Consider the following 57,671-nt stretch of genomic DNA (forward strand, 5'->3'; position numbering starts at 1 on the left):
CGATGTCGTCATAGACGAGCGAGACCGGCTGCGAGGCGAAGGTGTTGAAGTCGGTATTGCCGTAGCCGCGGATGTAGAAGCGCGGGAAGGTGCGGCCGTTCGACGATTCGACGTTCAGGCTCGGCACCTTGCCGGCCAGCAGGCGGATGTCGTCGCCGCCGGAGACCAGCACGTCCAGCTTGTCGCCCTTCAGGGCGGTGACGGAAACCGGCACGTCACGGATGTTCTCGGTGCGGCGCTGGGCCGTCACGGTCACGGATTGCAGCTGGAGAGACTGGTTCGAATCGGTCGTCTGGGCGAACGCCGGTGCGATCGGCAACGCGGCGCAGGCGGACAGCGCCAGCATTGCGCCATGCGCACGGAGGACGCGCTTGTGCATCTTGGACATCTTGGTCATGGAGTGTTTCCCTGGTGATTAACAAAAGAACCGATGTCCCCGTTCCTCTTCTTATGGACGCCCCCCGCCGGGTGCGCGAGCGGATATCGACCCGCCCTCGGCCGCGCGTCTAAGGCGCACATCTTTGCGATGTTTGTAAGTTGCCGACTTGTCAAAGGCGGTATTGTCCGTGATGGGTATGTGTGGCGGCAAGTAAATATCGCGGGTGTCGCCTTGATTACAACACATACGGATCTGCCGATTTGGCTTGCGCCTTCCGGCCCATCCGCCATCGGTCGAAACAGGTTTCTGATATTTTTTCGAAAAACTCTTGCAGACCTTGAAAGCCACCCTCTATAATTCGGGCCTCTTCGGACGCAATGACAAGCGTCAGATGGAAAATCACCGAGATGGGCGCTTAGCTCAGTTGGTAGAGCGGATCCCTTACAAGGATTAGGTCGGGAGTTCGAGCCTCTCAGCGCCCACCAAGCATCTCGATGATTGATCGAAGGTACGATCAGAGTAAACGGAGCGGTAGTTCAGTTGGTTAGAATACCGGCCTGTCACGCCGGGGGTCGCGGGTTCGAGCCCCGTCCGCTCCGCCAGCATCAAGGAAAAAGGGTCCGATTCGTCGGGCCCTTTTTCTTTTTCCGTTCCGGTTTTATCGCGCATCCGCGCTTTCGGTTCACGCCCGGCGCCGTACCGGATCCCCGACCTCCACCCGATCGCGCCCCGTGCGCTTGGCCGCATACAGGGCATGGTCGGCGCGCGCCAGCGCCGCGCTCAGGTCTTCGTTCGGATCGAGCACCACCACGCCGATACTGACGGTCATCGTGTAGCTCGGCCCGCTGGTGATCACGGTGGCCGCGCGCACCGCCTGGCGCAGGCGCTGGGCCGCCTGCACCGCGGCGTCGATGTCGGCGCCGGGCAGCATCATCGCGAATTCCTCGCCGCCCAGGCGGCCGATCGTCTCATGCTCGCGCATCACCTCGCGCGCGGTGCGGGCGAACACCTGGAGGGCGTGGTCGCCGCTGGCATGGCCCCAGCGGTCGTTGATCTGCTTGAAGTGGTCGATGTCGATCATCATCAGCGCCAGCCGATGGCGCTGGCGCTGGGAGGCCAGGCGCGCGCGCTCGGCGCGCTCCAGGAAGGCATGGCGATTGGGCAGGCCGGTCAGGCAGTCGGTCGAGGCCAGCCGGGCCATGCGCGCGTCGTCCTTCTGCTTGCACAGCAGGAGGAAACCGAATCCATTGACGATCATGAGCATGTAGCCGGCGAGATAGGCGGCTTCGCGCGCCTGCACGTGGTCGAACGGCCCCCTGCCCAGCAAGGCCGAACCGGCCCACAGCGCGACGGCGACGGCGAACAGCGCGTCGTTGATGCCGATGATCCGCTGCAGCAGGGACGCATGGCGCCGGCGCAGCAGCACCCAGGCCATGGCGGCGGCGAACAGCGCCACCACGCCCGCCACCAGGGCGCCCAGCTGGGCGTGGCTGGCGCCATGGAAGCCGGCCGCGATCACCACCCCGGACGACAGCACGGTGATCGGAAACAGTACCCGGCCCCAGCGCGTGAAACCGAAGAACACGCAGTAGGCCGCCATCTCGAGCGAGATCGACAGGATCCAGCCGATGCCTTCCAGGCCGCCCAGGAAGGACAGGCCCGCCATCGGGCGGACCCATCCGATCAACTGGCTCAAGCCCATGCCCAGGCGCGCCCACATCCATAGCTGCAGACCCGGATTGCGGGCCGCGCCCCGGGTATATCCTGCCATCAGGATCGCAAAGCCGACGTTACCGATCCCGAGCGCAAGAAGAAAAGTTGGTATATCGATCACTGCCTGTCCTCTTCGGGAACGTTGGCCTGGCCATGCGCGACGGCTCACATGGACAAATATCATTACAACAACGACTGTTGCTGTAAAGAATTAATGTTACACGATTTTCAACCTCGTGGCGCGCACGTTTGAAGGAGTTTTTGAACAACGCGCCACACTGTCGTGCACGGCTGCAGCTTTTTGATGCGCAGCAGCATCCGATCGAGGATAATCAAACAGACAACATAGCGCACCACGCCGGAGCATCACGTGATTTTTCGTTTCCTCAAGCCCCCTCGGATGTCGCCGCGCCAGCACCGGCTGAAGAGTTCTTCGCTATTCAGTGCGCTGACGCCGCTGGAATTGAAGATCGTCGATGGATTGCTGCACGAGCGCCGCTATCTGAAGGATGAGATCGTTTTCGACGAAGGCGAGGAAGGCCAGGCCCTGTACCTCCTGATGAGCGGCCGGGTGCGCATCAGCCGCCTGCATGAGGGCATGACCCAGGTGGTGGCCGAGCTGGAGCCGGGCGGCTTCTTCGGCGACCTGGCCCTGCTCGACAACTCGCCGCGCAATGCCCAGGCGCGCGCGATGGAGCCATGCGAGGTGGCGGTGTTCTTCCGCGCCGACTTCCTGGGCCTGATGGAAACCGACGCCGTCCTCGGCTACAAGATCTCGCTGGCGCTGGCGCGCCACATCGGCCTGCGCCTGCGCGAATGGATGGGTACCGGACGGCCGCAACTGGAAGCGCTATGAGTCCGGTGCCGGGCATCGTCAACGGCCCCGAGCGCGCCGGTCCCGTGGTGTGGACCGGGATCGTCGCCGCCACCTGCCTGCTGCTGCTGGTCGTCCAGCAGCTGCTGTGGTTGTTCCTGCCCTTCATCTTCGGCGCCGTGCTCTATTACATCCTGCTGGGACCGATGCAGCGCATGGTGCGCTCGGGCTTCAGCCGCAATGCCGCTGCGGTCTGGGTCTGCGCCCTGTTCTTCACGCTGGCCGGGCTGGCGCTGGCGGCGGCCCTGAGCTGGAGCGACGGACCGGAAGAAGACTCGTGGGAAGCGACCATCGGCCTGTACCTGGACGGCGGCGTGGCCTTCGTGCGCAACTCGCTGGCCATGCTCGAGGCGAAATTCCCGATCCTGGCCGAGATGCGGCTCACCTCGACCGTCGACATGGCCTTCACCACCTATACCAACGACTTCGCGCAGAACCACCTGGGCGACATCGTGGTCGGCGTCGTGACCTGGGTGCCATCGCTGCTGCTGGCGCCGTTTCTCACCTTCTTCCTGCTGCGCGACGGCGTGCGCTTCAAGAAATTCTTGGCCCGCGCGGTGCCGAACGCCTATTTCGAGCGCGCGCTGTATCTGCTGCACGAGGTCGACCAGACCGCGCGCCGCTATTTCGAGGGGTTGCTCAAGCTGACCGTGCTCGACACGCTGGTGCTGGCGCTGGGCCTGTGGGTGATCGGCGTGTCGTCGCCCTTGCTGCTCGGCCTGATCTCGGCCGTGCTGGCCTGGGTGCCGTTCATCGGGTCGATTGCCGGCTGCGTGCTGGTGGTGATCGTCGCGTCGACCGACGCGCCGGGCAATCCGTTGATGGCGTATGGGGCGATCGGGGTGTTCGTGCTGGTGCGGCTGCTGGACGATTTCCTGTTCATGCCGCTGACGCTGGGACGCAGCCTGCACATCCACCCGCTGGTGACGGTGCTGATGATTTTTATCGGCGGCATGCTGGCGGGCGTGGTGGGGCTGATGCTGGTGCTGCCGCTGCTGGGGGTGGTGATGGTGATCGGCGAAACCCTGGGGACGCTGGTGACCAATCCACGGCTGCGCGCAAGGCACCGCTATGCGCGCGCCTTGCGCACCAGGCAGGCCAGCGTCGACCTGGACATCGCGCGCGAGCGGCGCGGGGCGCCGACGCCGAACGCGACGTCCAACGCGATGCCGAACGTGACGCCAGCCGCGACGCCGACCGCGACGTTCAAGGAATGATCAGTTCCTGACGGTCTTCGGCTTGGACTTGATGGTCGACAGGATCGACGGCTTCACCTTGGCAGGTGGTGCGCTGGCCGAACCGTTGGCCAACCCTGCCGGGGTGCGCTGGCCGCGGCGGTCCGCACCTGGCGCAGCGCGGCGCGGCGCCACCTCGACCGTGCGGCCCTTCGGCGGCGCACCGGCCGGACGACGCTCTTCACGCGCCGCACCCGGCAACTCGCCGCCCGGCGGCGGAATCAGGTGCCGCTCGCCATTGCCGATCAGGTCCGACCGTCCCATGCGCTTGAGACCCTCGCGCAGGATCGGCCAGTTCTCCGGATCGTAGTAGCGCAGGAACGCCTTGTGCAGCTTGCGCGTCTTGCCGCTCTTGGCCGTTTCGACGACTTCGGAATCCTCGGTCACCTTGGCCAGCGGATTCTTGCGCGAGTGGTACATCGTGGTCGCCATCGCCATCGGCGTCGGCGTGAAGGTCTGCACCTGGTCCAGCTTGAAGTTGTTCTTCTTCAGCCACAGCGCCAGGTTCAGCATGTCCTCGTCGGTCGAGCCGGGGTGGGCCGCGATGAAGTACGGGATCAGGTACTGCTTCTTGCCCGCTTCCAGCGAATACTTGTCGAACAGGCGCTTGAACTCGTCATAGGCGCCGATGCCCGGCTTCATCATCTTCGACAGCGTGCCCTGCTCGGTATGCTCCGGCGCGATCTTCAGGAGCCCCCCCACGTGGTGGGTCACCAGCTCTTTCACGTACTCGGGCGAGCGCACCGCCAGGTCGTAGCGCAGGCCGGAGCCGATCAGGATCTTCTTGATGCCGGGGATGGCGCGCGCCTTGCGGTACAGCGAGATCAGCTTGCTGTGGTCGGTGCCCAGGTTGGAGCAGATGGTCGGGTACACGCACGACAGGCGGCGGCAGCTTTCCTCGATCTTCTTGTCCTTGCAGGCCAGGCGGTACATATTCGCCGTCGGGCCGCCCAGGTCGGTGATGGTGCCGGCGAAGTTCTTGGTCGTGTCGCGGATCAGCTCGATCTCGCGCAGGATCGACGGCTCCGAGCGGCTCTGGATGATGCGGCCTTCGTGCTCGGTGATCGAGCAGAAGGTGCAGCCGCCGAAGCAGCCGCGCATGATGTTGACCGAGTAGCGGATCATTTCCCAGGCCGGGATATGGGCCTTGCCGTAGCTCGGGTGCGGCGCGCGCGCATAGGGCAGGTCGTAGACGTTGTCCATCTCGTCCATGGCCAGCGGCAGCGGCGGCGGATTGAGCCAGACGTCGCGGTCGCCATGCGCCTGCACCAGGGCTCTAGCGTTGCCCGGGTTCGACTCCAGGTGGAACACGCGCGAGGCGTGCGCATACATGACCGGGTCTTCGCTGACGATTTCAAAACTCGGCAGGCGCACCACGGTCTTGGCCGCCTTTTCGCGGGCCGCGGCCTGGCGCTGCTCGCGCGTCATGATGACCACCGGCTTGACTTCCGGCTCGGGCGCGGCATTGTCCAGCGCGCAGGTCTTCGGATCTTCCAGCGCCATCGCATACGGGTTCGGCTGCCTGTCGATGCGGCCCGGCACGTCCACCCGGGTGGAGTTATGCACCGACCACTCTTCGTCCGGCAGCCAGCCCTGCGGCACCAGGAAGGCGGTGCCGCGCAGGTCGCGGATGGTCTTGATGTTTTCGCCAGCCGCGATGCGGCGCGTGAGGTCGACCAGGGCCCGTTCGGCATTGCCGAAGATGACCAGGTCGGCCTTCGACTCGAACAGCACCGAGCGCCGCACTTTATCGGACCAGTAATCGTAGTGGGCGATGCGGCGCAGCGAAGCCTCGATGCTGCCGGCGATCACCGGCACGCCAGGGAAGGCTTCGCGCGCGCGCTGGCAATACACGGTCACGGCGCGGTCGGGGCGCTTGTTCGGTTCGGCGTTCGGGGTATAGGCGTCGTCGGAACGGATCTTGCGGTCGGCCGTGTAGCGGTTGACCATCGAATCCATATTGCCGGCGGTGATGCCCCAGTACAGATTGGGTTTGCCCAGCGCGCGGAACGGTTCGACCGAGGTCCAGTCGGGCTGGCTGATGATGCCGACGCGGTAGCCTTGCGCTTCGAGCAGGCGGCCGACCAGGGCCATGCCGAAGCTCGGGTGGTCGATGTAGGCGTCGCCGGTGACCAGGATGATGTCGCACGAATCCCAGCCCAATTTGTCCATTTCGGCACGGGACATCGGGAGAAAAGGTGCGGCAACGGCGCGGCTGGAGCGCTTGGCGACCGTCGCGAAGAGATTGGCTGGGGAGTTCATTGTCCGGCATTGTACCGGAAAACCATTTATGGGGCAGCGGACCGCCCCGAAAAATGGCTTAAAATCAATGACTTGTGGCGTGGATGCCTACGGGCCCAACGGCCCTCATATTAGATACCCATGTTCGACAGGATCTGCCCCAGTTCGCGCAGGCCGGACTCGACGCGCGGGTGGCGGGCGGCAAAGCGGGCCGCCAGTTCCTGGGTGCGCGAACCGAGGCCGTAGGTGTTGGCGTCGAGCTGCTGCTCGGCGCGGCGCTCCAGCACCTTCTCGATGTCGCCATCGAGCTGGCGCAGCAGGGTTTCCAGTTCGACATCGGTGTCGCCCGTTTCTTGCAGCTCGCGGTGCAGGGCTTTCAGGCGTGCCTTCAGGTCGGCATCGTGTTCGGATTGCATCGTGGTCTCCGGTGTTGGCTCGATGTCATTGTAAGCCATGGGGGCCGGGAGGAGGAACACGGCTGTGGCGCGGCGGATCGGGGCGCAGGTTGAACGCGTCGGCGGCGAAGCCGCCAACCCTACGACTTGGGCTTCCGCCCGGGCGGGAGCGACGTGCATGCGTTGTTGGCTGAAGAGTTACGGTCAACTCTCCCCCACCCTCAAACAACGTCGCTCCCGCGAAGGCGGGAGCCAAAGCTATGCATGGTTGCCGGCCGCGTTACACGACCGGCACCGGCATCACTCGCCGGTCAAGCCACGACGCTCCAGCAGCGGCTTGATGTCCGCATCCTTGCCGCGGAAGTTGCGGTACATCTGCATCGCATCCAGCGTGCCGCCGCGCGACAGCAGGGTCTTGCGGAAGTGGTCGCCGTTCTTGCGGGTCAGGCCGCCATTGGCCTTGAACCACTCGACGGTGTCGGCGTCCAGCTTTTCGGCCCACAGGTAGCCGTAGTAGCCGGCCGAGTAGCCGCCCGAGAAGGTGTGCGAGAAGTAGGTGCTGCGGTAACGCGGCGGCACCAGGGCGAAGTCGACGCCGGCCTTCTTGAGCGCCTCGGCCTCGAAGGCCAGCACGTCCTGCGGCATCTGGTTCGGGGCCAGCTGGTGCCAGGCCTGGTCCAGCAGCGCCGCGGCCAGGTACTCGGTGGTGCGGAAGCCTTCGTTGAACTGGCTTGATGCCTGCACCTTGTCGAGCAGCTCCTTCGGCATCGGCTCGCCGGTCTGGTAGTGCTTGGCGTAGTTGGCAAGGACCTCCGGCCAGGTCATCCACATCTCGTTCACCTGCGACGGGAACTCGACGTAGTCGCGCGGCACGCGCGAACCCGAGAAGCGTGGATAGGTCACATCCGAGAACATGCCATGCAGCGCGTGGCCGAACTCATGGAAGGTGGTGCGCACTTCGTCGTACGTCAGGAGCGTCGGCTCGCCGGCGGCCGGCTTGGCCACGTTCAGGTTGTTGGCGATGACGGGGCGGGTGCCCAGCAGTTTCGACTGGGCGACCCAGGCGTTGGCCCAGGCGCCGCCGCGCTTGTTCGAGCGTGCGTACGGATCGAAGGTGAAGATCGCCAGCTGCTTGCCGTCGACGTCGAACACGTCGAACATGCGCACGTCTTCGTTGTAGCCCGGCAGGTCCTTGCGCTCCTTGAAGGTCAGGCCGAATTCCTTGTTGGCGGCGAAGAACACGCCGTCGACCAGCACGCGGTTCAGTTCGAAGTAAGGACGCAGCTGGCCGGCGTCGAAGGCGTAGCGCTGGGCGCGTACCTTGTCGCTGTAGAAGGCCCAGTCATGCGCGGCGGCCTGGAAGCCTCCCTTTTCGGCGTCGATCACCTTCTGGATGTCGGCCGCTTCCTTCCTGGCGTTGTTGACGGCAGGCGGGGCCAGCTCGGACAGCAGGCTGTTCACGGCGTCGGTGGTCTTCGCGGTCTGCTCTTCCAGGTTGTAGGCGGCGTGGTTCGGATAGCCCAGCAGCACGGCGCGCTCGGCGCGCAGCTTGGCGATTTGCAGCACGATCTGGCGGGTGTCGAACTCGCCGCCGCGGCTGCCGCGCGCCATCGAGGCCGACAGCAGCTTGGCGCGGGTGTCGCGGTTGGTCAATACCGACAGCGCTTCCTGCTGGGTGGTGTTCACCACGGGAATGACGAACTTGCCGTCCAGGCCGCGCTTCCTGGCCTCGACTGCGGCGGCGTCGATCGCCTTGTCGCTCATGCCGGCCAGCGCGGCGCGGGTGTCGACCACCAGCGCCGAGGCATTGGCTTCCTTCAGCGTGTTCTGGGCGAACTGGGTCTGCAGGGCGGCCAGCTTGCTGTTGTATTCCTTCAGCTTGACCTTGTCCGCTTCGGAGAGCTTGGCGCCGGCGCGCTCGAAGTCGTTGTTGTAGCGGTCCAGCAGGTAGGCCGATTCGGCGTCCAGCTTGAGGCTGTCGCGCTTGTCGTACAGGGTCTTGATGCGCTGGTACAGCCTGGCGTTCAGGCGGATCGCGTCGCTGTGCTGCGACAGCTTCGGCGCCATCTCGCGGCCCAGGGCGATCAGGGTGTCGTTGGTGTAGGAGCCCGACAGGGTGCCGAAGGCGGTGCTCACGCGCGCCAGCATGCGGCCCGAGCGCTCCATTGCGACGATGGTGTTCTCGAACGTCGGCGCGGCCTTGTTGTTGGCGATCTTCTCGATTTCAAGCGCGTGCTGGCGCATGCCCTCTTCGTAGGCCGGCGCGAAGTGCTCGTTGCGGATCTTGTCCCAGGCCGGGTAGTTGAACGGCAGCGGGCTCTCTTTCGCGAACGGGTTCGAGGCGTCGAACCTGGCCGGGGCGGCGGCTGGCGCGGCGGCTTGGGCCGCCGCCTGGGCAGAAGATGCGGCGTGGGCGACGTTCAGGACAGCCGCGCTCACGGCGGCGGCCAGCAGGAAGTGGGTACGTTTCATATTGTTCGGTTCTCGTTGTGAATAGTGCAAAAGGAAGCCGGCGCACGGCCGGCCTCCCTCACGTCATCAATTCAGGCCGCGGCGTTCCAGCAGCGGCTCGACGACCGGGTCGCGGCCGCGGAAGTCGCGGTACATCTCGACCGCATCCATCGTGCCGCCCCTGGACAGCACCTTCTGGCGGAACACGTCGCCGTTCTTGCGCAGCAGGCCGCCGTTTTCCTTGAACCACTCGCCGGCGTCGGCGTCCAGGCGCTCGGCCCACAGGTAGCTGTAGTAGCCGGCCGAGTAGCCGCCGCCCATGGCGTGCGAGAAGTAGGTGCTGCGGTAGCGCGGCGGCACCGGCGCGAAGTCCAGGCCGGCGTCTTTCAATGCCTGTTTCTCGAACGCGATCACGTCGCTCGGCATCTGCTTCGAACCCAGCTGGTGCCATTTCTGGTCCAGCACCGCGGCCGCCAGGTACTCGGTGGTGCGGTAGCCTTCGTTGAAGCGCTGGGCGGCGCGCAGCTTGTCCAGCAGTTCCTTCGGCATCGGCGCGCCGGTCTGGTAGTGCTTCGCGTAGTTGGCCAGCACTTCGGGCCAGGCCATCCACATCTCGTAGACCTGCGACGGCAGCTCGACGTAGTCGCGCGGCACGCTGGTGCCCGAGAAGCGCGGGTACTTCACCTTCGAGAACCAGCCGTGGGTGGCGTGGCCCAGCTCGTGGAAGGTGGTGCGCACTTCGTCCCAGGTGAGCAGGGTCGGTTCGCCGGCGGCCGGCTTGGTCAGGTTCAGGTTGTTGGTGATGACCGGCTTCTGGTTCAGCAGGAAGCTCTGCTCGACCAGGGAGCTCATCCAGGCGCCGCCGCGCTTGTTCGAACGCGCATACGGGTCGATCACGAAGATCGCCAGGTGCTCGCCGTTCTCCTCGAACACGTCGTACACGCGCACGTCCGGATCATAGGTCGGCAGGTCGTTGCGCTGCTTGAAGGTGATGCCCCACAGCCGGTTGGCGGCGAAGAAGGCGCCATTCTCCAGCACGTTGTTGAACTCGAAATAGGGCTTGAGCTGGTTGGCGTCGAACGCGTACTTGGCGGTGCGCACCTTGTCGCTGTAGTAGCTCCAGTCCTGGGGGCCTACCTGGAATCCACCTTTTTCGGCATCGATCACCTGCTGGATCTCGGCAGCCTCTTTCCTGGCGTTGCGCACGGCCGGCGCGGTCAGGTCGCCCAGCAGCTTGTTGACGGCGGCCGTGTTCTTGGCGGTCTGGTCTTCCAGCGAATAGGCCGCGTAGTTGTCGTAGCCCAGCAGTTCGGCGCGCTCGGCGCGCAGCTTGGCCAGCTGCAGCACGACGTTGCGGTTGTCGAATTCGCCGCCGCGGGCGCCGCGGATCATCGAGGTGTTCAGGAGCTTCTCGCGGGTGCCGCGATTGCTCAGCTGCGCCATCGCCGGCTGCTGGGTGGTGTTAACGACCGGGATCACGAACTTGCCGTCCAGGCCGCGCTTCTTCGCTTCCACGGCGGCCGCTTCGATCGCCTTTTCCGGCAGGCCGGCCAGCTCTTCACGGGTGTCGAGCACGAAGGCCGAGGCATTCACTTCCCGCAGCACGTTCTGGCTGAACTGGGTCTGCAGCGCCGCCAGTTGGGCGTTGTAGCCTTTCAGCTTGGCCTTGTCGGCATCCGGCAGGCTCGCGCCGGAACGCACGAAGTCCTTGTAGTAGCGCTCGAGCAGGAACTTCGATTCGGCGTCCAGTCCCAGCGAATCGCGCTTGTCGTGCAGGGTCTTGATGCGCGCGAACAGCTTCGGATTCAGGCGGATCGCATCGCCGTGGGCGGCGAATTTCGGCGCCAGGTCCTTCTGCAGCGCCTGCAGGGTGTCGTTGGTGTACGAACCGGTCAGGGTATAGAACACCGCGCGCACGCGCGTCAGGAGTTCGCCCGTACGCTCCATCGCCACGATCGTGTTCTCGAAGGTCGGCGCGGCCTTGTTGTCCGCGATCTTGGCGACCTCGAGCGCTTCCAGGCGCATGCCTTCGGCGAAGGCCGGCGCGAAGTGCTCGTTCTTGATCTTGTCGAAGGCCGGGTAGCCGTATTGCAGGGTGCTCGGCTTGGCGAACGGGTTCGAGGCCTCCAGGGCCGCCGCGGCGGGTTGGGCGAAGGAGAAAGTGGCCATGGCGACGCTGGCTGCGATCAGCAGCAGTTGTGGACGGTGCATAGGGTCTCTTGTGCGTTGTGGGAAGGAAGTACTGCAAATGGCGCGCCGCCCTCACCCGCTGCTCGTGACAGCGAATGAGCGCGGCGCGATATCAATTGCCGGAAGGCCTGGACTCAACCAGGCCACGGCGCTCGAGCAGCGGCTCGATCACCGGCGCACGGCCGCGGAAGTCATGGAACAGGTCCATGGCTTCGCGCGTGCCGCCGCGCGACAGCAGGGTCTTGCGGAAGTGGTCGCCGTTCTTGCGCGACAGGCCGCCGTTTTCGTTGAACCACTGGACGGTGTCGGCGTCCAGGCGCTCGCTCCACAGGTAGGCGTAGTAGCCGGCCGAATAGCCGCCGCCCATCGAGTGCGAGAAATACGTCGTGCGGTAGCGCGGCGGCACCGGCGGATAGGCCACGCCGGCGTCCTGCAGCGCCTTCGCTTCGAACGCCAGCACGTCGGTCGGCACCTGGCCCGGGGTCAGCTGGTGCCAGCGCTGGTCGAGCAGCGCCGCGGCCAGGTATTCGGTGGTGCGGTAGCCCTGGGCGAACTTCTTCGAGGCGACCACCTTGTCCAGCAGCGCCTTCGGCATCGGCGCGCCGGTCTGGTGGTGCCGGGCGTAGTTGGCCAGCACCTCGGGATAGGTGACCCACATCTCGTTGACCTGCGACGGATACTCGACGAAGTCGCGCGGCACGTTGGTGCCCGAGAACTTCGGATAGGTCACGCTCGAGAACATGCCGTGCAGCGCGTGGCCGAACTCGTGGAAGGCGGTGACCACTTCGTCGTAGGTCAGCAGGGTCGGCTCGCCGGCGGGCGGCTTGGGGATGTTCAGGTGGTTGCCGACCACCGGCTTGTGTTTCAACAGGTGCGACTGCGAGACATATTCGTTCATCCAGGCGCCGCCCTGCTTGTTGCCGCGTGCATAGGGGTCGAAGATGAAGATCGCCAGCGGCTGGCCGTCGACGTCGAAGACGTCGTACACGGTCACGTCCGGGTTGTACACCGGCAGGTCTTTGCGCTGCTTGAAGGTGATGCCGAATTCGCGGGTCGCGGCGAAGAACACGCCGTCGACCAGCACGCGGTTCAGCTCGAAATACGGACGCAGCTGGCTTTCGTCGAAGTTGAAGGTCGCGGCGCGCACCTTGTCCTGGTACATCGGCCAGTCCCAGGCCGCGACCTGGAACTTTCCGCCTTCCTTGTCAATGACCTTCTGGATCTCGGCCGCCTCCTTCCTGGCGTTGTTGACGGCAGGCAGCGCCAGGTCGCCCAGCAGCTTGTTGACGGCGGCCGGATTGCGCGCGGTTTCCAGTTCCTGCGAATAGGCCGCGAAGTTCGGGTAACCCAGCAGCACGGCGCGCTCGGCGCGCAGCTTGGCCAGGCGCAGCACGAGCTGGCGGGTATCGAACTGACCGCCCTTGGCGCCGCGTTCGAGCGAGGCCTTCATCAGGCGCTCGCGCGTCGCGCGGTTGGTCAGCACCGAGAGCGCCGGCTGGCTCGAGGTGTTGACGATCGGGATCGCGAACTTGCCCTTGTGGCCGCGTTTCGCGGCTTCCGCCGCCGCGGTGTCGATCTCGGCGTCGCTCATGCCCGCCAGTTCGGCGCGGGTATCCACGACCAGGGCGGCGGCGTTGGCGCCCTTGAGCACGCGCTGCTGGAAGTCCGACTGCAGCGAGGCGATCTCGCCATTGAATTTCTTCAGCCTGGCCTGGTCGGCCCGGGACAGGTTGGCGCCGGCGCGCACGAATTCCTTGTAGTAGCGCTCGAGCAGGAAGGTCGATTCGGCGTCCAGGCCCAACGCATCGCGCTTGTCGTGCAGCGCTTTCACGCGCGCGAACAGTGTCGGGTTCAGGTGGATGGCGTCGGAATGGGCCGCCAGCTTGGGCGACATCTCGCGGTCGACCGCGTCCAGTGTGTCGTTGGTATTGGCGCCCTGCAGGTTCGAGAAGGTCGCGACCACGCGCGCGAGCAACTGCCCGGAGCGCTCCAGCGCCACGATGGTGTTCTCGAACGTGGGCGCGGCCTTGTCGTTCGCGATCGCCTCGACTTCACGCAGTTCCTCGCGCATGCCGGCATGGAAGGCGGGCAGGAAGTGCGCGTCCTTGATCTTGTCGAAGGCCGGGTAGTTCAGCGGCAGACTGCTGGGCTGGGCGAAGGGATTGGCGGCGTCGAGCACGGGGACGCTTGGCGCGGCAATGGCCGCTGCATGCGCCAACGCCACGCTGGCTGCGACGATGAGCAGTTGTGGACGGGTCATGAGGTCTTTCGCGAACACTAGGGAAGGCGCCGTCGGGCCAACCCAACAGCAGTGCGCTGAAGATCATAGCAGGCTTGCATGCCCACCGTCACAATTAAAAAGTAGCGCAATGTATCAGGCGGCGCGCCTGTATTGACGGGCGTGATGACACGTATGCATGGCCGGGCCGGCCATGCGGCATCGCGTCAGTAATGCGGGGGACGTTCGTTGAGGGGCGCCTGGCCGGCGTCGCGCAGGGTCCGCACGTGGTCGGCCAGCTTGGCCACCATCGCCTCGAGCCCGTCGATGCGGCGTTCCTGGCGGTAGATGGTCTTGTTCAGTTCGTCCAGCAGGTCTTCCTGCTGGGCGAGCTTGATTTCGAGACTGATGAAACGGTCTTCCTGGGTCATGGCGGCGGCATCCTGCGCAAAACCGGCATTATGCCAGCCGGGCTCAATCCTGCGGGCCAGCATCGAGCCATCAGCCTCGCCATGGTACGAACGCCAGGCCCGTGGCCAAGGCACGCGCCCGGCTTTACCGACGGCTTATTCAGGAACCGGTCGTGGCGTTGCCAGCAATGCTTTCAGGCTCGCCAATCGTTCCTTCGGGCTCAGGATTTCGCTGTCCATCGGCGCCGCCTCGCCGACGTCCAGCGCCATTTCCTTGATGAAGCGCGAGGGGTCGCAGTTGACCAGTTCGCCCGCGCGTTTCCTGCGCTTGCACCAGCTCACGTGCAAGGTGCGTTGGGCACGCGTGATGCCCACATACATCAGGCGCCGCTCTTCCTGGATGCGCGCCGCGATCGACTCGACCGACGCGTCCGGATCGCCCTTGTGCGGCAGGATGCCCTCTTCCACCCCGACCAGGAAGACGTGCGGATATTCCAGCCCCTTGGAGGCGTGCAGGGTAGACATGCGCACGGCATCCTGTTCCTCGTCCTGGCCTTCGAGCATCGACATCAGGGCCACCATCTGCGTCAATTCCAGCAGGTTCTTTTCTTCGCCATCGCGGTCGCGTCCGCCACGGCCGCGGTCCTTCAGCCAGTTGGTGAACTCGAGCACGTTCTGCCACTTGCCCTGGGCTGCGCGATCGTCGAAGTTTTCGTACAGGTAGTGCTCGTAGTTCATCTCCTTCATCATGTCGTCGAGCACTTCGGCCGCATGGTCGCCGCTGCCCGATGGTCCCGGCCGGGTGGCGCGGTCTTCCAGCTCGGCGATGAAGTGGCAGAAGTCGCGCAGCGGTCCCAGCTGGCGCTCGGCCAGCTTCGCCTCGATGCCGCCCTTGCGCGCCGCCTCGAACAGCGAGCAGTTCCACTGCTTGGAAAATTCGCCCAGCACTTCCAGCGTGGCCATGCCGACGCCGCGCTTGGGGGTCGTCACGGCGCGGATGAAGGCCGGGTCGTCGTCCTGGTTGGCGATCAGGCGCAGGTAGGCGATGATGTCCTTGATCTCGGCCTTGTCGAAAAAGCTCTGGCCGCCGGACATCGTGTATGGAATGCGCTCCTTGCGCAGCGCCTGTTCGATCACGCGCGCCTGGTGATTGCCGCGGTACAGGATCGCATAGTCCGCCCATTTGTTCTTGCGCTGGAAGTGGTCGGCCGAGATCATGATCGCGACCTGGTCGGCTTCCTGGTCGTCGTTCTGCATGCCCAGCACCTTGATCGGTTCGCCCAGCCCGTGCTCGGACCACAGCGACTTCTCGAACAGCTTCGGATTGTTGCCGATGACGGCGTTGGCCGCCTGCAGGATGCGGGTGGTGGAGCGGTAGTTCTGCTCGAGCTTGATCACCTTCAGGTCGGGGAAATCGTCGCCCAGCGTCTTGAGGTTTTCGACCGAGGCGCCGCGCCAGGCATAGATTGCCTGGTCGTCGTCGCCGACTGCCGTGAACATCGGCTTCTTGCCCAGGCCCGTCACCAGCAGCTTGACCAGCTCGTACTGGCAGGTGTTGGTGTCCTGGTATTCGTCCATCAACAGATAGCGCAGTCGCCGCTGCCAGCGGTCGCGGATCGGCTCGTTATTGCGAAACAGTTCCACCGGCAGGCGAATCAGGTCGTCGAAGTCCACCGCCTGGTAGGCCTGCAGGGTGGCCACGTAGCTGCGGTAGACCCGCCCGGCCAGCGCTTCGTCCTCGTCGCGCGCCGCCTTGATCGCGTCTTCCGGGTCGACCAGGCCGTTCTTCCATAGCGAGATGGCATTCTGGATGGCGCGGATTTCCTGCTTGTCGGTGGTCAGGGCCAGGCTGGAGACGATCGTGTAGCAGTCGTCGCTGTCCATGATCGAGAACTTGTCCTTCAGGCCCACCCCGGCCGCTTCCTGGCGCAGGATCTTGACGCCCAGCGAGTGGAAGGTGGACACGGTCAATTGCTTGGCCTGCTTGGGCTGCTTGAGCAGCTTGCCAATACGCTCTTGCATCTCGAGCGCCGCCTTGTTGGTGAAGGTCAGGGCGGCGATGGTGCGCGGATCGTAGCCGCAATGCTCGATCATGTAGGCGATCTTTTGCGTGATCACGCGGGTCTTGCCCGAGCCGGCGCCGGCCAGCACCAGGCAAGGGCCGTCGAGATATAGCGCGGCTTCGCTCTGCGGCCCGTTGAGGCCGAATCTTGGTGCGTTGGACATTGGGAATTATTTCTGGAGGGACAGGCAGCGATTGTAACAATCTGGCGGCCCCCGCGCCGACAAACAGGCTGCCGGACTTCGCTGCGCGGCGCGATTGCAACAGCACGGCGCTTGACTTTACCGCGCGGGCGGGAGCGGGCGTGGCGGCGCGCAATCGGTTACCATGCGTCCTTTGCGGCGCGCTGCGCCGAAGCCTTTTACTACCGGACATTTGCCCATGAAATTCGAACATCTCATCGAAATCAACGATCCGATGAACCCGCTGCTCGACACCCTCACCCGCGAGCAGCTGTGGCGCGGCCTGGTGCTGCGCGCCGAACAGCCGACGATGTTCATTCCCCACCTGGACGAATGCACGATCCTGGAGCGCGAAGCCGGCCTGCTCAAGCGCCGCCTTACCTTCGGCGAGCTGGTGATCGATGACGTGGTGCACATGAGTCCACTGCAGGAAGTGCGCTACGAAGTGCCGGCCCAGGGCGAGATCGCCGCCTCGAGCCTGCGCATGATCATCGAGGCGCCGACCAATGCCATGCTGCTGGTGCGCTTCTGCTACGACGACGGCCAGGGCGAGCATACCGATCCGGCCAACGCGATGTATGACGATTTCAAGAAGTCGGCCTACCAGGAAGCCGACATCGACACGGTGCGCATCCTGCGCCAGCTGGCCGGCCAGGGCAAGCTGGACCCCACCCTGCTGAACTGAGACGCCCCTTTCGGAGCGAGGCGCCCCTGGCGCCAAGCGTCACCGGGTAGAGGGCGGAATCCCCCGCCCGGCGTCAGGTTCCGGGCTCGGTATCGGCCGCATCGGTCCGGCTCTCGCCTGTCGACAGATTGGCGGCCAGGTCGCGCAGCGCGGTGCGCACGCCCTCCTCGATCACCGGGTGGTAGAACGGCATGTCGAGCATCTGGTCGACCGTCAGGCGCATCTGGCATGCCCATGACAGCAGATGGGCCAGGTGTTCGGCGCGCGGCGCGATCATCTCGGCGCCCAGGAACAGCCGGGTGCCATACTCGGCGTACACCCGCAACATCCCCTTGTTCTGCAACATGACCCGGCTGCGGCCCTGGTTGGCGAAGGACACGCCGCCGACCGCGAACTTGCGCTGGCCGCCGGCGCACAAGGCCCGGTAGGTCTGGCCCAGGGTGGCGATATTCGGCTCGGTGAAGGCGACCGCGATCGGCGCGCGGCGCAGGCCGGGACGCACGTCCGGGAAGCGGCCCGCGTTGTCGCCGGCGATCTTGCCGTGGTCGGCCGCGTCGTGCAGCAGCGGGCGTTCGTCGTTGGCGTCGCCCGCGATGAAGACGTTGCTGGTGCCGCACTGCATGGTGCGCGCATCGAACACGGGGATGCCGTCCGGCCCGCGCTCCAGGCCGCTGTGCTCCAGCCCCAGGTCGTGCACGTTCGGCGTGCGGCCGGCCGCCATCAGCACGTACTGGAAGCGCTCGGTGCTTTCCTTGCCCAGCGCATCGCGCACCGTCAGCGCCACCTCGTCACCCTCCTGCACCGCCCCGACCACCTCGGTCTGGAAGGCGATGTCGAGTTCTTCCATCAAGACCCGCCCCGCGCAGCGCAGCACTTCGGGATCGGTGATGTTGGCGATGCTGCCGCCGCGCGCGTAAAAGCGCACGCGCACGCCGAGCCGGGCCAGGGCCTGGCCCAGCTCGAGGCCGATCACGCCGGTGCCGATCACGGCCACCGAGCGCGGCAGGTCGTCCCAATAGAACACGTCGTCGCTGGTGACGACGCCGGGACCGACGTTCTGCAGTTGCGGCAGGCGCAGCGGCGTGGAACCGGTGGCGATCACGATGCGGCCGGCGTGGATCTCGGTGTGGTCGTCGACCATCAGCGTGCAGGGGCCGGTAAAGCGCGCGCGGCCCTGCAGGCGGTCCTGCGCCGGCATCGCCTCCACGCCTTCGAGCACGAAGCCGACGAAGCGGTCGCGTTCACGCTTGACCCGTTCCATCACGGCGCGGCCGTCGATGCGCTTTTCGCCGGCATGCACGCCGAATGGCGCGCAGGTGTCGATCACGTGGGACGCCTCGGCCGCCGCGATCAGGAGCTTGCTCGGCATGCAGCCCACCCGGGCGCAGGTGGTGCCGTACTGGCCGCTCTCGATCGCCACCGTCCGGGCGCCTTGCGCCCTGGCCGCGCGGTAGGCGGTCATGCCGGCGGTGCCGGTGCCGATGACGGCGACGTCCACGTTCAGTTGTTTCATTGCTGGTCTCCACTGCTGCGCTGATGTCAGGCGAACGATACGCTATTTTTCCGCCGCCGGTGGCGAAACTCCCCTGCCGCCAGCCCCCGGTATCCGAGGCAGTATCCATATGGCATGTCGAGCAACTTTACATACCTCATGGCATTGGATTCAAATTCTATCAATTTCTTGTTAGAAATCAGACGATTGCAGCAAGCGATCTCCCCCGGCACGCTTGTTGCTCTCTGAAAAATACCAAAACCAGGGGGATCGTCATGAAACTTGCTACCTTCAACAAGCTGCTTGTCAGCTTGTCGTTACTCGCCTCGTCGTCGCTGTTCGCGGCGCCGATCACGTTCGACGTCGGCGGCATCCAGAGCCATGGACCGCGCGGCGACGCCGACAATACGGTGGCCCTGCTCGACGTCGGCGCCAATTCGCTCGTCACCAGCGTGGCCTACGATTTCACCCTCACTGCCTACACGCCGAGCTGGCTGTCGGACATGGTCATCAGCTTCGAAAATTCCAAGCAGACCGAGGGCGTGTTCTTCACGCCGGGCATCGTGGAGTGGTTCCCGGGCACCCGGAGCTACGCGGGATTCGCCGACCTGGTCGAGCTGGGCCTGGCGTTCGAGGTCGGCGTCGACGGCATCCTGCGCCTGGAATTCTTCGAAGACTGGGACGATCTGCCGGGCGTGGACGGCCAGTGGGACTTCGGCACCATCACCTTCAACGTGGAACCCGTGGCCGGCGACGTGCCCGAACCGGCCAGCGGCCTGCTGCTCGGCGCCGGCCTGGCGCTGATGGGCTGTGCCAAGCGCCGCCGCGGCGCCGCCGCCAGGGCCGCCGCCTGATCTAGATGTCGAGCGGGTCGACTTCGAGCGACCATTTCACGCGCGACTTCATCGCCCGCAGCTCCAGGGTCCAGACCCGCAGGAAGGCCTGCAGCGCGGGCCGCGAGCTGGACTCGACCAGCAGCTGGGCGCGGTCCACGTTGTGGACCCGGGTCATCGTCATCGGGATCGGGTCGTTGATCAGGATGGCGTCGCTCGGCAGGCAGTCGCGCGCCGCTTCCAGGAATGCGATCGCGACCGGCAGCTCCTTCGCCTCGGCGCGCAGCAAGGCCTGGTACATGAACGGCGGCAGCCCCGCTTCCTTGCGCTCTTCGAGCAGCTGGCCGGCGAACCGTTCGTAATCGTGGCGCATCACGGCGCCGTACAGCGGATGCTGCGCATACCGGGTCTGCACCAGCACCTCGGACGGCGCGCCGGCGCGGCCGGCCCGCCCCGCCACCTGCATCAGCTGGGCGAACAGGCGCTCGCTGGCGCGGTAATCCTGCGAGAACAGGGCGGTGTCGGGGTTCAGGATCCCGACCAGGGTCAGCCTCTTGAAGTCATGGCCCTTGGCGACCATCTGCGTGCCGATCAGGATGTCCACCTCGCCCCGGTGCACGCTGTCGAAGGCGGCTTGCGCGCTGCCCTTCAGGCGCGTGGAGTCGGCGTCGATGCGCAGGATGCGCGCCTGCGGGAACATGGCTTGCAACCCTTCTTCGACCCGCTGGGTGCCGCGTCCCAGCGGCTGCAGGTCCACGTTGCCGCAGGTCGGGCAGGAATGCGGAATGCGCAATTCGAGGCTGCAGTGGTGGCAGCGCAGCCGGTGCTCGGGCTTGTGCAGCACCATGAAGGCGGTGCAGCGGGTGCAGTTGCTGATCCAGCCGCAGGCGTCGCAACAGATCACCGGGGCATAGCCGCGCCGGTTCAGGAACAGGAGCGACTGCTCGCCACGCTCCAGCCGCGCGCGCAGGGCGGCCAGCACCTCGCTCGTGAGCCCGTCGCGCGGGCGGTCGCGTTCCATGTCCACCAGCCTGACTTTCGGCAGCACGGCGTCGCGCACGGCGCGCTCGCGCAGGTCCAGCCGCCGATAGCGTCCCGAGCGCGCGTGATGCCAGGATTCGAGCGACGGCGTGGCCGAGCCGAGCACGATCGGGATCCCCAGCTGATGCGCGCGCCACACGGCCAGGTCGCGCGCCGAATAGCGCAAGCCTTCCTGCTGCTTGTACGAGGGGTCGTGCTCTTCGTCGATCACGATCAGTTGCAGGTTCGGCAGCGAGGCCAGGATCGCCAGCCGGGTGCCGAGCACGATACGCGCCTGGCCTTTGTGCGCGGCCAGCCAGTGCAGCATGCGCTCGCCCTCGGACAGGCTGCTGTGCAGGGTGGCCAGCATCATGCGCGGGAAGCGGGCCCGGATATTCCCTTCCAACTGGGGCGTCAGGTTGATTTCCGGGACCATGATCAGGATCTGCGCCTGCGGGTCGCGCGCCAGCACCTGCGCGCAGGCCTGCAGGTAGACCTCGGTCTTGCCGCTGCCGGTCACGCCCCACAACAGAGCCGGCGTGAAGCCGTCGGCGCCGCCGATCGCGGCGGCCGCCTCTTGCTGGGCCGGGTTGAGCACCGGCATGCCGACCGCCGTCGCATCTTGCGCATGTTCTTCCTGGTCGAGCTTGGCCAGTTTTTTCAGGGCGCGGTCCAGCGCCACCGTCGTGGGCACCCGCAGGTTCTTGGGCAGGCCCGGCAGCGCCACCTCGCCCAGCGGACGCTGGTAGTAGTCGGCGGCAAAGCGCGCCAGCGCGATCCAGCGCTCCGGCAGCGGAGACAACTGGCTGCGCACGGCCAGCGCATCTTTCAGTTTCTCGGGCGCAATACTGGTCTCGAACTTGACCGCGACGATCAGGGCCATGACCTCGCGGCGCGCGAACGGCACCAGCGCCAGCTGCCCGGGCAGCGGTTCTTCGCCCGGCCGGCAGGGCCAGCGGTAGTCGAAACTGCTGTTCAGCGGTGTATCGAGCACTACCTCCAGGATGCAATGCGCGAGGATGCAATGCGCGACGGTGCTATCGGTGCTGGTTGACAATCTGGGCCCTGTGCAAATCTGTGGAAAACTTTGTGAATAGCGTGGGACTTGACCCCATCAAAGGTTTACGTTAGATCAAGTCATCATCGATAATTCTCAAATTCAAGACAATTTTTTTCTTATGAATCAATGACTTGCATATTCGTCCTCAGACCTGTTAACAAGCTCGGGCGCTTTTCCCGCATTGTGCATAACTGGTGTATCCAGCATGGAAAACTCGCTGCGTTGCATCACAAAGCTAAGGCAATACTTGAAGAAGCGCGCTAAGTCCCGGTAAACCAAGCACTTTTCGTCATTGCCAGAACGTCTGTTGATAACTTTGTGAACAAGAGCCCAATTTGGCTCGATTCTACTGGACAACCTTGTGGCACAGGACACACTCAGCGCTGAATCTCATTAAAAAACGCTTATAAATCATCGACTTATACTGATTCAGACGATGCTGAGATGTCCACAGGAATTTTTACCCGCTTTTAGGAAGTTGTGAACAAGTGAGGGATCGCGTGGCGGCCTTGTCGGCAAGGCCGCCAGCCGGCGGGGATAATCAGGCGGCGCGTTGCTTGCGGCTGAAGTCATGGACGGCATCGACCATGGCGCTGACGGATTCCGGCGGCGTGAATTGCGAGATGCCGTGGCCCAGGTTGAACACATGGCCATGGCCGCTCGACGGCGCACCATAGGCGGTGAGCGAGCGCTCGACTTCGGCGCGGATCTGGTCCGGTCCGGCGAACAGGATGGCCGGATCGAGATTGCCCTGCAACGCCACGCGGTCGCCCACCAGCTTGCGCGCGCGGCCCAGGTTCATGGTCCAGTCCAGGCCCAGCGCATCGGCGCCGATGTCGGCCATCTCGTCCAGCCAGATGCCGCCGCCTTTGGTGAAGACGATGGCCGGGATGCGCACGCCATCGTGTTCACGCTTCAATCCGGCCAGGATCGTCCGCATGTAGCGCAGCGAGAATTCCTGGTAGGCGCCGTCGGCCAGCGCCCCGCCCCAGGAATCGAAGATCATCACGGCCTGGGCGCCGGCGTCGATCTGGGCGTTCAGGTACTGGGTCACGGCCTGCGCATTGATCTCCAGGATGCGGTGCATCAGGTCGGGACGGCTGTACAGCATCTTCTTGACCGTGTGGAATTCGCGCGAGCCACCCCCTTCGACCATGTAGCAGGCCAGCGTCCACGGGCTGCCCGAAAAACCGATCAGCGGCACGCGGCCGTTCAGCGCGGTGCGGATCGAGGTCACGGCCTTGAACACGTAGGCGAGCGAGGCCATGTCGGGCACGCTCAAGGCGTTGACGTCGGATTCCAGGCGCAGCGGACGCTCGAACTTCGGGCCTTCGCCGTCGGCGAAATACAGGCCCAGGCCCATCGCGTCCGGCACCGTCAGGATGTCCGAGAACAGGATCGACGCATCCAGCGGATAGCGGTCGATCGGCTGCAGCGTGACTTCGGTGGCGTAGTCGGGATTCTTCGCCAGCCCCAGGAACGAGCCGGCGCGCGCGCGGGTGGCGCGGTATTCCGGCAGGTAGCGGCCCGCCTGGCGCATCAGCCACACCGGGGTGTAGTCGGTCGGCTGGCGCAACAGCGCACGCAGGAAGGTGTCGTTCTGGAGCGGGGCAAATTGTGGCATGGCTGACAATGGCGTTGATAAGGAAACGGCTATTATCGCATTCTTGGGCAAACACTATAATGCGGGTCCGACCAAGGAAAGAGTCCCGATCATGACGATTGCCACCAGCAAACAACCAATGCCGTGCGGCGCCTGGCCTTCCCCGATCAGCGCCGCGGTGGTCGCGGCCGGCGCGGTGCCGCTGTCCCAGCCGATGCTCGACGGTCCGCGCCTGGGCTGGCTCGAGGGCCGCGCCAGCGAGGGCGGACGCACGACGCTCATGGTGCACGACGGCGGCGGCACGCGCGAACTGACGCCGGCGCCCTTCAACGTGCGCAGCCGCGTCCATGAATACGGCGGCGGCGCCTGCCTGCTGGCCGGCGGCGTGGCCTGGTTCTCGCACCATGCGGACGACCGCCTGTACCGGGTGGCAGCCGATGGTGGGCCGAACTGCACGCCGGTCGCCGTGACGCGCGAAGGCACGGGCCACCGCTACGCCGACTTCGTGCTCGACGCCGCCCGCCAGCGCGTGATCGCCGTGCGCGAGGACCATTCGGCCGGCGCCGCCCACCCCGTCAATACGCTGGCCGCGGTCGGCTTCGACGGCGTCGAGACCGTGCTGGTGGACGGCAACGACTTCTATGCGGCGCCGCGCCTGTCGCCCGATGGCCGCCAGCTGGCCTGGCTGTGCTGGGACCACCCGCGCATGCCGTGGGAAGGCACGGAACTGTGGCTGGCCGACGTGGCCGCGGATGGAACGCTGGTGAACGGCCGCCTGATCGCGGGCGGCCCCGACGAATCGATCTGCCAGCCCGAGTGGTCGCCCGGCGGCCTGCTGCATTTCGTGTCGGACCGCAGCGGCTGGTGGAACCTGTACCGCTACGACCACGGCGTGACCCATGCGCTGTGCCCGGTCGAGGCCGAATTCGCCGGCCCGCACTGGAGCTTCGGCAGTGCGCTGTATGGCTTTCGTTCCGAGGACGAGATCGTGTGCGCTTACGTCGAGAAAGGCGTCAGCTACCTGGCGCGCCTGTCCAACGGCAACCTGGCGCCGCTGGAGTCGCCGTATGAAGAGATCCGCGAGCTGCGCGTGCAGGGCGACGTCGTGGCCCTGCTGGGCGGCGCGCCGACCATCGCGCCGGAGCTGGCGCGGATCGACCTGGAGACCGGCGTCAGCGAAGTGCTGGCGCATTCGATCCCGCAACTGCCGGCGACCGGCTACCTGTCGGTGCCGCTGGCGATCGACTATCCGAGCGAGAACGGGCGCACCGCCCACGCTTTCTACTACGCACCGGCCAATGCCGACCATGTGCCCGCGGCGGGCGAACTGCCGCCGCTGATCGTGATCGGCCACGGCGGCCCGACCGGCATGGCGACCAGCACCCTGAAGCTGTCGACCCAATACTGGACCAGCCGCGGCTTTGCCGTGCTGGACGTGAACTATGGCGGCAGCACCGGCTTCGGGCGCGCCTACCGCAACCTGCTCAAGCATCAATGGGGCGTGGTGGACGTCGAGGACTGCGTGGCCGGCGCGCGCCACCTGGCGGCGCAAGGCGTCGTCGACCCCGAGCGCCTGCTTATCCGCGGCAGCAGCGCCGGCGGCCTGACGGTGTTATCGAGCCTCAGCTTCCACGATGTCTTCAAGGCTGGCGCCAGTTACTACGGGGTATCCGACCTGGCCGGACTGGACGCCGATTCGCACAAATTCGAGTCGCACTACAACCAGTACCTGATCGCGCCGCCGGACACCGCCGCGGCGGTGTACCGCGCGCGTTCGCCGATCCACCACACGGATAAACTGCGCCGGCCGATGATCTTCTTCCAGGGCCTGGACGACAAGGTGGTGCCGCCGCAGCAGTCCGAGAGCGTGGTCGAGGCGCTGCGCGCGCGCAAGCTGCCGGTGGCCTACCTGACGCTCGAGGGCGAAGGCCATGGCTTCCGCAAGGCCGACAGCGTGGTGCGCACGCTGGAAGCCGAATTGTATTTTTACCTGCGCGTGTTCGGCATCCCGGTGCCGGACGGCCTGCCGGCGATCGAGATCGAGAACCTGGGCGCATGACCGACAGCGAAGTGCGCGCGCGCCTGGGCGCCAGCAGCGCCGAGGAACACGCGATCCTGGCGCTGTTCGCCATCGCCGGCGAGCCGATGGGCCGCCAGCGCATCATCGAGTACATGCGCGCGCTGTCCGCGCCGCTGCCGCAGGCGCAGTGGGCGGACGAACTGGCGCGCCTGCGCGAGGCGGGCCTGCTGGCCGACGCCAACGAGCGCGGCATGGCGCTCGCGCCCGGCGCGGCCTGGCCGGTGCTCGACTTCGCGCTCGACAGCGGCCTGTTCGGCGTGGTGGCCACCGCCTATGGCCAGGTGTCGACGGTGCGGCGCGACTGGCAGGGCAACCTGATGCTGCGCAGCTACCGCCAGGGCCTGGCCCTGCTGCGCATCGCCCTGCTCGGCGGCGAGGACCACGAGGTCGTCACGCCGCTGCTCGACGCCTGCCTGCGTTGTCACGAGGCGAGCTACCTGCATCCGCTGGTCGACGCCTGCGCGCGCCCGTTCGCGCCAGGCATGATGGAGCGCATCCATCCGCGCCTGCGCGAAGGCATCCTGCACGTCCTGGTCATGCATGCGCGCAGCGAACCCCAGCTTGCGCCGGCGGTGCGCGACTACGCCGAGCGGCTGGTGGAGCGCAGCAGCCCGGAAAGTCCGTTGCGCCGCTCGCTTGGCGAGCACTACATCCTGTGCGGGCGCCTGGACGACGCGCTGGCGCTGGTGAACGAGACCGGCGACTCGCCCGGCCTGTTCCTGCGCAGCGTGGTGCAGGTGCTGCGCGATGATCTGGACAGTGGCCTGGCCGGGATCGACGCCTCGCTCAAGCAGTTGCGCCGCGAAACCGGCAAGCGCAAGGCTGTATTCGACGGCCACTGCGCGCACATCGCCGTGGCCGCCCTGCTGCGCAGCAGCGATCCGGCCTACCGCAAACTGGCCGACGCCTGGCTCGAGATCGAGACGCGCGCGGTGCAGCGGCCCGATAACGCGGTGTGGTTCCAGCTCGGCATGCTGCACGAGATCCAGCGCGGCACCGTCGACGCCGCGCTGTTCGGCACGCGCAGCTGGGAAATGTCGCTGGAACCGACCGTGTTCCGCGCCCTGATCCATCACTGGCTGGCCCTGCCGGCGCTGAACAGCCAGCGCGCGCGGCTGGAAGACATGCTGCTGCAGTCCGAGGCGGCCGGGTTCGACCTGTGGTCGGCCCAGCTGGCCGGCGTGCTGGCGCAGATGGGCCAGGCCGGCCACCTGGCGCATGAACAACGTGCGAGCGAACTGCGGCGCCGGCACCGCCTGCCCGACATGACCGGCTGGTTCGCGCGCGAGGAACCGTGGGAACGCCAGCTCAATGCCCTGATCAACCTGCAGCCGGCGGCGAACGTGGAGAACGTGCGCGAATCCCGGCTGGTCTGGCTGGTCCGCTACGACCCGCACCTTGGCGTGCAGGAACTGGAGCCGCGCGAGCAGAAGCGCGACGCGCAGGGCGGCTGGAGCCGCGGCCGCGCCATCGGTCTCAAGCGCCTGGCCGAGGAAGGCGCCGGGCTCGACTTCCTTACCGCGCAAGACCTGCAGGCCGTGAACGCGATCGCCGGCCGCCGCCACTACGCCGGCAGCGGCATCCGTTTCGAGCTCGAGGTGCACAAGGCGCTGGCAGCCCTGGTCGGCCATCCGCTGCTGTTCTGGATGGATTCGCCCGGCACCCGGGTCGAGCTGCTGCCGGGCGAGCCGGAACTGCTGGTCAAGAAGCACGGCGAGACGGTAGCGATCATGCTGAACCCGCCGGTCGGGGACAGCGACGGCGACGTGGTGGTCACACGCGAGACGCCGACCCGCCTGCGCCTGGTGCAGGTCAGGGACGAGCACCGGCGCATCGCCGCCATCGTCGGCGAAGGCTTGACGGTGCCATTGGCGGCCGAGCGCCGCGTGCTGCGCGCGATCGGCGCGGTGTCGTCGATCGTCACCGTGCAGTCGGACATCGGCGCCAGCAGCAGCGACATCGAGACCGTGCCGGCCGACCCGCGCCTGCACGTGCTGCTGCGTCCCTACCAGCAGGGCATGCGCATGCAGCTGCTGGTGCGTCCCCTGCCGGGCGGCGCCTATTACGGCCCCGGCGAAGGCGCGGCCAATGTGATCGCCGACGTCGAAGGCATCCGCACCGAAGCCCGGCGCGACTTGAACGCCGAGCGCGAAGCCGAGCGCCAGCTGGTCGCCCAATGCCAGGCGCTCGAACTCGCGGAACCGGACCACGGCGAATGGCTGCTCGGCCAGCCCCTGCTGGCACTGGAACTGGTCGACCAGCTGCGCGCGCTGGATGGCGAGGCCATCGTGGTCGCCTGGCCCGAGGGCGAAAAATTCAGGGTGACGAAGAAAGCCACGACGAAATCGGTGCGGGTGCAGATCCGGCGCGAGCGCGACTGGTTCGCGGCCAGCGGCGACGTCGTGATCGACGAAGGCCGCGTGATGAACCTGCGCACCCTGCTGGAAAAGATCCAGGAGAGCGGCAGCCGCTTCGTGGCCCTGGGCGAGAACGAATACCTGGCCCTGTCCGACGAGCTGCACCGGCGCCTGACGGAATTGAAAGCCTATGGCGAGCTGCACGGCGACGGCATCCGCACCCCTGCGCTGGCCAGCTTCGCGCTGGACGAGCTGGCGCGGGACGCCGGCAGCGTCGACGCTGACAAGGCCTGGCAAGCCCACTTGAAACGCATGGCCGAGAATGCCGCCTTCGCGCCCGCACTGCCGTCCACCTTGCAGGCCGAGCTGCGCGATTATCAGATCGAAGGCTTCCAGTGGCTGGCGCGCCTGGCCCACTGGGGCGTCGGCGCCTGCCTGGCCGACGACATGGGTCTCGGCAAGACCTTGCAGGCGCTGGCGCTGCTGCTCACGCGCGCCAAGGACGGCCCGGCGCTGGTGGTGGCGCCGACCACGGTGTGCCTGAACTGGATCGACGAGGCCGCGCGCTTCGCGCCGACCCTGAACCTGAAGCTGTTCGGTCCCGGCGAACGCGCCGCCACGGTCGACGACGCGGGGCCGTTCGACGTGGTCGTGGTCAGCTATGGCCTGCTGCAGCTGGAGGCGGCGCGCTTCAAGGGCCGGCGCTGGCACAGCATCGTGCTCGATGAGGCCCAGGCGATCAAGAACATGCATACCAAGCGCTCGCAGGCGGTGATGGCGCTGCAGGGGGACTTTCGCATGGCGGCCACCGGCACGCCGCTGGAAAACCACCTGGGCGAGCTGTGGAACCTGTTCCGCTTCATCAATCCTGGCCTGCTGGGCAGCGCCGACCAGTTCCAGCTGCGTTTCGCCGGCCCGATCGAGAAGGCACAGGATAAACGGCTCGAGGCCGGCGCCCGCGCGCGCCTGCGGCGCCTGACCGCCCCCTTCATCCTGCGCCGCACCAAGGCGCAGGTGCTGTCCGAGCTGCCGCCGCGCACCGAGATCGTGGTGCCGGTGGAACTGAGCGTTGAAGAGAACGCGCTCTATGAATCGCTGCGGCGCCAGGCCCTGGACAAGCTGGCCGCGCTCGAGGCGCCCGAGGGGCAGAAGGCGATCGAGATCCTGGCCGAGATGATGCGGCTGCGCCGCGCCTGCTGCAATCCCGAGCTCGTGGCGCCCGGCGCCGGCATCGCCAGCAGCAAGCTGGCGACGTTTGCGCGCCTGACGACCGACCTGCTCGAGAACCGGCACAAGGTGCTGGTGTTCAGCCAGTTCGTCGACCACCTGAGCCTGATCCGCCAGTACCTCGACTTTCATGGCATCGCCTACCAGTACCTGGACGGTTCGACCCCGATCCAGGAGCGCAAGCGCCGCGTGGACGCCTTCCAGGCCGGCGAAGGGGACCTGTTCCTCATCAGCCTGAAGGCGGGCGGCGTCGGCATCAACCTGACCGCGGCCGACTACGTGATCCACATGGACCCATGGTGGAACCCGGCGGTCGAGGACCAGGCATCGGACCGCGCGCACCGCATGGGGCAGCAGCGGCCGGTGACCATCTATCGCCTGGTCGCGCGCGGCACGATCGAGGAAGCCATCGTCGACCTGCACCGCCACAAGCGCGATCTGGCCGACAGCCTGCTGGAAGGGACCGAAATGGCGGCGCGCATGTCGCCGGGGGACATGCTGGAGATGCTCAAGGCGGGACTCGGAAGCTGATTTTGCATTTCAGTCAACGTTCGTGTTCTGCGTGTCGGAATGTTTCAACTGCCCGCAAATAACGCGATTAGTGCTAATCTGCACGCCTTCGCGCCTCCCGCGAGCCAAGACACCTCCTTTGTTACAGGGCCTGAATACGATGATGAAAACGAAAATCGCGCTGGCAGCCTTGCTGGCGTGTTTCGCGCTGACGCCGGCCGTCGCCGCCACTTCCAAACCGGCCAAGGGCAAGGCCAAATCCTCGAAGGTCGTCAAGAAGAAGACTTCCAGCACGGGCAAGAAGGCCCTGGTGGGCGCGGCGGCCGTCGGCGCCGGCGCCGCGGCGGCGGGTACGGTCGGCGCCAGCGCCGCCGAAATGCGCCTCGACCGCCGCATGTCGACCCTGAGCATGCAATACCTGACCGCCCTGTGGCGCATGGATCCCGAAGGCGGCATCTACGTCGGCAAGTTCGACCACGCCGCCAACCTCACCATCCCGAACGCCGACACGCGGGCGAAACAGCTTGCCTTCGCCAACGAGTGGCTGGAAAAATTCGGCAAGCTCGATCCCAAACAGCTGTCGCCGCGCTACCGCACCGACCTGGCCCTCCTGGTCAACAAGCTCGAGAAGGACCGCTGGCGCCTTTCCACCTGGCGCGAACACGAGTGGAATCCGTCGCAATACAACGTCGCCGCGCCGCTCGACCTGATCCTGAACACCGACTACGCGGCCAAGCCGCAGCGCCTGCGCACCATCCTCAAGCGCCTGGCCGACGTGCCGGCCTATTACGCGGCGGCGCAGGCTTCGATTACCAATCCGACGCGCGAGCACACCCAGCTTGCGATCGGCCAGGCGCCGGGCACACTGGCGGTGCTGGCCGACCTGGGCAAGGCGGCCGCGGAATCGATCCTGACCGCGCAGGAAAAAACGATCTTCGCCCAGCGCGTCGCCAACGCCGGCAGCGCGGTGCTGGGCTATGTCGACTTTTTGAACGGGGTCGAGAAGCGCCAGGCGGCCAGCGGCCAGGCGCGTCCTTTCCGCGCCGGCAAGGCGCTGTACGAGCAGAAGTTCGCGCTCGACATCCAGTCGTCCGCCAGCGCCGAGGAAACCTTCCGCAAGGCCCTGGTCACGCGCGAGGAACTGCTGTCGAACATGGACCGCATCTCGGATGAGCTGTGGCCGCGCTACATGGCGGGCGTGGCCAAGCCGCAAGACCGCTTCCAGAAGATCGGCATGATGATCGACAAGTTATCAAGCCGTCACGTCGCGCGCGAGAACTTCTTCGCCGAGATCCGGCGCCAGATCCCGCTGCTGCAGGACTGGGTGATCAAGCACGACCTGTTGACGCTGGACCCGAGCAAGCCGCTCGAGGTGCGCGAAACGCCGATGTACCAGCGCGGCGTGGCCGGCGCCAGCATCGACGCGCCGGGCCCTTACCGCTCCAAGGACAAGACGTATTACAACGTCACGCCGATGGACAACCTGACGCCGGAACAGGCCGAGAGCAGCCTGCGCGAGTACAACGAGTGGATCCTGCAGATCCTGAACATCCACGAGGCGATCCCCGGCCACTATGCGCAGCTGGTGCACGCCAACCGCTCGCCTTCCTTGATCAAGTCGCTGTTCGGCAATGGCGCCATGGTCGAAGGCTGGGCCGTGTATGGTGAGCGCATGATGCTCGAATCGGGCTACGGCGACAATGCGCCCGAGATGTGGCTGATGTACTCGAAATGGAACCTGCGCAGCGTGACCAACACCATCCTCGACTACAGCGTGCACGTGAACGGCATGGGACGCGAGGCGGCGATCGACCTGCTCACCCGCCAGGCCTTCCAGACGCGCCAGGAAGCCGACGAAAAATGGCGCCGCGTGACCCTGACCTCGGTGCAGCTGACCAGCTACTTCAGCGGCTACCACCAGATCATGGAACTGCGCGAGCGCCGCAAGCAGCAGCTGGGCGAGCGCTTCCAGCTGAAGGAATTCCACGACCAGTTCCTCAGCTATGGCAATGCGCCGGTCAAGATGATCTCGGAGTTGATGCAGTAACCCTCTCCGCATGGTCCATCGTGGCCGTGCAAAAACGCACAAGCGGCGTGCTCGCGCGCCCGCTTGTGCACCCTTTCTCCCGAACTATGATGAATGTGGCAGGTCGCCCGGCCGGCCCACGACAACCATATTCGGAGACACCGCATGCACCCCTTTCACCGACAGGCGGCGCGAGCCGCGATCTGCCTGGTGCTGTGCGCGCCGATCGGCGCCCTGGCACAGACCCCGGTCCAGGCCGGCCCCGGCGCCTGGAGCGCCAACCAGGTCTGGGCCAACGACACCACCCATGGCGGCGCCCTGAGCGGCTACTACTACTGGCCGGCCACGCCCCCCATCCTGGACAACAAGCGCGCCCTGGTGCTGGTGCTGCACGGCTGCGCGCAGACCGCGGGCGGCGACGTGATCAACGGCAGCGGCGACGCCGGCTACAACTGGAAGGCGGTGGCCGACCAGTATGGCGCGGTGATCCTGGCGCCGAACGCCACCGGCAACGTCTACGGCACCCACTGCTGGGACTGGGCCGCCACCAACCACAGCCGTTCGTATGGCCACACCGCGGTGCTGCTCGACCTGATCAACCGCTTCCTGTCCAACCCGCAGTACGCGATCGATCCGAAACAGGTGTACGTGGCCGGCCTGTCCTCGGGCGGCGCCAAGGCCATGGTGCTGGGCTGCACCGCGCCCGAGATCTTCGCCGGCCTGGGCCTTTCCGCCGCCCCGCCGCCGGGCGTCACCACCAGCCAGATAGCGCTGGTACCTTCCGGCTATACGGCGACCACCGCGGCCAATGCCTGCCGCGCGATGGCGGGCACGGCGAGCGACCATTTCACGACCCAGGTCACGGGCGTGATCTGGGGCACGAGCGACTACACGGTGGCGCAAGCCTATGGGCCACTGGACGCCGCCGCCATGCGCCAGGTGTATGGCGGCGCCTGGACGCAGGGCGCGGCGGTGACCGTGCCGGGCAGCGGCAGCAATGTGGAATACACCGACGCGAACGGCAAGGTGCGCACCTCGCAGATCACGGTGACCGGCCTGGGCCACGCCTGGCCGGCCGGCACGGGAGGCCAGAACGCCAATTTCGTGAATGCGACCCGCGTGAACTACCCGGCCTTCATCATGGATTTCTGGTTCAACAAGAACCTCCGGGTGAGCCAGGCGCCGGCGCCCGTCATGACCGCGTGCAGCGCCAGCGTATCGGGGTCGACGGTCACGGTGAACGGGGCGGCCAGCTTCGCGCAGGGTTCCATTACCGGCTACCGCGTGGTGCTGAGCGGACCGTCGCCGGTCGACGATGCTGCGGCCGGCAGCGGCGCCGCCTTCAGCAAGGCGTATGCGAACCGCGCGGACGGCAGTTATGGCGGCAGCGTGCGCGCCATCGGCAGCAATGGGCAAACCTCCAGCGCCTGCGCCCTCCCCGCGTTCCAGGTGGGTACGGGCACGCCGCCGCCGGTGTTTACCTGCACCACCAGCACGGCCAGCAACTACGCCCACGTGCAGGCCGGCCGCGCGCACGCGAGCGGCGGCTATGCGCTGGCCAACGGCTCGAACCAGAACATGGGGCTGTACAACACCTTCTACACCAGCACGCTGGCGCAGACGGCGCAGGGGTACTACATCGTGGGGAATTGTCCTTAGAACCGCAGGTTCCTGGCGCCGGGCGGCTGCCCGGCGCTATTCATGCTATGCGCGCTATAGGCGCTAAGCGCACCATGCTTACGCGGTTTCTTCCGGCGCAGTCGTGGCGCGCTGGAAGATCGGCGCCACCAGCAGGCCCAGCTCGTAGAGCAGGCACATCGGAATGGCCAGGGCCAGCTGGCTTACCACGTCCGGCGGGGTGACGATCGCGGCGATCACGAAGGCGCCGACGATCACGTAGGAACGGACCGCGCGCAGCTTCTCGAGGCTGACGATGCCCATGCGCACCAGGATCACGACCACCACCGGCACCTCGAACGAGGCGCCGAAGGCCAGGCACATCGACATCACGAAATCGAGGTAGTTCTCGATGTCGGGCATGACCGCGATCGAGGTCGGCGCGAATTCGCCGATGAAATGGAACACGCGGCCGAACACGAAGAAGTAGCAGAACGCCACGCCGGCGATGAACAGGACCGAGGATGAAATGACCAGCGGCAGCACCAGGCGCTTTTCGTGGGCGTACAGGCCGGGCGCGATGAAGGCCCAGGCCTGGTAGAACACCCAGGGCAGCGCCACGATGAAGGACAGCAGCAGCGTGACCTTCATCGGCACCAGGAACGGCGAGATGACGCCGGTGGCGATCATGGTCGAGCCGGGCGGCATCGAGGCGATCATCGGCGCGGCGATCAGGTCGTAGATATGCGATGGCCCCGGCCACGCCATCAGCGCGGCGCACACGATCGCGATCCCGATCGAGGCCTTGACCAGGCGGTCACGCAGCTCGACCAGGTGCGAGATGAAAGTGTCTTCGCCGGCGGCTTGCTCAGTCATTTAGAAGAAGGAAGAGTTGGATTTGCCGGCGCTGCCGGGGCGGAACTTGCGCACCCGGGCGGCGCCCGACATCACATGGCGCTTGGTGCCATGGCGGTTCTTGTACCAGGCCGGCACGCTCGAAGTGCGCACCAGCTTCTTGCGGCGGAAGTCCTTGGCCTTGCGGTCGATGTCGGCCACGGTCGGCGTGACCGTCGTGGCGCCGCCGCCGTCGTGCGCGGTGCGGTCATCCCACAGCGCTTCGACCTCGTCGACGTGGCTGGTGACGGACGACTCGAAATCGCTGGTGGCCGACTCGACTTCGCTCTTGAACGATTGCGCTCTCTCCTGCACATCCTTGTGCAGGTTGCGCAGCTCGTCGAGCTCGATCTCGCGGCTGACCTCGGACTTCACGTCATGCAGGTAGCGCTGGGCGCGGCCGTACAGCGTCCCGGCCATGCGCGCCACCTTGGGCAGCTTTTCAGGGCCGATCACGATCAGCGCGACCACGCCGATGATCGCGATTTTCGACAGTCCAAGATCGATCATGGAACTCGCGACTTACAGACGGGTCTTGTCGCGGGCTTCCACGTCGATGGTCGACTTGTCGGCCACCTGCTGGGTCGGCTGAGCCGGCGCCGCCGGATTCGCTTCCGCAGCCTTCTCTTCGTCGCCCTTCACGCCGTCCTTGAAGCCCTTGACGGCCTTGCCCAGGTCGGAACCCATATTGCTGATCTTCTTGGTACCGAAGATCAGCATCACGACCACCAGCACGATCACCCAGTGCCAAATACTCAAACCACCCATGTTGTTCTCCTAGCAAGGCGCATGCGCCTGAAAAATCGGGAAAGCGTCTACGACAGTATACGCGAAGCGGGGGCCGCCTGCCCCCTTTGACACTTAGTCCTGGCTTAGCGAGAGCTTCACAGCCCCAGACCGCGCCATGGGCGCGGACCGCCATACATATGCAAATGCAGGTGATACACTTCTTGACCGCCATCCGGACCGGTATTGATCAGCGTCTTGAAGCCGCCTTTCGGCTTGCCATCGGCGCCGATCTTGACGTCAATACCATTCTCTTTTGCAAGCTTGGGCGCCAGTGCGAGCATCTTCCCCAGCAGCACCGCGTGTTCCTCGGTGCAGTCGGACAAGGTGGACACGTGCTGCTTCGGAATCACCAGCAAGTGCACCGGCGCCGCCGGGTTGATGTCCTTGAATGCCAGCACGTCCTCGTCTTCATAGACGACGGCGGCCGGGATCTGCTTGGCGACGATCTTGCAAAAAATGCAGTTATCCATCTTGTCTCCAGTTCGTGACGATGCTCCAGGGCCGGGCCGGCCGTCGCCGCCGAGGCATCGTATCAACGCGGCATGACATCGATATGACTGAGCGGTATGACGGCCAGAAGGCGATTATGACACCGGAACGCGACGCGCGCACAGTGAGCGCGTGCTCACTTGCAACGCACGCGGAATTATTCATTCCTTGCGTGCGGCTTTTTCCACCATGCCGGACACGCCCTCGCGCCGCGCCAGCTCGTCCAGCACCTGTTGCGGCGTGAGGTCGAACTTGGCCAGCAGCACCAGCGAATGGAACCACAGGTCGGCGCATTCATACAGCACCTTCGATGGATCGCCCGCGATGCGCGCGTCCTTGGCGGCCATCACCAGCTCGGTGGCTTCCTCGCCGATCTTCTTGAGGATAGCGTCGTCGCCCTTGGCGAACAGCTTGGCGACGTAGGACGTCGCAGGGTCGCCGCCGTGCTCGGGCTTGCGCGATTCGATCACGGCCGCGACACGGGCCAGGGTAACGCTCATGGGGTCTTCTTCTTGTCCGAGGAGTAAATGGTTTCAGGATCTTGCAGCACCGGTTCGACGCTGTGCCAGTCGCCATTGTCGTACTTCTGGAAGAAGCAGGAATGGCGGCCGGTATGGCAGGCGATGCCGCCCACCTGCTCGATCTTGAGCAGGACCACGTCCTCGTCGCAATCGAGGCGGATCTCGCTCACCTTCTGGATATGGCCGGACTCTTCGCCCTTGTGCCACAGTTTCTTGCGCGAACGGCTCCAGTACACGGCTTCGCCCGTCTCGACGGTGCGGGTCAGGGCGTCACGGTTCATCCAGGCGAACATCAAGATGTCGCCGGTCGCCGCCTCCTGGGCGATCACCGGCACCAGGCCGTGCTCGTTCCAGCGCACCTTGTTGAGCCACTTGGTATTGGTCGACATGCGGCTTCCTTAATCGAGGCGCATCGGGATGCCACGGTCAAGCATGAAGCGCTTGGCCTCGCCGACCGTGTGCTGCCCGTAGTGGAAGATGCTGGCGGCCAGCACCGCGTCGGCATGGCCTTCGAGGACGCCGTCGGCCAGGTCCTTCAGGCCGCCGACGCCGCCGGAAGCGATGACCGGGATGCCCACGGCGTCCGAGACGGCGCGGGTCAGGCCCAGGTCGAAGCCGATCTTGGTGCCGTCGCGGTCCATCGAAGTGAGCAGCAACTCACCGGCGCCGAGGCGCTCCATCTCGCGCGCCCATTCCACCGCATCGAGCCCCGTGGCATTGCGCCCGCCATGGGTGAAGACTTGCCACTTGCCGGGACTGGTCTCTTTGGCGTCGATCGCCACCACGATGCACTGCGAGCCGTGCTTGCTGGCGGCGTCGAACACCAGTTGCGGATTGGTGACGGCCGAGGTGTTCATGCTGACCTTGTCGGCGCCGGCATTGAGCAGGCGGCGCACATCCTCGACCTTGCGCACGCCGCCACCGACGGTGAGCGGAATGAACACGGTCGAAGCGACGGCCTCGATGATCGGCAGGATCAGGTCGCGGCCGTCGCTGGAAGCGGTGATGTCGAGGAAGGTGATCTCGTCGGCGCCCTGGGCGTCGTAGCGGCGCGCGATCTCGACCGGGTCGCCGGCGTCGCGCAGCTCGGTGAAGTTGACGCCCTTGACCACGCGGCCGCCGGTGACGTCGAGGCAGGGGATGATGCGTTTGGCTAGCATAAGAATCTCTGCGTCAGCATATGAACGTCGTCCCCGCGCAGGCGGGAACGACGCATTCAGGCCCGCGTCCCTTCCGTCAGTTCATCGGCGCGCTCCTGGGCCGAAGCCAGGTCGAGCGTGCCTTCGTAGATCGAACGGCCGCAGATCACGCCCTCGATGCCTTCGTCCTGCACCGCGCACAGCGCTTCGACGTCGGCCAGCACGTGCACGCCGCCCGAAGCGATCACCGGAATCTTCACCGAGCGCGCCAGCTTGACGGTCGCCTCGATGTTCACGCCGCCCATCATGCCGTCGCGGCCGATGTCGGTATAGATGATCGATTCGACGCCATAGCCTTCGAACTTCTTGGCCAGGTCGATGACTTCGTGGCCCGACATCTTGCTCCAGCCGTCGGTCGCGACCTTGCCGTCCTTGGCGTCCAGGCCGACGATGATGTGGCCCGGGAAGGCGCCGCAGGCGTCGTGCAGGAAGCCCGGGTTCTTGACGGCGGCGGTGCCGACGATGATGTAGCTGATGCCGTCGTCCAGGTAGCGCTCGATGGTGTCGAGGTCGCGGATGCCGCCGCCCAGCTGGACCGGGATCTCGTCCAGGCCGTTGTCTTCGGCGTATTCCTGCACCACCTGCAGGATCGATTTGATGGCGGCCTCGTTCTTCGGTTTGCCCGCGAATGCGCCGTTCAGGTCGACCAGGTGCAGGCGGCGCGCGCCCTTCTTCAGCCAGTGCAGCGCCATGTCGGCGGGATCTTCGGAAAACACGGTGGCAAGGTCCATATCGCCCTGTTTCAGGCGAACGCAGTGACCGTCTTTCAGGTCGATGGCGGGGATCAGCAGCATGGTCGTTGTCGGTTGGTTGACGGGGTTATTTCGGGAAATGAGTCAGCAAATGATTCAGGAAATGCGTCAGAAACTGAGTTCGGAATCACGGATTCCAGTGAATGAAATTGCGGTACAGGCGCAGGCCGGCGGCGGCGCTCTTTTCGGGGTGGAACTGGGTGGCGACGATGTTATCGCGGCCGACGGCGCAGCAGAACGGGCCGCCGTAGTCGGTCTCGCCGATCACGTCGTCACGGTTCTCCGGCGCCGCATAGTAACTATGCACGAAGTAGAAATAGCTGCCGTCCTCCACGCCTTCCCACAGCGGGTGGGCGCGCGCCTGGCGCACCCGGTTCCAGCCCATCTGCGGGACCTTGAAGCGCGAGCCATCAGGCTGCAATTTTCCGTCGAGCTGGAAGCGCACCACCTTGCCCGGCAGCAGGCCCAGGCCGGGAGTGCCTTCGTTCTCTTCGCTCTCCTCGAACAGCATCTGCTCGCCCACGCACACGCCCATGATCGGACGGGTCCTGGCGGCGCGCAGCAATGCTTCCTCGAGGCCGGACTCGCGCAGGCTGCGCATGCAGTCGCGCATGGCGCCCTGGCCCGGCAGCACGACGCGGTCGGCGCGGTCGATGTCCGCGGCCGAGCTGGAAATGAGGACGTCGGCCTCGGGCGCGGCGGCGCGCAGCGCCTGCGCCACCGAGCGCAGGTTACCGAGTCCATCGACGACGACGATCTTGTTGGCCATGATTACAGGCTGCCCTTGGTCGACGGGATGATGCCGGCCGCACGTGGGTCCAGCTCGGTGGCCATGCGCAGCGCACGACCGAAGGCCTTGAACACGGTCTCGCACTGGTGGTGGGCGTTCACGCCGCGCAAGTTGTCGATGTGCAGGGTGACGGCCGCATGGTTCACGAAGCCGCGGAAGAATTCGCCCGTCAGGTCGACGTCGAAGGCGCCGATCATGGCGCGGGTGAACGGCACATGCAGCTCCAGGCCGGGACGGCCCGAGAAATCGATCACCACGCGCGACAGCGCTTCGTCCAGCGGCACGTACGAATGGCCGTAGCGGACGATGCCCTTCTTGTCGCCGATCGCCTTGGCCACGGCCATGCCCAGCGTGATGCCGACGTCTTCCACCGTGTGGTGGGCGTCGATATGCAGGTCGCCCACGGCCTCGACCTCGAGGTCGAACATGCCGTGGCGCGCGATCTGGTCGAGCATATGGTCGAGGAAGGGGACGCCGGTATTGAGCTTCTGGCGGCCGGTGCCGTCGAGGTTGATCGAGACGCGGATCTGCGTTTCGTTGGTATTGCGCGTGATGTCGGCGGTGCGGATCATTGCTAAGGGCGCTAAGGGCGGTCGTCGGCCGGTCTTTCGCTGGGGAGAAACCGGCTGGATTAAATGGTGTCCGTCAGGGGCGCTGGGTTACAGCGACGTCTTCAGGGCTGCCAGGAACTGATCGTTCTCTTCGGGGGTGCTGACCGTGACGCGGATGCAGTTGGCCAGCAATGTATGCATTTTACTCAAATTTTTGATCAATACCCTCTCGCCATGGAGAATCGCGCAGGCGCGCTCGGCATCGGGCACGCGCAGCGAGATGAAATTGGCGGCCGACGGGAACACTTCCACGCCCGGCAAGGCCGCCAACGCGGCGGCCAGGCGGGTGCGTTCTTCGTTGATCAGGCCCGCCTGGCGATCCAGCACGTCCAGGTGGTCCAGCGCGAATTCGGCCGCCACCTGGGTCAGGACGTTGACATTGTACGGCGGACGCACCTTCTCGAATTCAAGCAGCAGCGGCGCGCTTGCCGCCATGTAGCCGAGGCGGATGCCGGCCAGGCCCAGCTTGGACAGGGTCCGCATCACGACCAGGTTCGGGTGCTGCGGCAGCCGCTCCATGAAGCTGACCCTGGCGAACGGTTGATACGCCTCGTCGACCACCACGATGCCGTGCTCGCCCAGGGCCTCGATGATCGCGACCATGGCGTCGGCATCGTACAGGTTGCCGGTCGGGTTGTTCGGATAGGCCAGGAACACCAGCGACGGCCTGTGCTCGGCAATGGCCGCCAGCATGGCCGGCAGGTCGAGCGAGAAGTCGGGCTTGATCGGCACGCCGACGAAGTCGGCGCCCGCGAACTGGGCCGAACGCGAGAACATGACGAAGGCCGGGACCGGGGCCATCACGACGGCGCGGCGGCTGCCGGCCTCGCGTTCCTGGCGCGCGACCGCGGTCGCCAGGATCGTGATCAGCTCGTCCGAGCCATTGCCGAGCAGAACGTCATAGCCGGCCGGCACGCCCAGCTTGCTGCAGATGCGGTCCTTGAGGCTGCGATAGGACGGCACCGGATAGCGGTTCAGGGCCGCTTCGGCCAGGCGCGCGCCCAGTTCGGCGCGTAGCGGCTCGGGCAGCTGGTACGGGTTTTCCATCGAGTCGAGCTTGACGTAGCCGATCGAGTCCGGCACGTGGTAGCTGCCCACGGCGCGCACGTCGGCGCGGATGGTGTTCTCGATCAGTCTAGTAATGTCGGTCATGATGTTTCTTCCGTGGTGGTGGCGGCCTTGGCGGCCTTGCGTTTTTTTGCTCCCGCGACCGGCACTTCGGGCGCGGCCAGGCGCTCCTGGATAATGGCGCAGTAGTCGGGATTGAGCTCGAAGCCGGTGTACTGGCGGCCCAGGCGCTTGGCGGCGATGGCCGTGGTGCCGCTGCCCATGAAGGGGTCGAGCACGACGCCGCCCGGCGGGCACGAGGCCTTGACCATGCGCTCGATGATCTCGAGCGGCTTCTGAGTAGGATGGTCGGCGCGCTCCGGATGCTCGCGGTGCAGGCGCGACACGCTCCACACGTCCTTCGGGTTGTAGCCGACTTCCAGCCACTTGGCGCCCACGAAGATCGAGCGCGAGCGCGCCTTCTTGGTCTCGGCGTCATACGGGATGCGCACCGCGTCCAGGTCGAAATAATAGTCCTTGCGCTTCGCGAAGAAGCCGATGGTGTCGTGCACCGACGAGAAGCTGCGCACGCTGCCGCCCATCGACGGCACGCGGCGGTCCCAGATGATCTCGTTCATCATCGTCATGCGTTTTTTCAGCATCACGAAGATCTCGGGCGCGAAGCGCCAGGTGAGGAAGATGTACAGGCTGCCGTTGGGCTTGAGCTTGGGGATGGCGGCGTCGATCCACTGCTCGGTCCAGGCGAGATACGCCTCCACGCTTTGCTGGTCCGACGTGTTGCCATAGTCCTTGCCCAGGTTGTAGGGCGGGTCGGTCAGGATCAGGTCGATGGACCCGTCCGGGATGCGCGGCAGGCCGGCCAGCGCATCCTCGCAGAATACCTGGTTGACCCAGGACGTCATGATGCCTGCGGCAGGTTTTGCAACTGCGTGGGGTTCAGGCGAAGCTCGGCACTGCGCGCGTGCGCCTGCAGGCCCTCGCCATAGGCGAGGGTGGCGGCGACCTTGCCCAGCGTCTGGGCGCCCGCTTCGCTGACCTGGATGATCGACGACCGCTTCTGGAAGTCGTACACGCCCAGCGGCGACGAGAAGCGCGCCGTGCGCGAGGTCGGCAGCACGTGGTTCGGGCCGCAGCAGTAGTCGCCGAGCGACTCGGACGAGAAGCGGCCGAGGAACATCGCGCCCGCGTGGCGGATCTTGTCGGCCCACTGCATCGGCTCGAGCGCCGAGATTTCCAGGTGCTCGGCGGCGATCGAGCTGGCGATCTCGCAGGCTTCATCCATGTCGCGCACGAGGATCAGCGCGCCGCGGTCGGTCATCGAAGTGCTGATCGTGTCCTTGCGCGGCATCGTTGGCAGCAATTTGTGGATGCTCTGCTCCACCTTGGCGATGTAGTCGGCGTCGGGGCACAGCAGGATGGCCTGGGCCAGTTCGTCGTGCTCGGCCTGCGAGAACAGGTCCATCGCCACCCAGTCAGGATCGGTGGTGCCGTCGCACAGCACCAGGATCTCGGACGGGCCGGCGATCATGTCGATGCCGACCACGCCGAACACGCGGCGCTTGGCGGCGGCGACATAGGCGTTGCCGGGGCCGACGATCTTGTCGACCGGCTGGATCGTTTCGGTGCCGTAGGCCAGCGCGCCGACGGCCTGCGCGCCGCCGATCGTGATCACGCGGGTCACGCCGGCGATCGCGGCGGCCGCCAGGACCATCTGGTTCTTCACGCCGTCCGGGGTCGGCACGACCATGATGATTTCCTTGACGCCGGCGACGTGGGCCGGGATCGCGTTCATCAGCACCGACGACGGATACGCCGCCTTGCCGCCCGGGACATAGATGCCGACGCGGTCGAGCGGGGTCACGCGCTGGCCCAGCAGCGTGCCATCGGGCTCGGTGAAGGTGAAGCCGGTCGAGGCGTCCTTCTGGCGCTCGTGGAACGCGCGCACGCGATCGGCGGCGACTTGCAAGGCCGCGCGCTGCGCTTCCGGCAGCGCGGCCAGCGCCTGCTCCAGCTCGGCCTGGCCAACGTCGAATTCGGCCATCGACTGCGCGCCGCCGTTCGGGATGCGGTCGAACTTGTTGGTGTACTCCAGCACAGCCGCATCGCCGCGCGCCTTCACGTCGCGCAGGATATGCGCGACCGCGGTTTCGATGGCGTCATCGGTTTCCGCTTCGAACGCCAGCAGGGCGTCGAGGGTGGTCTTGAAGTCGGGCGCGGTGGAGTCGAGCTTGCGGATCTGTACTGCCATGATTGTTCTTCAGCCTTGTCGTTGGGAGACGTTGCGACGCCCGGCGCGTTCGAACGCCTCGAGAATCGGTTGCAGGCGCTCGCGCTTGAGCTTGAGCGCGGCCTGGTTCACCACCAGGCGCGAGGAAATGTCCATGATCTTTTCGACTTCGACCAGGTTGTTGGCGCGCAGCGTGCCGCCGGTCGAGACCACGTCGACGATGGCGTCCGACAGGCCGACCAGCGGGGCCAGCTCCATCGAGCCGTACAGCTTGATCAGGTCGACGTGCACGCCCTTGCTGGCGAAGTGCTCGCGCGCGGTGTTGACGAACTTGGTCGCCACCCGCAGGCGCGCGCCCTGGCGCACGGCGCTGTCGTAGTCGAAGCCGGCGTTGACCGCGACCGACATGCGGCACTGGGCGATGCGCAGGTCGATCGGCTGGTACAGCCCCTCGCCGCCATGCTCGAGCAGCACGTCCTTGCCGGCCACGCCGAAATCGGCCGCGCCATGCTGGACGTAGGTCGGCACGTCGGAAGCGCGCACGATCAGCACCCGCACGCCGGGGTCGTTGGTCGAGAGGATCAGCTTGCGCGAAGTCTCGGGGTTTTCCAGCACCTCGATCCCGGCCGCCGACAGCAGCGGCAGGGTGTCTTCGAAGATGCGGCCCTTGGAGAGCGCCAGGATCAGCTGGGGTTCCCCATGTACGCCATTGAATGTCATTTGCTTGAGCTTATTTAATACGTACGATATCGGCGCCGACCGCCGACAGTTTCACTTCCATCCGGTCGTAGCCGCGGTCGAGGTGGTAGATGCGGTCGACCAGGGTCGTGCCCTCGGCCGCCATGCCGGCGATCACCAGCGAGGCCGAGGCGCGCAGGTCGGTCGCCATCACCGGCGCGCCGACCAGGCGTGGGACGCCCTTGATGAAGGCGGTATTGCCCTCGGTCGAGATCTGGGCGCCCAGGCGGTTCATCTCCTGCACGTGCATGAAACGGTTCTCGAAGATCGTCTCGGTGACCGTCGACGGACCGTCAGCGATCGTGTTCACGGCCATGAACTGGGCCTGCATATCGGTCGGAAAGCCCGGATACTCGGTGGTGCGGAACGACACCGGACGGGCACGGCCGTCCATCTTCGCGCGGATGGTGTCGCCATCCACGGTCAGCTGCAGGCCGATCTCGCGCAGCTTGTCGAGCGCGACGTCGAAGATGTCGGTGCGGGTATTGGTGAGCACGATGTCGCCGCCGGTGGCCGCCACCGCGCACAGGAAAGTCGCGGCCTCGATGCGGTCCGAGATCACCGCGTGCGATGCGCCGTGCAGTTCATCGACGCCCTGGATCACCAGGCGGTCGGTGCCGATGCCCTCGATCTTCGCGCCCATGGCCACCAGCAGCCTGGCCAGGTCGGTCACTTCCGGTTCGCGCGCTGCGTTCTCGAGCACCGTTTCGCCTTCGGCCAGGGTGGCGGCCATCAGCAGGTTCTCGGTGCCGGTCACGGTGATCATGTCGGTGAGGATGCGCGCGCCCTTCAATTTCCTGGCTTTGGCATGGATGTAGCCGCCCTCGATCGTGATCTCGGCGCCCATCGCGCGCAGGCCCTTGATGTGCTGGTCGACCGGACGCGAGCCGATCGCGCAGCCGCCCGGCAGCGAGACCTTGGCTTCGCCGAAGCGCGCCAGCAGGGGCCCCAGCACCAGGATCGAGGCGCGCATGGTCTTGACCAGCTCGTACGGCGCTTCGAGGGTGTCGATCGCGCTGCCGTTCAGGGTGACTTTCTCGTCATTTTGGGTCACCTTGAGACCGGTCTTTTCCAGGAGCTTGAGCATCGTGCGCACGTCATGCAGGCGCGGCACGTTCGACAGCTGCAGGTCGCCGGCGGTCAAGAGGCCTGCGCACAGGATGGGCAGCGCCGCGTTCTTGGCGCCGGATACCGGAATCTCACCAGCCAGGCGCTTGCCGCCGACGATCTGGAGCTTGTCCATGCTTATCCTCCGAATTCTTCAGGGGTCAGGGTTTTCATCGACAGCGCGTGGATTTCCTCGCGCATGCGGTCGCCCAGCACGGCATACACGATCTGGTGACGCTGGATGGGACGCTTGCCGGCGAAGGCATTCGACACGATCACGGCCTCGAAGTGATGGCCATCGCCCTTCACGTCGAGGTGGGTGCATTCGAGGCCGGCGCTGATATAGCCGTGGATCAGTTCGGGTGTGGTCGCCACGATAACTCCAGTTAAACTTTGTACGATTAATGGCGCAGATTGTAGCCGCGCTTGAGCAGATTGATCGCCACGCCCGTCAGCACCACGAAGAACACGGTCACGACGGCCAGGCTGGTCCATGGCGAAACGTCGGACTGGCCGAAGAACCCATAGCGGAACCCGTCAATCATATAAAAGAACGGGTTGAAATGCGAGACGGCGAGCCAGAAAGGCGGCAGTTTTTGAACGGAATAGAACACACCGGCCAGGAAGGTCGCCGGCATGATCAGGAAGTTCTGGAAAGCCGCCAGCTGGTCGAACTTCTCGGCCCAGATGCCGGCGATCGTGCCCATGGTGCCGAGAATGGCCGCGCCCAGCAGGGCGAACACCACGATCCACACCGGCGCCACGAACTCCAGATGGGCGAACCAGGCGGTGATGACGAACACGCCGGCGCCGACCACGATCCCGCGCAGCATCGAGGCCAGCACGTAGGCCGACAGGATCTCGGCGTGCGACAGCGGCGGCAGCAGGATGAAGACCAGGTTGCCGCTGATCTTGGACTGGATCAGCGACGAGGACGAGTTGGCGAAGGCGTTCTGCAGCACGCTCATCATCACCAGGCCCGGGATCAGGAACGAGGTGTAGGCGACGCCGTCGAGCATCTCGACCCGGCCGTCGAGCACATGGCCGAAGATCAGCAGATAGAGCATGGCGGTGACCACCGGCGCGGCCACGGTCTGGGTCGCGACCTTCCAGAAGCGCAGCGACTCCTTGTAGAACAGGGTACGGAAACCGATCGAGAACATTATTTACCTTCCTCCATGATCTGGATGAAGATGTCCTCGAGGTCCGCCTGCTCCAGCTGCATCTCGTCGATGACGGCGCCGTTCTCGCGCAGGCGCGCCAGGATCGGCTCGACCTCCGAATAATCGTTCACGCGCAGCGTGTACTTGTTGCCGCCGCCGTTGCCGTTCGTGTGCTCGTCATGCGAGACGAGATGACGCAGCGCCTCGGGCAGGTCGCCCGACTTTAGGTGCACCACCAGCTGCGAGCCCGACACGCGGCGCAGCAGCGCGCTCATGGTGTCCAGCGCCACCACGTTGCCGCGCCGGAGCATGGCCACGCGCTGGCACATGGCTTGCGCTTCCTCGAGGTAGTGGGTGGTCAGCACCACGGTGTGGCCGCCTTCGCGGTTCAGGCGCGCGATGAACTTCCACAGGGTCTGGCGCAGCTCGACGTCGACGCCGGCGGTCGGCTCGTCGAGCACGATCACGGGCGGCCGGTGCACCAGGGCCTGGGCCACCAGCACGCGCCGCTTCATGCCGCCCGACAGCGCGCGCATGTTGACGTCGGCCTTGTCGGTCAGATCGAGGTTGTGCATCACCTCGTCGATCCAGGCGTCGTTGTTGCGAATGCCGAAGTAGCCCGACTGCAGGCGCAAGGTTTCGCGCACCGTGAAGAAGGGATCGAACACCAGCTCCTGCGGCACCACGCCCAGGCGCTTCCGCGCTTCGCGAAAGTCGCCCACCACGTCGTGGCCGTGGATGCGCACGCGGCCGGCATCGGGCCGGATCAGGCCCGCGATGGTGGAAATCAGGGTGGTCTTGCCGGCGCCGTTCGGGCCCAAGAGGCCAAAGAACTCGCCTTCCTCGATGTCCAAGGAGACGCCCTTCAGGGCCTTGAAGCCCTTGTAGCTCTTCTCGACGCTGTCAATCTGGATTGCTGTCATGCTTGTTGGATGGCGCGGCGCGCGCAAAATGGGATGGAACCCGAAGCGCACCGTGGGAACCGTGCGGTGAAACGGTCCATTATAGGGGAAATCGCCACGTCAAGCGGCCAGAGGGGGATTTGCGCCGAATGGGGAAATGCGGTGCGCGCAAAAAACCATCGGCGGCCAATGGCCGCCGATGTCGTCAGGCTTGCGGCAGCAGCGTGTCGACCCCGTACAGGGCCGCCAGCTTCTGCACGTTGTCCGGCACGTTCATGAAGGTGAGCCGGTGGCCGGCATCCAGCGCGCGGCGCTGCCAGGCCAGCAGCAGGGCCACGCCGGACGAATCGGCCGCCTGCACGCCGCCGAGATCGAACACGGTCTCGCCGGCGCGAATCGCCGCCGCGCCCTGCTCCAGCGCCTGGTGGGCGGTCAGGAAGGTCAGGGCGTCGATCGACAGCATCGGGTTGGATTCAGCCATGTTGATGAATCACTTCGCCGGCGCGGCCAGCGGCCTCGAGGCCAGTTGCGCATTGCGCTCGGCCAGGCGCTTGATCAGGCCATCGATGCCGTTCTTGCTGATCTCGCTGTTGAAGGTGCTGGTATAGGTCTGGACCAGCCACGCGCCCAGCACGTTCACGTCATAGATCTTCCAGCTGCCTTTTTCGTTGCTCAGGCGGTAGTTCAGGGTGATCGGTTCACCGCGGGCGACGTTCACCTGCGAACGCACTTCGACATCGGTGTCGGTCGGCGAACCGCGCATCGGCTTGAACTCGACGGTCTCGTTCTTGATGGTCGACAGCGCGCCGGCATAGGTGTACACCAGCAGGTCGCGGAACTCCTTGGTCAGCTTCTGCTTCTGTTCCGGGGTCGCGCTGCGCCAGTGGCGGCCGGCCGCTTGCTGGGTCATTTTCTCAGCATCGACATACGGCAGGATTTTTTCGTTGACCAGGCCCATGATCTTGTTGCGGTTGCCGGACTGGATGTCCTTGTCGGCCTTGACGCTGTCGATCACTTCATTGCTGATGCGCTTGACCAGCGCGTCCGGCGCCTCGGCGGCGGCCACCGGAGCGGCGACCAGGACGGTGGAGAACGCCACGGTGGCGGCGGCGGCGACCAGGTGCATGAATGGCTTCATCGGTTTCCTTTCGGTTGGCGGCGGCGGAGGCCGCGCGCACGGTTGATCTTGTTGTTACTGCTCGGGGTCGGTGGCCTGGCGCGGCACGTCGCCGTCATAGACCTGGCTCTGGCGGCGCTGCAGGTAGCCGTCGCGCAGGAACTCGTAGCGGTCCAGGGCGGCGTCTTCGAGCAGGCCGGACGCATCGAGCAGGCTGGCGCGGGTATCGACCACGCGCACGGCCGCGCCGATATTGCGCCAGTTGTCGGGCTGCTTGTATTTCCAGATATCGCCACCCACGTCGGCGGGCAAGGCCGCGGTATCACGTACCGTAGATGGGCCCAGCAGTGGCAAAATCAAGTAGGGGCCGCTTGGCATGCCCCATTTGCCCAGGGTCTGGCCGAAGTCTTCGTCGCTTCTCTGCATGCCCGCTTCGGAAGCGATGTCGAGCAGGCCGAAGATGCCGAAGGACGAGTTCAGCGCGAAGCGGCCGAAATCGGTGCCGGCCTGCTCGGGCTTGCCCTGCAGCAAGTTGTTGACCGAGCTCCAGGCATCCGACAGGTTGCCGAAGAAATTGCCAACGCCAGTCTGGGCAAAGCCCGGCACGACGTTCTTGTAGCCGGTGGCCACCGGTTTCAGGACGGCGCGGTCGACCGCGTCGTTAAAGCTGAACATGGCGCGGTTATAGCCTTCCAGCGGATCCTGCGGGTTGGAGGCAGTCGTTGCACAACCTGTCAGGACCAGGATGGCGGCGGCGGCAGCGCCAAGGCGCAAGTGCGAGAGCGTGACGGCGTGGTTCATTCACTACCTTCCTTTCCTTCAGCAGCCTTGCTGTAGATAAATTGATTAATTAAGTCTTCCAGGACCGTCGCCGACTGGGTGCGAATGATGCGATCGCCTTCCGCCAGATTCTGTTCATCGCCACCGGCTTCGATACCGATGTATTGTTCACCCAACAAACCAGCGGTCAAAATCTTGAGCGAGCTATCTTTCGGGAATTTATATTCGCTCTCCATATCAAGACGTACCGATGCCTGGAAGCTCTCGTCGTCGAAGGTGATCTCACCGACGCGACCCACCACCACGCCGGCGCTCTTGACCGGCGCCTGCGGCTTCAGTCCGCCGATATTGTCGAAACGGCTTGTGATCGAATACGTCTGCCCGAACGACAAAGTCCTCATATTTCCTGCTTGAAAGGCCAGGAACACCAGCGCGGCCAATCCCAGCAGAACGAACAGGCCGACCCAGACGTCGATAGTTTTGCGATGCATTTTGAATACCCTACAGTAACCGTTTTAACCGTTGTTAAACTTATTTATTGAACATCAGGGCCGTCATGACGAAGTTCAGCCCCCAGACCAGCAGCGATGCAATCACGACGGTGCGCGTGGTCGCGCGCGATACGTCTTCTGGCGTCGGCTGGGCCTGGTAGCCCTGGAACAGGGCGGTAAAGGTCACTGCGATGCCAAATATAAAGCTTTTGATGACGCCGTTCAGTACGTCAGCTCGCACATCGACGCCAGCCTGCATCTGCGACCAGAACGACCCTTCGTCGACGCCGATCAGTTTCACGCCGACGATGTAGCCGCCCAGCACGCCCACCGCCGAGAACACGGTGGCCAGCACCGGCATCGCGATCACGCCGGCCCAGAAGCGCGGCGCCAGCACGCGCTGCACCGGATTGATGGCCATCATTTCCATGGCCGACAGCTGTTCGCCGGCTTTCATGAGGCCGATCTGGGCGGTCAGCGAGGTGCCGGCGCGGCCGGCGAACAGCAGCGCGGTCACGACCGGGCCCAGTTCGCGCACCAGCGCCAGCGCCACCACCTGGCCCAGCATCTGCTCGGCGCCATACTGGTTCAGCGTGTAGTAGCCCTGCAGGCCCAGCACCATGCCGACGAACAGGCCGGACACGGCGATGATCACCAGTGAATAGTTGCCGATGAAATGGATCTGCTCGGAGATCAAGCCGGGGCGGCGGAAGGCGCCCGGCGACACACCCAGCAGGTTGAAGAACGAGCGCACGGCGAAACCGAGGCCGGCGAAGCCTTCGCGCACGGTGCAGCCGACCAGGCCAAGGAAGCGGGTGATCATGTGCGCGCTCCCAGGCCCAGGTCGTCGGCCAGCGACGTGCCGGGATAGTGGAACGGCACCGGACCGTCCGGGGCGGCATTGACGAATTGTTTCACGTAGGGGTCTTCCGAGACGCGCAGGTCGTCCGGCGTGCCCTCGGCCACGATCTTGCCGGCAGACATGAAGTACACGTAGTCGGCGATCGCGAAGCACTCGTGCACGTCGTGCGAGACGAGGATCGAGGTCGAGCCCAGCGCGTCGTTCAGGTTACGGATCAGGTTGGCGGTCACGCCCATCGAGATCGGATCGAGGCCGGCGAAGGGCTCGTCGTACATGATCAGTTCAGGATCCAGCGCCACCGCGCGCGCCACGGCCACGCGGCGCGCCATGCCGCCCGAGATCTCGGCCGGCTTGAGGCGGTGCGCATTGCGCAGGCCGACGGCGTTGAGCTTCATCAGGACCAGGTCGCGGATGAGTTCTTCGGGCAGGTCGGTGTGCTCGCGCAGCGGGAAGGCGACATTGTCGAACACCGACAGGTCGGTAAACAGCGCGCCGAACTGGAACAGCATGCCCATGCGGCGGCGCAGCCGGTACAGGCCCTCGGTATCGAGCTGGTGCACCACCTCGCCGCCGATGCGCACTTCGCCGCGCTGGGGGCGGATCTGGCCGCCGATCAGGCGCAGCACCGTGGTCTTGCCGCAACCCGACCCGCCCATGACGGCGACAAGCTTGCCGCGTGGGAAGTCCATACGGAGATTCGACAGGATGGAACGCTCACCGTAAGCAAAATGCAGATCGCGGATTTCGACTAGGTTCGACACAGCATAATTAATGTTTGGGTAATCCGGTATTGTAGTGCAGAAAGCTATTTGCCTGCTTGAGGGACCCGATTTTACCCCTCGGCGGCGACGTACTATTACAACACTAATAACTAATGAGTCAGCTAATCCGACGCATAAGCCATTGTTTTTGTTGATATATGTATGTTAAGCAATATTGTTATTATTGAATTTTATCAATAAGCTGCATTCAAAAAACGCCCGAAGGAGCGGGTTTAAGCTCCTCCTGATTACTATTTCGATGAGCCTGGTTTTTTGCGCCGCACCATAATCTGGGGGTGGCGTAATGAAATAGCAAGTCACAGAATATGCAATACTCTGTCGCTATTTTGTCAACGTAAGATACAACCCCGGACCAGCGCCTGGTCAACCGGGCGGTCGGGCGCATGCAGAGCGCGAGGCCCGGCAGCGCCTGGACGCGGATCGACGGTGTTCTTGCCCGAGCGCTGCGAACTGGCAGCTGCGGCCGACGCTGGTGATGGGCTTGCCGCCTTCGACGAGGCAGAGATGAGGCGGGAGCGAAGGCGGAGGCGGCCGCCTTGCGCGGCCGCCCTCGGGTTGCTGCGCTTAGCGCGGAAGGTTCGAGACACCCATCAGGAACTCGTCGACGGCGCGCGCGCACTGGCGGCCTTCGCGGATCGCCCACACCACCAGCGACTGGCCGCGGCGCATGTCGCCGGCTGCGAACAGCTTCGGGTTCGAGGTCTGGTAGGCGCCCTCGCCTTCGGTGCCGGCGCGCGCATTGCCGCGCGGGTCCTTCTGCACGCCGAAGGCGTCCAGCACCTGCTGCACCGGCGAGACGAAGCCCATCGCCAGGAACACCAGGTCGGCCTTGAGCTCGAATTCGCTGTCCGGCACTTCCATCATCTTGCCGTCCTTCCATTCGACACGGCAGGCGATCAGCTTCTCGACCTTGCCGCCCTTGCCTTCCAGGCGCTTGGTCGCCACCGCCCAGTCGCGCGCGCAGCCTTCCTCGTGCGAGGACGAGGTGCGCAGGCGAGTTGGCCAGTAAGGCCATACCAATGGCTTGTTTTCAAGTTCCGGCGGCTGCGGCATCAGCTCGAACTGGGTCACGGACAGCGCGCCGTGGCGGTTTGAGGTGCCGACGCAGTCCGAGCCGGTGTCGCCGCCGCCGATGACCACCACGTGCTTGCCCGTGGCCTTGATCTGGTCCTTCAGCTTGTCGCCGGCGTTGACCCGGTTCTGCTGCGGCAGGAAGTCCATCGCGAAGTGCACGCCCTTTAACTGGCGGCCGGGGACCGGCAGGTCGCGCGGCTGCTCGGCGCCGCCGGCCAGGATCACGGCGTCGAAGTCCTTTTCCAGGTCTTCCGGGAAGATCGTGTCGCGCGCCATGTTGCTGACCGTGGCCGGGAAGTCCTTGCCGATCAGGACGCTGGTGCGGAAGGTCACGCCTTCGGCCTGCATCTGCTCCACGCGGCGGTCGATCAGGTCCTTCTCCATCTTGAAGTCGGGGATCCCGTAGCGCAGCAGGCCGCCGATGCGGTCGCTCTTCTCGAACACCGTCACGTCGTGGCCGGCGCGCGCCAGTTGCTGGGCCGCGGCCAGGCCGGCGGGGCCGGAGCCGACGATGGCGACCGTCTTGCCGGTCTTGCTGCTGGCCGGCTGCGGCACCACCCAGCCGTGTTCCCAGCCGGTGTCGATGATCTTGCGCTCGATCGACTTGATGCCGACCGGGTCATCGTTGATGCCCAGGGTACAGGCCGATTCGCAGGGCGCCGGGCAGATGCGGCCGGTGAACTCGGGGAAGTTATTGGTCGAGTGCAGATTGTCCAGCGCCTGGCGGTAGTTGCCATGGTAGACCAGGTCATTCCAGTCCGGGATCATGTTGTTGACCGGGCAGCCCGTATTGCAGAACGGGATGCCGCAATCCATGCAGCGCGCGCCCTGCACCTTGGCCTGGCCGTCGGTCAGGGTGACGACGAATTCCTTGTAGTTCTTGAGACGGACGGGAGGATCGAGGTATTCCTCTTCCTGCCGTGCGAATTCCATGAAACCGGTGATTTTGCCCACAATGTTTTCCTTTTCATCTGGCCCGCGGCCTTGGCTCGTCGTTCCCGCGCAGGCGGGAACCCAAGTCTGCGTGCCAGGCCAGTCATCTTGCGCTGGCGGCACGCTACGAAACTTGGGTCCCCGCCTTCGCGGGGACGACGTTGGTTGATGTCGCCGTCAGGCGGCCAGTTCGATCTTGTCGTTCGCTTCTTCCATGCTCGAGTTGTGCATCTCCTCGAGGGCGCGCTTGTAGTCGGTCGGGAACACCTTGACGAACTTGCCGCGGCTGTTGGCCCAGTCATCCAGCAGGTTGCGCGCGCGCGTGCTGCCGGTGTACTTGAAGTGACGCTCGATCAGGCGACGCAGGATGACTTCGTCGCATTCGCGCTCGCCGCCCCGGGTCTGGCTGTGCCAGGCTGCCGGGTCGCACTGCTCCTTCGCCGACAGCACCGGTTCCAGGTTGACCATCGTGGTATTGCAGCGGCCCGCGAACTCGCCTTTCGGATCGTAGACGAAGGCCACGCCGCCCGACATGCCGGCCGCGAAGTTGCGCCCGGTCTCGCCCAGCACGACGACGGTGCCGCCGGTCATGTATTCGCAACCGTGGTCGCCGCAGCCCTCGACCACCGCGACGGCGCCCGAGTTACGCACCGCGAAGCGCTCGCCGGCCACGCCGTTGAAGAAGGCCTCGCCCGAGATCGCGCCATACATCACGGTATTGCCGACGATGATGTTGTCCACCGCCCAGCCGCGGAATTCGGTGTTCGGACGCACGATGATGCGGCCGCCCGACAGGCCCTTGCCAACGTAGTCGTTGCCTTCGCCGACCAGGTCGATCGTGATGCCGCCTGCCAGGAAGGCAGCCGCCGACTGGCCCGCCGTGCCCTGCAGCTGGATGTGGATGGTGTCGTCCGGCAGGCCGGCATGGCCGTAGCGCTTGGCGACTTCGCCCGACAGCATGGCGCCGACGGTGCGGTTCAGGTTCCTGACCGGCGAGATGAACGAGACGCGCTCGCCCTTTTCCAGCGCGGCCCTGGCTTGCGCGATCAGCTTGTGGTCCAGCGCCTTGTCCAGGCCGTGGTCCTGCTCGCTCGTGTGGTACAGCGCGCTGCGGGACTCGACCTGCGGCTGGTAGAAGATGTTCGAGAAATCCAGGCCCTGCGCCTTCCAGTGGCCGATCGCCTTCGATTTGTCCAGCAGGTCGGCGCGGCCGATCAACTCGTCGTAGGTGCGGATGCCCAGCTGGGCCATGATCTGGCGCGCTTCCTCGGCGACGAAGAAGAAGTAGTTCACGACATGCTCCGGCTTGCCCTGGAACTTGGCGCGCAACACCGGGTCTTGCGTGGCCACGCCCACCGGGCAGGTATTCAGGTGGCACTTGCGCATCATGATGCAGCCCTCGACCACCAGCGGCGCGGTGGCGAAGCCCACTTCGTCGGCGCCCAGCATGGCGGCGATGACGACGTCGCGGCCGGTGCGCATCTGGCCATCGGCCTGGACGCGGATGCGGCTGCGCAGGCCGTTGAGCACCAGGGTCTGCTGGGTCTCGGCCAGGCCGAGTTCCCACGGGGTGCCGGCATGCTTGACCGAGGACAGCGGCGAGGCGCCGGTGCCGCCGTCATGGCCCGCGACCACGACGTGGTCGGCCTTGGCCTTCGAGACGCCGGCGGCGACGGTGCCGATGCCGACTTCCGAGACCAGCTTGACCGAGATCGAGGCGCGCGGGTTGGCGTTCTTCAGGTCGTGGATCAGCTGCGCAAGGTCTTCGATCGAATAGATGTCATGGTGCGGCGGCGGCGAGATCAGGCCGACGCCCGGCACCGAGAAGCGCAGCGAAGCGATGTATTCCGAGACCTTATGGCCCGGCAGCTGCCCGCCCTCGCCCGGCTTGGCGCCTTGCGCCATCTTGATCTGGATCTGGTCGGCCGCGTTCAGGTATTCGGCGGTGACGCCGAAGCGGCCCGAGGCCACCTGCTTGATCTTCGAGCGCAGCGAGTCGCCCTCTTCGAGCGGGATGTCGACCATGACGCGGTCCTTGCCCAGGACCGAGGACAGGCTCTCGCCCTTCTTGATGGCGATGCCCTTGAACTCGTTCAGGTAGCGCGCCGGATCCTCGCCGCCTTCGCCGGTATTGCTCTTGCCGCCGATGCGGTTCATCGCGATCGCCAGCGTGGCGTGGGCTTCGGTGCTGATCGAGCCGAGCGACATCGCGCCGGTGGCGAAGCGCTTGACGATCTCTTTCGCCGATTCGACTTCCTCGATCGGGATCGCCTTGTCGCGGTCGATCTTGAATTCGAACAGGCCGCGCAGGGTCAGGTGGCGGCGCGTCTGATCGTTGATCAGCTGCGCGTATTCCTTGTAGGTCGAGAAGTTGTTGGCGCGGGTCGAGTGCTGCAGCTTGGCGATCGCGTCCGGCGTCCACAGGTGGTCTTCGCCACGCACGCGGAAGGCGTACTCGCCGCCGACGTCGAGCGCGTTGGCCAGCACCGGATCGTCGCCGAAGGCCAGGGCGTGCAGGCGCAGCGCTTCCTCGGCCACTTCAAACAGGCCAATGCCTTCCACGTTCGACGAGGTGCCCTTGAAGTACTTGTCGACCAGCGACTTGTTCAGGCCAATCGCCTCGAAGATCTGGGCGCCGCAGTACGACATGTAGGTGGAGATGCCCATCTTCGACATCACCTTCAGCAGGCCCTTGCCGATCGCCTTGATGTAGTTGTAGCTCGCGGTTTCCGCCGACATTTCGTGCGGCAGGCCGTGGGCCAGTTCGGCCAGGGTTTCCAGCGCCAGGTACGGGTGGACGGCTTCGGCGCCGTAGCCCGCCAGCAGGGCGAAATGGTGGGTTTCGCGCGCCGAGCCGGTCTCGATCACCAGGCCGGTCGAGGCGCGCAGGCCCTTCGCCACCAGGTGCTGGTGCACGCTGGAAGTGGCCAGCAGCGCGGGAATGGCGACCAGGTCGGGCGACATGCGGCGGTCCGACACGATCAGGATGTTGTGGCCGGACTTGACGGCGTCGACCGCTTCGGCGCACAGCGAGGCGAGCGAGGCTTCGATGCCTTCCTTGCCCCAGGCGACCGGGTAGCAGATGTTCAGCTCATAGGCCTTGAACTTGCTGCCGGTGTGCTGGCCGATGGCGCGCAGGCGCGCCATGTCGTCGAAGCCGAGGATCGGCTGCGCCACTTCGAGGCGCATCGGCGGGTTGACGTTGTTGGTGTCGAGGATGTTCGGTTTCGGGCCGATGAAGGACACCAGCGACATGACCATGCTCTCGCGGATCGGGTCGATCGGCGGGTTGGTCACCTGGGCGAACAGCTGCTTGAAGTAGTTGTACAGCGGCTTGAGCTTGTTCGAGGTGACGGCCAGCGGCGAATCGTTGCCCATCGAGCCGGTGGCTTCCTCGCCCAGCACGGCCATCGGCGCCATCAGGAATTTCAGATCTTCCTGGGTATAGCCGAAGGCTTGCTGGCGGTCGAGCAGGGTCAGCGGCTGCTTCTCGCCTTGCGCGTCCCTGGCCCGCGCGGCCAGCAACTGCGATTCGGACAGCTTGATCTCATTGAGCTTGATGCGCACCGACCTGATCCAGGCCTTGTACGGCTTGGCGTTGGCGAAGCTGTCCTTGAGCTCCTTGTCGTCGATGATGCGGCCGGCCTCGAGGTCGATCAGGAACATCTTGCCCGGCTGGAGGCGCCACTTCTTGACGATGCGCGACTCGGGAATCGGCAGCACGCCCGACTCGGACGCCATCACGACCAGGTCGTCCTCGGTGATGACGTAGCGCGCCGGACGCAGGCCGTTGCGGTCGAGCGTGCCGCCGATGTGGCGGCCGTCGGTGAAGGCCATGGCGGCCGGGCCGTCCCATGGTTCCATCATCGCCGCGTGGTATTCATAGAAGGCGCGGCGGTTGTCGTCCATCGCGGTGTGGTTTTCCCAGGCTTCCGGGATCATCATCATCATCGCCTGGGCCACCGGGTAGCCGGCCATCACCAGCAGCTCGAGCGCATTGTCGAAGCAGGCGGTGTCGGACTGGCCTTCATAGATCAGCGGGAACAGCTTGTTCAGGTCTTCGCCCAGCACGGCCGACTTGAGCATGCCTTCGCGCGCGCGGGTCCAGTTGAAGTTACCCTTGACGGTATTGATCTCGCCGTTGTGGGCGATCATGCGGTAAGGGTGGGCCAGCGGCCATTCGGGGAAGGTGTTGGTCGAGAAGCGCTGGTGGACCAGGGCCAGGGCCGAGATGCAGCGCGGGTCCTGCAGGTCCCTGTAATAGACGCCGACCTGGTCGGCCAGCAGCAGGCCCTTGTAGACGATGGTGCGCGCCGACATCGACGGCACGAAGAATTCCTTGCCGTGCAGGAGTTTCAGGGCCTGGATCGCGTGGCCGGACGACTTGCGGATGACGTAGAGCTTGCGTTCGAGCGCATCGGTCACCATGATGTCCGGGCCGCGGCCGATGAAGATCTGGCGGATGACGGGTTCCTTGGCGCGGACAAACGGCGACATCGGCATGGTCTCGTCGACCGGCACGTTGCGCCAGCCGAGCACCACCTGACCTTCGATGCGCACGGCGCGCTCGATTTCCTGTTCGCAGGCGATGCGCGAGGCGTGCTCTTTCGGCAGGAACACCATGCCGACGCCGTATTCGCCGGGCGGCGGCAGTTCGACGCCCTGCTTGGCCATCTCGTCGCGGAAGTACTGGTCCGGGATCTGGATCAGGATGCCGGCCCCGTCACCCATCAGCGCATCGGCGCCGACGGCGCCCCGGTGATCGAGGTTCTTCAGGATCTGCAGACCCTGTTCAATAATCGAGTGACTCTTGTTGCCCTTGATGTGGGCGATGAAGCCGACGCCACAGGCGTCGTGTTCATTGGCGGGGTCGTACAAACCTTGGGCAATCATGAGGCTATCTCCACTACTTTACGGATCGAACGAGGAGAATAGTGCACTGCAAAATACCCCGTCAACCAGAATAATTAGGGTCAGAGTCGAATTGTTTGACAACTTTTTCACTGGCCGATTAATTGGGGACAGAGTCAATCGAGGTTGTTCATAATCAGGCTCCTGCCACCTAAGCCTATGATATTACAGGGATTTTTTCGCAAAAAAGGGCACGAATAACCGTGCCCTTGTGTCAAGAATTATATGCTTCAGGCTGCCGAAAGCGGCGGTAATGGCGGGTTGAACGGGCGTCCGCGCTTGGCCGGCAAGATCTGGCGCTGGGTTTTATGCTCGAGTTCGGCCTTGAAGGAGAGCGAGCCGAGCGGTTGGTTCTTGAGGATCGCCGCCGTGATGAAATCGACCTCTTCCGTGCTGAGGCCTTGCCGGACCATGTCGATATAGGCCGCCTCGCGCTGGAACGGCGTGTTACCCAGCGCCCAGAACAGCGGATGGTCGGCGACCAGGGTGTCGGTGCGGATGCCGGCGTGGTGGGCGTAGCTGGACCAGGGATAGTCCTCGGGGGCCGCGGTGAGTTGCGCGCGCACCGGATTGAGCTCGATATAGCGGCTGCAGGTCATGAAATAGCGGTC

47 protein-coding genes and 2 tRNA genes (2 of these 49 cut by a window edge) are annotated in these 57,671 nt (G+C 65.4%); 10 read left to right on the forward strand and 39 right to left on the reverse strand.

Annotation, left to right across the window (positions count from 1 at the left end):
- Window positions 1-397 carry the beginning of a TonB-dependent receptor gene (locus tag ABIB38_RS00495; protein ID WP_429200811.1) on the reverse strand. Its footprint begins 1,835 nt before the window's first position, so the window shows 397 of its 2,232 coding nt (coding positions 1-397); it begins with the start codon at window positions 395-397; its stop codon lies beyond the left edge, outside the window.
- 391 nt (window positions 398-788) lie between these two features.
- Here ABIB38_RS00495 and ABIB38_RS00500 point away from each other — a divergent pair.
- A tRNA-Val gene (locus ABIB38_RS00500) sits at window positions 789-864 on the forward strand.
- 40 nt (window positions 865-904) lie between these two features.
- A tRNA-Asp gene (locus ABIB38_RS00505) sits at window positions 905-981 on the forward strand.
- Window positions 982-1,061: 80 nt separating this feature from the next.
- Here the strand turns inward: ABIB38_RS00505 and ABIB38_RS00510 are convergent.
- Complete coding sequence (locus ABIB38_RS00510) at window positions 1,062-2,213, reverse strand: GGDEF domain-containing protein (protein WP_429200812.1); 1,152 nt, start codon at window positions 2,211-2,213, stop codon at window positions 1,062-1,064.
- 249 nt (window positions 2,214-2,462) lie between these two features.
- On the opposite strand from ABIB38_RS00510, the gene ABIB38_RS00515 reads away from it, so the two are divergent.
- Window positions 2,463-2,948, forward strand: coding sequence for a cyclic nucleotide-binding domain-containing protein (locus tag ABIB38_RS00515; RefSeq protein ID WP_429200814.1), 486 nt, complete (start codon window positions 2,463-2,465; stop codon window positions 2,946-2,948).
- Window positions 2,945-4,183, forward strand: coding sequence for an AI-2E family transporter (locus ABIB38_RS00520; RefSeq protein ID WP_429200816.1), 1,239 nt, complete (start codon window positions 2,945-2,947; stop codon window positions 4,181-4,183). The genes ABIB38_RS00515 and ABIB38_RS00520 overlap by 4 nt, the downstream gene beginning before the upstream one ends.
- On the opposite strand, the gene ABIB38_RS00525 is transcribed toward ABIB38_RS00520, so the two are convergent.
- The 7 genes from ABIB38_RS00525 to ABIB38_RS00555 all read right to left on the reverse strand — a co-directional run bounded on the left by ABIB38_RS00525 (window position 4,184) and on the right by ABIB38_RS00555 (window position 16,332).
- Window positions 4,184-6,388: a YgiQ family radical SAM protein gene (locus ABIB38_RS00525; RefSeq protein ID WP_429200818.1), complete on the reverse strand. Its 2,205-nt coding sequence runs from the start codon at window positions 6,386-6,388 to the stop codon at window positions 4,184-4,186.
- Window positions 6,389-6,573: 185 nt separating this feature from the next.
- Complete coding sequence (locus tag ABIB38_RS00530; RefSeq protein WP_005664429.1) at window positions 6,574-6,858, reverse strand: DUF4404 family protein; 285 nt, start codon at window positions 6,856-6,858, stop codon at window positions 6,574-6,576.
- 279 nt (window positions 6,859-7,137) lie between these two features.
- Entirely contained in the window at window positions 7,138-9,309 is a 2,172-nt protein-coding gene (locus ABIB38_RS00535) for a M3 family metallopeptidase (RefSeq protein ID WP_429200819.1), read from the reverse strand.
- A 66-nt stretch (window positions 9,310-9,375) separates the two neighbouring features.
- Window positions 9,376-11,499: a M3 family metallopeptidase gene (locus ABIB38_RS00540; protein WP_429200821.1), complete on the reverse strand. Its 2,124-nt coding sequence runs from the start codon at window positions 11,497-11,499 to the stop codon at window positions 9,376-9,378.
- 91 nt (window positions 11,500-11,590) lie between these two features.
- Window positions 11,591-13,738 carry a M3 family metallopeptidase gene (locus ABIB38_RS00545; RefSeq protein ID WP_429200823.1) on the reverse strand — a complete coding sequence of 716 codons (2,148 nt, stop codon included), beginning with the start codon at window positions 13,736-13,738 and terminating at the stop codon, window positions 11,591-11,593.
- 185 nt (window positions 13,739-13,923) lie between these two features.
- Window positions 13,924-14,127: a SlyX family protein gene (locus ABIB38_RS00550; RefSeq protein ID WP_123068043.1), complete on the reverse strand. Its 204-nt coding sequence runs from the start codon at window positions 14,125-14,127 to the stop codon at window positions 13,924-13,926.
- Window positions 14,128-14,262: 135 nt separating this feature from the next.
- Window positions 14,263-16,332: a UvrD-helicase domain-containing protein gene (locus ABIB38_RS00555; RefSeq protein WP_429200825.1), complete on the reverse strand. Its 2,070-nt coding sequence runs from the start codon at window positions 16,330-16,332 to the stop codon at window positions 14,263-14,265.
- 217 nt (window positions 16,333-16,549) lie between these two features.
- Between ABIB38_RS00555 and ABIB38_RS00560 the strand changes: the two genes are divergently transcribed.
- Complete coding sequence (locus tag ABIB38_RS00560) at window positions 16,550-17,035, forward strand: SRPBCC family protein (protein WP_429200827.1); 486 nt, start codon at window positions 16,550-16,552, stop codon at window positions 17,033-17,035.
- A gap of 73 nt (window positions 17,036-17,108) precedes the next feature.
- Here ABIB38_RS00560 and ABIB38_RS00565 read toward each other — a convergent pair whose 3' ends face one another.
- Window positions 17,109-18,548 carry a dihydrolipoyl dehydrogenase gene (locus tag ABIB38_RS00565; protein WP_429200829.1) on the reverse strand — a complete coding sequence of 480 codons (1,440 nt, stop codon included), beginning with the start codon at window positions 18,546-18,548 and terminating at the stop codon, window positions 17,109-17,111.
- 254 nt (window positions 18,549-18,802) lie between these two features.
- Here ABIB38_RS00565 and ABIB38_RS00570 point away from each other — a divergent pair, with 254 nt between their 5' ends.
- The gene (locus ABIB38_RS00570; RefSeq protein WP_429200831.1) at window positions 18,803-19,381 is read left to right on the forward strand and encodes a PEP-CTERM sorting domain-containing protein; all 579 of its coding nucleotides are present in this window, start codon (window positions 18,803-18,805) and stop codon (window positions 19,379-19,381) included.
- Window position 19,382: 1 nt separating this feature from the next.
- On the opposite strand, the gene ABIB38_RS00575 is transcribed toward ABIB38_RS00570, so the two are convergent.
- Together ABIB38_RS00575 and hemE are read right to left on the reverse strand one after the other, a co-directional pair.
- Complete coding sequence (locus ABIB38_RS00575; RefSeq protein WP_429200833.1) at window positions 19,383-21,437, reverse strand: primosomal protein N'; 2,055 nt, start codon at window positions 21,435-21,437, stop codon at window positions 19,383-19,385.
- Between the two features lie 544 nt (window positions 21,438-21,981).
- Window positions 21,982-23,064, reverse strand: coding sequence for a uroporphyrinogen decarboxylase (hemE, locus tag ABIB38_RS00580; protein WP_429200834.1), 1,083 nt, complete (start codon window positions 23,062-23,064; stop codon window positions 21,982-21,984).
- Between the two features lie 91 nt (window positions 23,065-23,155).
- Between hemE and ABIB38_RS00585 the strand changes: the two genes are divergently transcribed.
- The 4 genes from ABIB38_RS00585 (at window position 23,156) to ABIB38_RS00600 (ending at window position 32,902) form a co-directional block, all read left to right on the forward strand.
- Complete coding sequence (locus ABIB38_RS00585; protein WP_429200836.1) at window positions 23,156-25,102, forward strand: S9 family peptidase; 1,947 nt, start codon at window positions 23,156-23,158, stop codon at window positions 25,100-25,102.
- Complete coding sequence (locus ABIB38_RS00590; protein WP_429200838.1) at window positions 25,099-29,238, forward strand: SNF2-related protein; 4,140 nt, start codon at window positions 25,099-25,101, stop codon at window positions 29,236-29,238. The genes ABIB38_RS00585 and ABIB38_RS00590 overlap by 4 nt, the downstream gene beginning before the upstream one ends.
- A gap of 139 nt (window positions 29,239-29,377) precedes the next feature.
- A complete protein-coding gene (locus ABIB38_RS00595; RefSeq protein ID WP_429200840.1) occupies window positions 29,378-31,264 on the forward strand; it encodes a DUF885 domain-containing protein in 1,887 nt (628 codons plus the stop codon).
- 129 nt (window positions 31,265-31,393) lie between these two features.
- Window positions 31,394-32,902: an extracellular catalytic domain type 1 short-chain-length polyhydroxyalkanoate depolymerase gene (locus ABIB38_RS00600; RefSeq protein WP_429201777.1), complete on the forward strand. Its 1,509-nt coding sequence runs from the start codon at window positions 31,394-31,396 to the stop codon at window positions 32,900-32,902.
- Between the two features lie 78 nt (window positions 32,903-32,980).
- On the opposite strand, the gene tatC is transcribed toward ABIB38_RS00600, so the two are convergent.
- The 27 genes from tatC to ABIB38_RS00735 form a co-directional block, all read right to left on the reverse strand.
- Window positions 32,981-33,736, reverse strand: coding sequence for a twin-arginine translocase subunit TatC (tatC, locus tag ABIB38_RS00605; protein WP_429200842.1), 756 nt, complete (start codon window positions 33,734-33,736; stop codon window positions 32,981-32,983).
- On the reverse strand, window positions 33,737-34,264 hold the full coding sequence (tatB, locus tag ABIB38_RS00610) for a Sec-independent protein translocase protein TatB (protein ID WP_429200844.1): 528 nt from the start codon (window positions 34,262-34,264) through the stop codon (window positions 33,737-33,739).
- 12 nt (window positions 34,265-34,276) lie between these two features.
- Entirely contained in the window at window positions 34,277-34,522 is a 246-nt protein-coding gene (gene tatA, locus ABIB38_RS00615) for a Sec-independent protein translocase subunit TatA (protein ID WP_123068022.1), read from the reverse strand.
- A gap of 116 nt (window positions 34,523-34,638) precedes the next feature.
- Entirely contained in the window at window positions 34,639-35,013 is a 375-nt protein-coding gene (locus ABIB38_RS00620) for a histidine triad nucleotide-binding protein (RefSeq protein ID WP_429200846.1), read from the reverse strand.
- Window positions 35,014-35,193: 180 nt separating this feature from the next.
- Entirely contained in the window at window positions 35,194-35,532 is a 339-nt protein-coding gene (locus tag ABIB38_RS00625) for a phosphoribosyl-ATP diphosphatase (RefSeq protein ID WP_429200848.1), read from the reverse strand.
- The gene (hisI, locus tag ABIB38_RS00630) at window positions 35,529-35,942 is read right to left on the reverse strand and encodes a phosphoribosyl-AMP cyclohydrolase (protein WP_429200850.1); all 414 of its coding nucleotides are present in this window, start codon (window positions 35,940-35,942) and stop codon (window positions 35,529-35,531) included. Before hisI ends, ABIB38_RS00625 begins: the two co-directional genes overlap by 4 nt.
- A gap of 9 nt (window positions 35,943-35,951) precedes the next feature.
- Entirely contained in the window at window positions 35,952-36,713 is a 762-nt protein-coding gene (gene hisF / locus ABIB38_RS00635; protein WP_429200852.1) for an imidazole glycerol phosphate synthase subunit HisF, read from the reverse strand.
- A 56-nt stretch (window positions 36,714-36,769) separates the two neighbouring features.
- The gene (hisA, locus tag ABIB38_RS00640; protein WP_429200854.1) at window positions 36,770-37,546 is read right to left on the reverse strand and encodes a 1-(5-phosphoribosyl)-5-[(5-phosphoribosylamino)methylideneamino]imidazole-4-carboxamide isomerase; all 777 of its coding nucleotides are present in this window, start codon (window positions 37,544-37,546) and stop codon (window positions 36,770-36,772) included.
- An 85-nt stretch (window positions 37,547-37,631) separates the two neighbouring features.
- Window positions 37,632-38,273, reverse strand: a complete 642-nt coding sequence (hisH, locus tag ABIB38_RS00645; RefSeq protein WP_429200856.1) for an imidazole glycerol phosphate synthase subunit HisH — start codon at window positions 38,271-38,273, stop codon at window positions 37,632-37,634.
- A 2-nt stretch (window positions 38,274-38,275) separates the two neighbouring features.
- The gene (gene hisB / locus ABIB38_RS00650) at window positions 38,276-38,866 is read right to left on the reverse strand and encodes an imidazoleglycerol-phosphate dehydratase HisB (protein ID WP_429200858.1); all 591 of its coding nucleotides are present in this window, start codon (window positions 38,864-38,866) and stop codon (window positions 38,276-38,278) included.
- Between the two features lie 87 nt (window positions 38,867-38,953).
- A complete protein-coding gene (gene hisC, locus ABIB38_RS00655) occupies window positions 38,954-40,057 on the reverse strand; it encodes a histidinol-phosphate transaminase (protein ID WP_429200860.1) in 1,104 nt (367 codons plus the stop codon).
- Window positions 40,054-40,875, reverse strand: coding sequence for a DNA-methyltransferase (locus ABIB38_RS00660; protein ID WP_429200862.1), 822 nt, complete (start codon window positions 40,873-40,875; stop codon window positions 40,054-40,056). Before ABIB38_RS00660 ends, hisC begins: the two co-directional genes overlap by 4 nt.
- Complete coding sequence (hisD, locus tag ABIB38_RS00665; protein ID WP_429200864.1) at window positions 40,872-42,221, reverse strand: histidinol dehydrogenase; 1,350 nt, start codon at window positions 42,219-42,221, stop codon at window positions 40,872-40,874. Before hisD ends, ABIB38_RS00660 begins: the two co-directional genes overlap by 4 nt.
- Window positions 42,222-42,230: 9 nt before the next feature.
- Window positions 42,231-42,920, reverse strand: a complete 690-nt coding sequence (hisG, locus tag ABIB38_RS00670; RefSeq protein ID WP_429200865.1) for an ATP phosphoribosyltransferase — start codon at window positions 42,918-42,920, stop codon at window positions 42,231-42,233.
- Between the two features lie 10 nt (window positions 42,921-42,930).
- On the reverse strand, window positions 42,931-44,181 hold the full coding sequence (gene murA, locus ABIB38_RS00675; RefSeq protein WP_429200867.1) for a UDP-N-acetylglucosamine 1-carboxyvinyltransferase: 1,251 nt from the start codon (window positions 44,179-44,181) through the stop codon (window positions 42,931-42,933).
- Between the two features lie 2 nt (window positions 44,182-44,183).
- Entirely contained in the window at window positions 44,184-44,420 is a 237-nt protein-coding gene (locus ABIB38_RS00680) for a BolA family protein (RefSeq protein ID WP_429200869.1), read from the reverse strand.
- 26 nt (window positions 44,421-44,446) lie between these two features.
- Window positions 44,447-45,208 carry an ABC transporter permease gene (locus ABIB38_RS00685; RefSeq protein WP_429200870.1) on the reverse strand — a complete coding sequence of 254 codons (762 nt, stop codon included), beginning with the start codon at window positions 45,206-45,208 and terminating at the stop codon, window positions 44,447-44,449.
- Window positions 45,208-46,131 (reverse strand): ABC transporter ATP-binding protein, encoded by a 924-nt coding sequence (locus tag ABIB38_RS00690; RefSeq protein ID WP_429200872.1) that lies wholly within the window; start codon window positions 46,129-46,131, stop codon window positions 45,208-45,210. The genes ABIB38_RS00685 and ABIB38_RS00690 overlap by 1 nt, the downstream gene beginning before the upstream one ends.
- A gap of 184 nt (window positions 46,132-46,315) precedes the next feature.
- The gene (locus tag ABIB38_RS00695; RefSeq protein ID WP_429200873.1) at window positions 46,316-46,591 is read right to left on the reverse strand and encodes an STAS domain-containing protein; all 276 of its coding nucleotides are present in this window, start codon (window positions 46,589-46,591) and stop codon (window positions 46,316-46,318) included.
- A 9-nt stretch (window positions 46,592-46,600) separates the two neighbouring features.
- Window positions 46,601-47,248 (reverse strand): MlaC/ttg2D family ABC transporter substrate-binding protein, encoded by a 648-nt coding sequence (locus tag ABIB38_RS00700; RefSeq protein ID WP_429200875.1) that lies wholly within the window; start codon window positions 47,246-47,248, stop codon window positions 46,601-46,603.
- A 54-nt stretch (window positions 47,249-47,302) separates the two neighbouring features.
- Window positions 47,303-48,028 carry an MlaA family lipoprotein gene (locus tag ABIB38_RS00705; protein ID WP_429200877.1) on the reverse strand — a complete coding sequence of 242 codons (726 nt, stop codon included), beginning with the start codon at window positions 48,026-48,028 and terminating at the stop codon, window positions 47,303-47,305.
- Window positions 48,025-48,498: an outer membrane lipid asymmetry maintenance protein MlaD gene (mlaD, locus tag ABIB38_RS00710; protein ID WP_429200879.1), complete on the reverse strand. Its 474-nt coding sequence runs from the start codon at window positions 48,496-48,498 to the stop codon at window positions 48,025-48,027. Before mlaD ends, ABIB38_RS00705 begins: the two co-directional genes overlap by 4 nt.
- A gap of 40 nt (window positions 48,499-48,538) precedes the next feature.
- Window positions 48,539-49,321, reverse strand: a complete 783-nt coding sequence (gene mlaE / locus ABIB38_RS00715; protein ID WP_429200881.1) for a lipid asymmetry maintenance ABC transporter permease subunit MlaE — start codon at window positions 49,319-49,321, stop codon at window positions 48,539-48,541.
- The gene (locus ABIB38_RS00720; RefSeq protein WP_429200882.1) at window positions 49,318-50,121 is read right to left on the reverse strand and encodes an ABC transporter ATP-binding protein; all 804 of its coding nucleotides are present in this window, start codon (window positions 50,119-50,121) and stop codon (window positions 49,318-49,320) included. Before ABIB38_RS00720 ends, mlaE begins: the two co-directional genes overlap by 4 nt.
- Before the next feature lie 585 nt (window positions 50,122-50,706).
- Window positions 50,707-52,170 (reverse strand): glutamate synthase subunit beta, encoded by a 1,464-nt coding sequence (locus ABIB38_RS00725; protein WP_429200884.1) that lies wholly within the window; start codon window positions 52,168-52,170, stop codon window positions 50,707-50,709.
- A gap of 156 nt (window positions 52,171-52,326) precedes the next feature.
- Window positions 52,327-57,042 carry a glutamate synthase-related protein gene (locus ABIB38_RS00730; protein ID WP_429200885.1) on the reverse strand — a complete coding sequence of 1,572 codons (4,716 nt, stop codon included), beginning with the start codon at window positions 57,040-57,042 and terminating at the stop codon, window positions 52,327-52,329.
- 248 nt (window positions 57,043-57,290) lie between these two features.
- On the reverse strand, window positions 57,291-57,671 hold the 3' portion of the coding sequence (locus tag ABIB38_RS00735) for a transposase (RefSeq protein ID WP_429200887.1). It continues 330 nt past the right edge of the window; only the last 381 of its 711 coding nucleotides appear in the window; its start codon lies beyond the right edge, outside the window; its stop codon occupies window positions 57,291-57,293.

The sequence above is a fragment of the Massilia sp. UYP11 genome (assembly GCF_050434805.1).
Taxonomy (GTDB): domain Bacteria; phylum Pseudomonadota; class Gammaproteobacteria; order Burkholderiales; family Burkholderiaceae_D; genus Telluria.

Coding starts and splice junctions, on each gene's coding strand:
- ABIB38_RS00520 (WP_429200816.1), top strand. CDS start 2,945: ATGAGTCCGGTGCCGGGCATCGTCAACGGCCCCGAGCGCGCCGGTCCC.
- ABIB38_RS00525 (WP_429200818.1), bottom strand. CDS start 6,388: ATGTCCCGTGCCGAAATGGACAAATTGGGCTGGGATTCGTGCGACATC.
- ABIB38_RS00530 (WP_005664429.1), bottom strand. CDS start 6,858: ATGCAATCCGAACACGATGCCGACCTGAAGGCACGCCTGAAAGCCCTG.
- ABIB38_RS00535 (WP_429200819.1), bottom strand. CDS start 9,309: ATGAAACGTACCCACTTCCTGCTGGCCGCCGCCGTGAGCGCGGCTGTC.
- ABIB38_RS00540 (WP_429200821.1), bottom strand. CDS start 11,499: ATGCACCGTCCACAACTGCTGCTGATCGCAGCCAGCGTCGCCATGGCC.
- ABIB38_RS00545 (WP_429200823.1), bottom strand. CDS start 13,738: ATGACCCGTCCACAACTGCTCATCGTCGCAGCCAGCGTGGCGTTGGCG.
- ABIB38_RS00550 (WP_123068043.1), bottom strand. CDS start 14,127: ATGACCCAGGAAGACCGTTTCATCAGTCTCGAAATCAAGCTCGCCCAG.
- ABIB38_RS00555 (WP_429200825.1), bottom strand. CDS start 16,332: ATGTCCAACGCACCAAGATTCGGCCTCAACGGGCCGCAGAGCGAAGCC.
- ABIB38_RS00560 (WP_429200827.1), top strand. CDS start 16,550: ATGAAATTCGAACATCTCATCGAAATCAACGATCCGATGAACCCGCTG.
- ABIB38_RS00565 (WP_429200829.1), bottom strand. CDS start 18,548: ATGAAACAACTGAACGTGGACGTCGCCGTCATCGGCACCGGCACCGCC.
- ABIB38_RS00570 (WP_429200831.1), top strand. CDS start 18,803: ATGAAACTTGCTACCTTCAACAAGCTGCTTGTCAGCTTGTCGTTACTC.
- hemE (WP_429200834.1), bottom strand. CDS start 23,064: ATGCCACAATTTGCCCCGCTCCAGAACGACACCTTCCTGCGTGCGCTG.
- ABIB38_RS00585 (WP_429200836.1), top strand. CDS start 23,156: ATGACGATTGCCACCAGCAAACAACCAATGCCGTGCGGCGCCTGGCCT.
- ABIB38_RS00590 (WP_429200838.1), top strand. CDS start 25,099: ATGACCGACAGCGAAGTGCGCGCGCGCCTGGGCGCCAGCAGCGCCGAG.
- ABIB38_RS00595 (WP_429200840.1), top strand. CDS start 29,378: ATGATGAAAACGAAAATCGCGCTGGCAGCCTTGCTGGCGTGTTTCGCG.
- tatC (WP_429200842.1), bottom strand. CDS start 33,736: ATGACTGAGCAAGCCGCCGGCGAAGACACTTTCATCTCGCACCTGGTC.
- tatB (WP_429200844.1), bottom strand. CDS start 34,264: ATGATCGATCTTGGACTGTCGAAAATCGCGATCATCGGCGTGGTCGCG.
- tatA (WP_123068022.1), bottom strand. CDS start 34,522: ATGGGTGGTTTGAGTATTTGGCACTGGGTGATCGTGCTGGTGGTCGTG.
- ABIB38_RS00620 (WP_429200846.1), bottom strand. CDS start 35,013: ATGGATAACTGCATTTTTTGCAAGATCGTCGCCAAGCAGATCCCGGCC.
- ABIB38_RS00625 (WP_429200848.1), bottom strand. CDS start 35,532: ATGAGCGTTACCCTGGCCCGTGTCGCGGCCGTGATCGAATCGCGCAAG.
- hisI (WP_429200850.1), bottom strand. CDS start 35,942: ATGTCGACCAATACCAAGTGGCTCAACAAGGTGCGCTGGAACGAGCAC.
- hisF (WP_429200852.1), bottom strand. CDS start 36,713: ATGCTAGCCAAACGCATCATCCCCTGCCTCGACGTCACCGGCGGCCGC.
- hisA (WP_429200854.1), bottom strand. CDS start 37,546: ATGCTGCTGATCCCCGCCATCGACCTGAAAGACGGTCACTGCGTTCGC.
- hisH (WP_429200856.1), bottom strand. CDS start 38,273: ATGGCCAACAAGATCGTCGTCGTCGATGGACTCGGTAACCTGCGCTCG.
- hisB (WP_429200858.1), bottom strand. CDS start 38,866: ATGATCCGCACCGCCGACATCACGCGCAATACCAACGAAACGCAGATC.
- hisC (WP_429200860.1), bottom strand. CDS start 40,057: ATGACCGACATTACTAGACTGATCGAGAACACCATCCGCGCCGACGTG.
- ABIB38_RS00660 (WP_429200862.1), bottom strand. CDS start 40,875: ATGACGTCCTGGGTCAACCAGGTATTCTGCGAGGATGCGCTGGCCGGC.
- hisD (WP_429200864.1), bottom strand. CDS start 42,221: ATGGCAGTACAGATCCGCAAGCTCGACTCCACCGCGCCCGACTTCAAG.
- hisG (WP_429200865.1), bottom strand. CDS start 42,920: ATGACATTCAATGGCGTACATGGGGAACCCCAGCTGATCCTGGCGCTC.
- murA (WP_429200867.1), bottom strand. CDS start 44,181: ATGGACAAGCTCCAGATCGTCGGCGGCAAGCGCCTGGCTGGTGAGATT.
- ABIB38_RS00685 (WP_429200870.1), bottom strand. CDS start 45,208: ATGTTCTCGATCGGTTTCCGTACCCTGTTCTACAAGGAGTCGCTGCGC.
- ABIB38_RS00690 (WP_429200872.1), bottom strand. CDS start 46,131: ATGACAGCAATCCAGATTGACAGCGTCGAGAAGAGCTACAAGGGCTTC.
- ABIB38_RS00695 (WP_429200873.1), bottom strand. CDS start 46,591: ATGGCTGAATCCAACCCGATGCTGTCGATCGACGCCCTGACCTTCCTG.
- ABIB38_RS00700 (WP_429200875.1), bottom strand. CDS start 47,248: ATGAAGCCATTCATGCACCTGGTCGCCGCCGCCGCCACCGTGGCGTTC.
- ABIB38_RS00705 (WP_429200877.1), bottom strand. CDS start 48,028: ATGAACCACGCCGTCACGCTCTCGCACTTGCGCCTTGGCGCTGCCGCC.
- mlaD (WP_429200879.1), bottom strand. CDS start 48,498: ATGCATCGCAAAACTATCGACGTCTGGGTCGGCCTGTTCGTTCTGCTG.
- mlaE (WP_429200881.1), bottom strand. CDS start 49,321: ATGATCACCCGCTTCCTTGGCCTGGTCGGCTGCACCGTGCGCGAAGGC.
- ABIB38_RS00730 (WP_429200885.1), bottom strand. CDS start 57,042: ATGATTGCCCAAGGTTTGTACGACCCCGCCAATGAACACGACGCCTGT.